This window comes from Escherichia sp. E2661, from assembly GCF_004745185.1.
Lineage (GTDB): Bacteria > Pseudomonadota > Gammaproteobacteria > Enterobacterales > Enterobacteriaceae > Escherichia.
This window is the reverse complement of the sequence record NZ_PDIG01000042.1, coordinates 1-57671: the sequence shown is the minus strand read 5'-3', so window position 1 is coordinate 57671 and position 57671 is coordinate 1. Positions and strand designations below refer to the sequence as shown.

The 57671-nt window shown below is 49.4% G+C and carries 44 protein-coding genes and 10 pseudogenes (1 of these 54 running past the window's edge); 40 read left to right on the top strand and 14 right to left on the bottom strand.

The genetic code is table 11. From position 1 onward, the window contains the following. The 6 genes from CRI63_RS22745 to CRI63_RS22720 all read left to right on the top strand — a co-directional run. Window positions 1-4444, top strand: the 3' portion of a protein-coding gene (locus CRI63_RS22745; RefSeq protein ID WP_135520895.1) for an autotransporter outer membrane beta-barrel domain-containing protein. It extends 854 nt beyond the left edge of the window; the window shows 4444 of its 5298 coding nt (coding positions 855-5298); its start codon lies off the left edge, out of view; the stop codon is at window positions 4442-4444. Window positions 4445-4651: 207 nt separating this feature from the next. Beyond that, complete coding sequence (pdxI, locus tag CRI63_RS22740; RefSeq protein WP_135520893.1) at window positions 4652-5503, top strand: pyridoxine 4-dehydrogenase; 852 nt, start codon at window positions 4652-4654, stop codon at window positions 5501-5503. A 73-nt stretch (window positions 5504-5576) separates the two neighbouring features. After that, window positions 5577-6182 carry a CDP-alcohol phosphatidyltransferase family protein gene (locus tag CRI63_RS22735; protein ID WP_135520891.1) on the top strand — a complete coding sequence of 202 codons (606 nt, stop codon included), beginning with the start codon at window positions 5577-5579 and terminating at the stop codon, window positions 6180-6182. Beyond that, on the top strand, window positions 6182-7078 hold the full coding sequence (locus CRI63_RS22730) for a phosphatidate cytidylyltransferase (RefSeq protein ID WP_135520889.1): 897 nt from the start codon (window positions 6182-6184) through the stop codon (window positions 7076-7078). The genes CRI63_RS22735 and CRI63_RS22730 overlap by 1 nt, the downstream gene beginning before the upstream one ends. Window positions 7079-7093: 15 nt before the next feature. Continuing rightward, on the top strand, window positions 7094-8851 hold the full coding sequence (locus CRI63_RS22725; protein ID WP_135520887.1) for a bifunctional alpha/beta hydrolase/class I SAM-dependent methyltransferase: 1758 nt from the start codon (window positions 7094-7096) through the stop codon (window positions 8849-8851). A gap of 13 nt (window positions 8852-8864) precedes the next feature. Then, window positions 8865-10157 (top strand): phosphatase PAP2/dual specificity phosphatase family protein, encoded by a 1293-nt coding sequence (locus CRI63_RS22720; RefSeq protein WP_240782790.1) that lies wholly within the window; start codon window positions 8865-8867, stop codon window positions 10155-10157. 53 nt (window positions 10158-10210) lie between these two features. Here CRI63_RS22720 and azoR read toward each other — a convergent pair whose 3' ends face one another. Next, the gene (gene azoR / locus CRI63_RS22715; RefSeq protein ID WP_000048948.1) at window positions 10211-10816 is read right to left on the bottom strand and encodes an FMN-dependent NADH-azoreductase; all 606 of its coding nucleotides are present in this window, start codon (window positions 10814-10816) and stop codon (window positions 10211-10213) included. Between the two features lie 200 nt (window positions 10817-11016). On the opposite strand from azoR, the pseudogene hrpA reads away from it, so the two are divergent. The 3 genes and pseudogenes from hrpA to aldA all read left to right on the top strand — a co-directional run bounded on the left by hrpA (window position 11017) and on the right by aldA (window position 17631). After that, window positions 11017-14921: pseudogene (gene hrpA / locus CRI63_RS22710) on the top strand (ATP-dependent RNA helicase HrpA). Window positions 14922-15194: 273 nt separating this feature from the next. After that, window positions 15195-15996 (top strand): annotated as a pseudogene (ydcF, locus tag CRI63_RS22705) (DUF218 domain-containing protein YdcF). 195 nt (window positions 15997-16191) lie between these two features. Beyond that, on the top strand, window positions 16192-17631 hold the full coding sequence (gene aldA / locus CRI63_RS22700) for an aldehyde dehydrogenase (RefSeq protein ID WP_135520883.1): 1440 nt from the start codon (window positions 16192-16194) through the stop codon (window positions 17629-17631). Between the two features lie 40 nt (window positions 17632-17671). Here the strand turns inward: aldA and gap are convergent, their stop codons facing one another. Beyond that, window positions 17672-18673 carry a type I glyceraldehyde-3-phosphate dehydrogenase gene (gap, locus tag CRI63_RS22695; RefSeq protein ID WP_135409947.1) on the bottom strand — a complete coding sequence of 334 codons (1002 nt, stop codon included), beginning with the start codon at window positions 18671-18673 and terminating at the stop codon, window positions 17672-17674. Window positions 18674-18861: 188 nt separating this feature from the next. On the opposite strand from gap, the gene cybB reads away from it, so the two are divergent. Both cybB and CRI63_RS22685 read left to right on the top strand, forming a co-directional pair. After that, window positions 18862-19392, top strand: a complete 531-nt coding sequence (gene cybB / locus CRI63_RS22690; RefSeq protein ID WP_135520881.1) for a cytochrome b561 — start codon at window positions 18862-18864, stop codon at window positions 19390-19392. A 272-nt stretch (window positions 19393-19664) separates the two neighbouring features. After that, complete coding sequence (locus CRI63_RS22685) at window positions 19665-19838, top strand: hypothetical protein (protein ID WP_135520879.1); 174 nt, start codon at window positions 19665-19667, stop codon at window positions 19836-19838. 65 nt (window positions 19839-19903) lie between these two features. Here CRI63_RS22685 and CRI63_RS22680 read toward each other — a convergent pair whose 3' ends face one another. Further along, the gene (locus CRI63_RS22680; RefSeq protein ID WP_130222704.1) at window positions 19904-20053 is read right to left on the bottom strand and encodes a type I toxin-antitoxin system Hok family toxin; all 150 of its coding nucleotides are present in this window, start codon (window positions 20051-20053) and stop codon (window positions 19904-19906) included. A gap of 399 nt (window positions 20054-20452) precedes the next feature. On the opposite strand from CRI63_RS22680, the gene CRI63_RS22675 reads away from it, so the two are divergent. Continuing rightward, window positions 20453-22093: a methyl-accepting chemotaxis protein gene (locus CRI63_RS22675; protein ID WP_135520877.1), complete on the top strand. Its 1641-nt coding sequence runs from the start codon at window positions 20453-20455 to the stop codon at window positions 22091-22093. 30 nt (window positions 22094-22123) lie between these two features. Here CRI63_RS22675 and CRI63_RS22670 read toward each other — a convergent pair whose 3' ends face one another. Continuing rightward, the gene (locus CRI63_RS22670; RefSeq protein ID WP_130210229.1) at window positions 22124-23047 is read right to left on the bottom strand and encodes a LysR substrate-binding domain-containing protein; all 924 of its coding nucleotides are present in this window, start codon (window positions 23045-23047) and stop codon (window positions 22124-22126) included. Between the two features lie 216 nt (window positions 23048-23263). Here CRI63_RS22670 and CRI63_RS22665 point away from each other — a divergent pair, with 216 nt between their 5' ends. The 4 genes from CRI63_RS22665 to rimL all read left to right on the top strand — a co-directional run bounded on the left by CRI63_RS22665 (window position 23264) and on the right by rimL (window position 27453). Next, the gene (locus CRI63_RS22665; protein WP_135520875.1) at window positions 23264-24607 is read left to right on the top strand and encodes a VOC family protein; all 1344 of its coding nucleotides are present in this window, start codon (window positions 23264-23266) and stop codon (window positions 24605-24607) included. A 225-nt stretch (window positions 24608-24832) separates the two neighbouring features. Further along, a complete protein-coding gene (gene opgD, locus CRI63_RS22660; protein WP_135520873.1) occupies window positions 24833-26488 on the top strand; it encodes a glucan biosynthesis protein OpgD in 1656 nt (551 codons plus the stop codon). Between the two features lie 138 nt (window positions 26489-26626). Further along, window positions 26627-26851, top strand: a complete 225-nt coding sequence (locus CRI63_RS22655) for a YdcH family protein (protein WP_130259051.1) — start codon at window positions 26627-26629, stop codon at window positions 26849-26851. 62 nt (window positions 26852-26913) lie between these two features. Further along, a complete protein-coding gene (rimL, locus tag CRI63_RS22650; protein ID WP_135520871.1) occupies window positions 26914-27453 on the top strand; it encodes a 50S ribosomal protein L7/L12-serine acetyltransferase in 540 nt (179 codons plus the stop codon). On the opposite strand, the gene ydcK is transcribed toward rimL, so the two are convergent. Next, window positions 27445-28425: a YdcK family protein gene (ydcK, locus tag CRI63_RS22645; protein WP_135520869.1), complete on the bottom strand. Its 981-nt coding sequence runs from the start codon at window positions 28423-28425 to the stop codon at window positions 27445-27447. The genes rimL and ydcK overlap by 9 nt on opposite strands. A gap of 123 nt (window positions 28426-28548) precedes the next feature. Between ydcK and tehA the strand changes: the two are divergent. From tehA to CRI63_RS22630, 3 genes and pseudogenes are all read left to right on the top strand, one after another. Next, a pseudogene (gene tehA, locus CRI63_RS22640) lies at window positions 28549-29542 on the top strand (dicarboxylate transporter/tellurite-resistance protein TehA). After that, entirely contained in the window at window positions 29539-30132 is a 594-nt protein-coding gene (gene tehB, locus CRI63_RS22635; RefSeq protein WP_135489313.1) for a tellurite resistance methyltransferase TehB, read from the top strand. Before tehA ends, tehB begins: the two are co-directional and overlap by 4 nt. A gap of 299 nt (window positions 30133-30431) precedes the next feature. After that, window positions 30432-31100, top strand: coding sequence for a DUF3313 domain-containing protein (locus CRI63_RS22630; RefSeq protein WP_064527441.1), 669 nt, complete (start codon window positions 30432-30434; stop codon window positions 31098-31100). 34 nt (window positions 31101-31134) lie between these two features. On the opposite strand, the gene ydcO is transcribed toward CRI63_RS22630, so the two are convergent. After that, complete coding sequence (ydcO, locus tag CRI63_RS22625; RefSeq protein ID WP_135520867.1) at window positions 31135-32346, bottom strand: BenE family transporter YdcO; 1212 nt, start codon at window positions 32344-32346, stop codon at window positions 31135-31137. 52 nt (window positions 32347-32398) lie between these two features. Here ydcO and CRI63_RS22620 point away from each other — a divergent pair, with 52 nt between their 5' ends. Further along, on the top strand, window positions 32399-32935 hold the full coding sequence (locus CRI63_RS22620; protein ID WP_130260852.1) for an XRE family transcriptional regulator: 537 nt from the start codon (window positions 32399-32401) through the stop codon (window positions 32933-32935). Window positions 32936-33007: 72 nt separating this feature from the next. After that, a complete protein-coding gene (gene rlhA / locus CRI63_RS22615) occupies window positions 33008-34969 on the top strand; it encodes a 23S rRNA 5-hydroxycytidine C2501 synthase (RefSeq protein ID WP_135520865.1) in 1962 nt (653 codons plus the stop codon). A gap of 92 nt (window positions 34970-35061) precedes the next feature. Here the strand turns inward: rlhA and CRI63_RS22610 are convergent, their stop codons facing one another. Beyond that, window positions 35062-35292, bottom strand: coding sequence for a YncJ family protein (locus CRI63_RS22610; protein ID WP_130219296.1), 231 nt, complete (start codon window positions 35290-35292; stop codon window positions 35062-35064). A gap of 221 nt (window positions 35293-35513) precedes the next feature. On the opposite strand from CRI63_RS22610, the gene CRI63_RS22605 reads away from it, so the two are divergent. The 8 genes and pseudogenes from CRI63_RS22605 to patD all read left to right on the top strand — a co-directional run bounded on the left by CRI63_RS22605 (window position 35514) and on the right by patD (window position 43231). Then, on the top strand, window positions 35514-35690 hold the full coding sequence (locus tag CRI63_RS22605) for a type II toxin-antitoxin system HicA family toxin (RefSeq protein WP_135489312.1): 177 nt from the start codon (window positions 35514-35516) through the stop codon (window positions 35688-35690). Between the two features lie 43 nt (window positions 35691-35733). Continuing rightward, window positions 35734-36150 (top strand): type II toxin-antitoxin system antitoxin HicB, encoded by a 417-nt coding sequence (gene hicB, locus CRI63_RS22600; protein WP_135404470.1) that lies wholly within the window; start codon window positions 35734-35736, stop codon window positions 36148-36150. 79 nt (window positions 36151-36229) lie between these two features. Beyond that, window positions 36230-37641: pseudogene (locus CRI63_RS22595) on the top strand (PLP-dependent aminotransferase family protein). 241 nt (window positions 37642-37882) lie between these two features. Then, a complete protein-coding gene (gene ydcS, locus CRI63_RS22590) occupies window positions 37883-39028 on the top strand; it encodes a putative ABC transporter substrate-binding protein YdcS (RefSeq protein WP_130222684.1) in 1146 nt (381 codons plus the stop codon). A gap of 17 nt (window positions 39029-39045) precedes the next feature. Next, window positions 39046-40060 (top strand): annotated as a pseudogene (locus CRI63_RS22585) (ABC transporter ATP-binding protein). Beyond that, entirely contained in the window at window positions 40061-41002 is a 942-nt protein-coding gene (locus CRI63_RS22580) for an ABC transporter permease (protein WP_001251315.1), read from the top strand. It abuts the pseudogene before it with no gap. Next, window positions 40992-41786, top strand: coding sequence for an ABC transporter permease (locus CRI63_RS22575; RefSeq protein ID WP_130259058.1), 795 nt, complete (start codon window positions 40992-40994; stop codon window positions 41784-41786). Before CRI63_RS22580 ends, CRI63_RS22575 begins: the two co-directional genes overlap by 11 nt. Window positions 41787-41807: 21 nt before the next feature. Then, window positions 41808-43231: pseudogene (gene patD, locus CRI63_RS22570) on the top strand (aminobutyraldehyde dehydrogenase). Between the two features lie 98 nt (window positions 43232-43329). Here patD and yncL read toward each other — a convergent pair. Then, window positions 43330-43425, bottom strand: a complete 96-nt coding sequence (yncL, locus tag CRI63_RS22565) for a stress response membrane protein YncL (RefSeq protein ID WP_074399477.1) — start codon at window positions 43423-43425, stop codon at window positions 43330-43332. Between the two features lie 194 nt (window positions 43426-43619). On the opposite strand from yncL, the gene CRI63_RS22560 reads away from it, so the two are divergent. Together CRI63_RS22560 and ydcY are read left to right on the top strand one after the other, a co-directional pair. Next, a complete protein-coding gene (locus CRI63_RS22560) occupies window positions 43620-43793 on the top strand; it encodes a GhoT/OrtT family toxin (protein WP_130219308.1) in 174 nt (57 codons plus the stop codon). An 85-nt stretch (window positions 43794-43878) separates the two neighbouring features. Further along, window positions 43879-44112 carry a DUF2526 family protein YdcY gene (gene ydcY / locus CRI63_RS22555; protein WP_113649882.1) on the top strand — a complete coding sequence of 78 codons (234 nt, stop codon included), beginning with the start codon at window positions 43879-43881 and terminating at the stop codon, window positions 44110-44112. Here ydcY and CRI63_RS22550 read toward each other — a convergent pair whose 3' ends face one another. Both CRI63_RS22550 and mddA read right to left on the bottom strand, forming a co-directional pair. Beyond that, window positions 44113-44562: a DMT family transporter gene (locus CRI63_RS22550; protein ID WP_130219312.1), complete on the bottom strand. Its 450-nt coding sequence runs from the start codon at window positions 44560-44562 to the stop codon at window positions 44113-44115. It abuts the gene before it with no gap. After that, entirely contained in the window at window positions 44559-45077 is a 519-nt protein-coding gene (gene mddA / locus CRI63_RS22545; RefSeq protein WP_130222672.1) for an L-methionine sulfoximine/L-methionine sulfone acetyltransferase, read from the bottom strand. Before mddA ends, CRI63_RS22550 begins: the two co-directional genes overlap by 4 nt. A gap of 180 nt (window positions 45078-45257) precedes the next feature. Between mddA and curA the strand changes: the two genes are divergently transcribed. Further along, window positions 45258-46295, top strand: coding sequence for an NADPH-dependent curcumin/dihydrocurcumin reductase (curA, locus tag CRI63_RS22540; protein WP_135520861.1), 1038 nt, complete (start codon window positions 45258-45260; stop codon window positions 46293-46295). Window positions 46296-46493: 198 nt separating this feature from the next. Continuing rightward, window positions 46494-47160: pseudogene (gene mcbR / locus CRI63_RS22535) on the top strand (colanic acid/biofilm transcriptional regulator McbR). A gap of 36 nt (window positions 47161-47196) precedes the next feature. On the opposite strand, the gene pqqU reads toward mcbR, so the two are convergent. Then, the gene (gene pqqU, locus CRI63_RS22530) at window positions 47197-49299 is read right to left on the bottom strand and encodes a TonB-dependent receptor PqqU (protein WP_135520859.1); all 2103 of its coding nucleotides are present in this window, start codon (window positions 49297-49299) and stop codon (window positions 47197-47199) included. Window positions 49300-49540: 241 nt separating this feature from the next. On the opposite strand from pqqU, the gene CRI63_RS22525 reads away from it, so the two are divergent. Further along, complete coding sequence (locus tag CRI63_RS22525; RefSeq protein WP_130219320.1) at window positions 49541-50602, top strand: YncE family protein; 1062 nt, start codon at window positions 49541-49543, stop codon at window positions 50600-50602. A gap of 194 nt (window positions 50603-50796) precedes the next feature. Here the strand turns inward: CRI63_RS22525 and CRI63_RS22520 are convergent. The 3 genes and pseudogenes from CRI63_RS22520 to seqA form a co-directional block, all read right to left on the bottom strand. Next, window positions 50797-52142, bottom strand: a pseudogene (locus CRI63_RS22520) (IS3 family transposase). A gap of 199 nt (window positions 52143-52341) precedes the next feature. Further along, window positions 52342-53983, bottom strand: a pseudogene (gene pgm, locus CRI63_RS22515) (phosphoglucomutase (alpha-D-glucose-1,6-bisphosphate-dependent)). 28 nt (window positions 53984-54011) lie between these two features. Further along, window positions 54012-54557, bottom strand: a complete 546-nt coding sequence (gene seqA, locus CRI63_RS22510; protein WP_130224244.1) for a replication initiation negative regulator SeqA — start codon at window positions 54555-54557, stop codon at window positions 54012-54014. A gap of 184 nt (window positions 54558-54741) precedes the next feature. Between seqA and ybfF the strand changes: the two genes are divergently transcribed. From ybfF to CRI63_RS22480, 6 genes and pseudogenes are all read left to right on the top strand, one after another. After that, entirely contained in the window at window positions 54742-55506 is a 765-nt protein-coding gene (gene ybfF / locus CRI63_RS22505; RefSeq protein ID WP_135520857.1) for an esterase, read from the top strand. A gap of 139 nt (window positions 55507-55645) precedes the next feature. Next, window positions 55646-55939 carry a LexA regulated protein gene (gene ybfE, locus CRI63_RS22500; RefSeq protein ID WP_064528940.1) on the top strand — a complete coding sequence of 98 codons (294 nt, stop codon included), beginning with the start codon at window positions 55646-55648 and terminating at the stop codon, window positions 55937-55939. Between the two features lie 139 nt (window positions 55940-56078). After that, a complete protein-coding gene (fldA, locus tag CRI63_RS22495) occupies window positions 56079-56609 on the top strand; it encodes a flavodoxin FldA (RefSeq protein ID WP_010346538.1) in 531 nt (176 codons plus the stop codon). A 209-nt stretch (window positions 56610-56818) separates the two neighbouring features. Beyond that, a complete protein-coding gene (gene uof, locus CRI63_RS22490; RefSeq protein WP_010380762.1) occupies window positions 56819-56905 on the top strand; it encodes a fur leader peptide in 87 nt (28 codons plus the stop codon). Beyond that, window positions 56898-57344 carry a ferric iron uptake transcriptional regulator gene (gene fur / locus CRI63_RS22485; RefSeq protein ID WP_000131706.1) on the top strand — a complete coding sequence of 149 codons (447 nt, stop codon included), beginning with the start codon at window positions 56898-56900 and terminating at the stop codon, window positions 57342-57344. Before uof ends, fur begins: the two co-directional genes overlap by 8 nt. Before the next feature lie 117 nt (window positions 57345-57461). After that, window positions 57462-57671 (top strand): annotated as a pseudogene (locus tag CRI63_RS22480) (transposase domain-containing protein); the annotation flags it as partial.

Genomic DNA, 57671 nt, shown 5'->3' with positions numbered 1-57671 from the left:
CGATCCGGAATCCATCGGTATTCAGATCGACGGCGACCAGGCAGTTGTTAATAACAAAGGCGACAGCACCACCACCAATGGCGGCACCGGCACACAGATTAACGGTGACGACGCCACGGCGAATAACAGTGGTAAAACGGTCATTGATGGTACCGACTCCACTGGCACAGAAATCAACGGCAATAACGGCACCGTTATCCAGGACGGCGATCTGGATGTCAGTGGCGGCGCTCACGGCATTGATATCATCGGTGACAGCGCGACGGTGGATAACAAAGGCAATATTACCGTTACGGATCAGGATTCGGTTGGCATATTTATTGACGGAGACAAAGCAACGTTTGCCAATACGGGCAATGTTGATGTCAGTAATTCGGCTACCGGGTTTAATTTCAAAACTGATGAAGGGAATATTACTCTCGCAGGGAGTATGCAGGTTGGCGATTTCTCGACCGGCGTCAATCTTAACGGCAATAGTAACAGCGTGACGTTGGCGACAAAAGATCTAAATGTAATCGGGCAGAAAGCGACGGGTGTGAACGTTTCAGGTAATGCAAATACGCTGAATATCACGGGTAACGTTCTGGTTGATAAAGATCAAACTGCAGACAATGCGGCAGATTATTTCTACGATCCATCCGTGGGTATTAATGTCTATGGCCATGATAATACTGTAACACTGGACGGTAAGTTAACGGTTGTTTCAGACAGCGAACTGACTTCTCGTAAGAATAATGCATTTGATGGCAGTGCAGAGGAAGCGTCAGGTCTGATTGTCAGTGGCAATGGCAATACCGTTAATATGAATGGCGGTATTGAACTGATAGGGGAGAAAAATGCGCTTACGGATGGTTCGCAGATTGCGTCCTTGCGCACGGGCTATAGTTTTACTGGCCTTATTGTCGTTAATGGTGAATCATCAGTTTATCTAAATGGTGATACAACAATCAGCGGAGAATTTCCTCTGGGCTACGCTGGCGTTATCCAGTTATATAATAAAGCGCTACTGGAAATTGGCAGTGGTGCTACGTTAAAAATGCAGGATATTGACAGTTTTGAGCATTATGCGACAAGAACGCCGGAACTTATATATGCTGAATCTGGTGCGAAAATTGTTAATAAAGGCACTGTGGAAATTCAGAATCTAGGTTTTGCATTTGTTAATGGTGAAAACACAACAGGTATAAATAGTGGTACGATCTTGTTATTACAAAATGATGAAGATCCAACACCATCACCTTTTGTTTTACTGGCCACCAATAATAGTAGTGCCACTAATGAAGGCACCATTACTGGTAAGGTAATGGAGCAGCACAGTGTATTTAATAAATTTTTAACAGGTACATCTAACCAAAATATCTTCAATAATGATGTCAGTAGCCTGACAGGATTGGTTGCTCAATCAAATAGCACAGTTATTAATAGTGACAGTGGCATTATTGATTTATATGGGCGTGGAAGTGTCGGCATGCTCGCTATGATAGAATCAACAGCGGAAAATAAGGGTAAAATTACACTGGATTCTCTGTGGGTAGATGCAAACGACACGACTGTACTGCGAGATGATATCGCGACCAGCAGCGCTATTGATTTCGGTACAGGTATGGCCGTTGGTACTGATAGCTATCCTTCACCAGGGAAAAATTCAACAGCAATCAACAAACTGGACGGCATTATTACTATTTATAATGCTGGGGCGGGTATGGCGGCCTATGGGATCAGTAATACTGTTATTAACCAGGGTACGATTAACCTGGAGAAAAATGGATATTATGATGATTCTCTGGGAGCAAATACCCTGGTAGGGATGGCTGTTTATGATAATGGTACTGCCATTAATGACCAGACAGGCATTATTAATATTAATGTTGATAGCGGCCAGGCATTCTATAACGATGGCACTGGCACAATTCTGAATTACGGTTCTATTAATCTGTTCGGTACTCCAATAGATGAAACTGATCCGCATATGGGCGCGGCAACAGACAATAGCGATCTATTAACAGAGTTGAGTGATAGTGGTGAATCGGTCACGAAGACATCAACCAGAGATGGATTTATTACTACAAATTCATTAGCCAATTACGGCAATGAAACTATTAACAGCGATTTAAAAGCAACGAAGTGGCTTTACAATGAAGATAATGCCAGTCTGACAATTAATGGTGATTTGAATATTGTACAAGGGCTGGAAAACAGCGGAGTGCTGGATTCTGATACCATTAATGCCAACGCCAGTATTTACAATCGTGCGACAGCAAGCATGACAACTGATCTGCTGACCCTGAATGGTGGAATTAATTTCTACAACGAAGGGAAATTCAGCGGTGTTATTGAGGGAATCAGTTACAGACAAAACATTGTCAACACTGGCGAAATGGCAGTTACTGCTGATGGTAAATCATTAATGAATGGCAGTTTCGTACTGTATAACGAAGCAGATTCAACGCTCAGTAATAGCGGAAATGCTATTGCAGGAGGTGAAAACACCATTGTTAATGTGACTCGCCCCAATGACTCGCTTGCGCAGGTTAACCGTGGCACGATTACCGCCACTAACGGTTACAGTGCTATTAAAACAGCAAGTACAGGATCAAACAGTAACGGTAAATGGATCTGGAATACGGAAACAGGTGTTATTAATGGTATTAATCCAGATGCTCCGTTGATTGATTTAGGCCGTGGGTATAATTTCGCAAATGCCGGGGTAATCAATATTCAGGGTGATGGGGCAGTTGCTATTAGCGGCGGAACGACCAGTTATACTGTCCAGTTGGTGAACAGTGGTACGATTAATGTCGGCACCGAGCAGGGTCAGGCTGATGGAACTAATGGTGAGGGGCTGATTGGTATCAAAGGAAATGGTTCTGCAACGACGATTAATAATACTCAAGAGGGCGTTATTAATGTTTACGCAGATAATTCATGGGCGTTTGGTGGCTCGACTAAAGCGATTGTGAATAATGGGATTATCAACCTGCTGTGTAATATTGATTGCGATATTTATGCACCAAATACAACAGGGACGAGAAATGATCATGATGGTACTGTTGATATCACTGTACCGAATGCTTCTGCGACACCAGGACAGGGCAACGTACCTGCTACGCCTGTTGAGTCAGTTACCCAGCAAAAACTCACCAATTACACCATTGGTACCAACAGTGACGGAAGTTCCGGCACGCTGAAAGCCAATAATTTGGTCATAAGTGACAACGTCACGGTTAATACTGGATTCAGTGCCGGTACTGCTGATACCAGCGTAGTGATTGATGATGTTTTCAAAGGTGAAAATATCAGCGGCGTGGAGAATATCACTTCCTCCACAGTTGTCTGGAACGCTAAGGGCAGCACTGATGCCAACGGCAACGTTGACGTCACCATGAGTAAAAACGCCTACACCGAGGTAGCAACTGATTCTTCGGTGAATGATGTCGCGAAGGCACTGGATGCGGGTTACACCAACAACGAACTGTTTACCAGCCTGAACGTCGGCACGACTGCCGAACTGAACAGCGCACTTAAGCAAATTAGTGGCAGCCAGGCGACCACGGTATTCCGGGAAGCGCGCGTGTTAAGCAACCGCTTTAGTATGCTGGCGGATGCCGCGCCGAAAGTGGGTAACGGTCTGGCGTTCAACGTTGTAGCGAAAGGCGATCCGCGTGCCGAGTTAGGTAATAATACCGAATACGACATGCTGGCATTGCGTAAAACCATCGACCTGAGCGAAAGCCAGACGATGAGTCTGGAGTACGGTATAGCTCGCCTCGATGGCGACGGTGCTCAGAAAGCGGGTGATAATGGCGTAACCGGTGGCTACAGCCAGTTCTTTGGCCTGAAACATCAGATGTCCTTCGACAATGGCATGAACTGGAATAACGCATTGCGTTATGACGTTCACAACCTTGACAGCAGTCGTTCGATTGCATTTAGCAGCACGAACAAAACGGCTGATACCGACGTGAAGCAGCAGTACCTGGAGTTCCGCAGCGAAGGGGCGAAGACTTTCGAACCGAGCGAAGGGCTGAAGATCACGCCATATGCGGGTGTAAAACTGCGTCACACACTGGAAGGTGGCTATAAGGAACGCAATGCCGGAGACTTTAACCTGAGCATGAACAGCGGCAGCGAAACGGCGGTAGACAGCATCGTCGGGCTGAAACTGGACTACGCAGGAAAAGACGGCTGGAGTGCGAGCGCTACGCTGGAAGGCGGGCCAAACCTGAGCTACGCGAAGAGCCAGCGCACGGCAAGCCTGGCAGGCGCTGGCAGCCAGCACTTTAACGTCGATGACGGGCAGAAGGGCGGCGGTATCAACAGCCTGGCAAGCGTCGGCGTGAAGTACAGCAGCAAAGAAAGTTCACTGAATCTGGATGCGTACAACTGGAAAGAGGACGGCATCAGCGACAAAGGTGTGATGCTGAACTTCAAGAAAACGTTCTAATTTTTAGCATGTGATACATAAACCGCAACGCTGATACAGGTTGCGGTTTTTTTATTGCCGGATGCGGCGCTTGACGCGTTTTGTTTTGGTGTCTTTCAGGACAATAGAGCAACTCATCCAGTAATCTTGTTTACGCCTTCGCATTATTTATCTCTTTTCATTTCTATACTGATTTTCTTAATCCGTTTTATTACAGGGCAGGGTGCGATGAGCAGCAATACATTTACTCTCGGTACAAAATCCGTTAACCGTCTTGGTTATGGCGCGATGCAACTGGCAGGTCCTGGGGTTTTTGGCCCCCCAAGAGATCGCCACGTCGCTATAACCGTGCTGCGTGAGGCGCTGGCATTGGGCGTCAATCACATTGATACCAGCGACTTTTATGGTCCGCACGTCACCAATCAGATTATCCGCGAAGCGCTTTATCCTTACTCTGAAGACCTGACAATTGTCACTAAAATTGGTGCGCGGCGTGGAGAGGACGCATCCTGGTTGCCCGCATTTTCTCCGGCAGAGCTGCAAAAATCGGTGCACGATAATCTACGTAATCTCGGGCTGGACGTACTGGATGTGGTTAACTTGCGCATTATGATGGGGGATGGTCATGGCCCAGCGGAAGGATCGATAGAAGCCAGCCTGACCGTGCTGGCAGAGATGCAACAACAAGGCCTGGTAAAACATATTGGCCTAAGCAACGTCACACCGACGCAGGTTGCAGAGGCGCGCAAGATTGCCGAAATCGTCTGTGTGCAGAACGAATACAACATTGCTCATCGTGCTGATGACGCAATGATTGATGCTTTGGCTCGTGACGGCATTGCCTACGTGCCGTTCTTTCCGCTCGGGGGCTTTACGCCGCTGCAATCTTCAACGCTTTCCGATGTTGCTGCGAGCCTGGGTGCAACACCAATGCAGGTAGCGCTGGCGTGGCTGTTACAACGTTCACCGAATATTTTGTTGATTCCTGGAACATCTTCTGTTGCGCATTTACGGGAGAATATGGCTGCTGAAAAATTGCATCTTTCTGAGGAAGTGTTGTCTACGTTGGATAGTATTTAACAAACAACAGGGGGAACATTCCGGTTCCCTTTTTTACTGCATGGAGAGCATATGTTTAAAACAAGGATTGATAATGACGCTCTATCAGGTTAAACCGCTCTTCCAGTCGTTGTTAAGACCGGTAATGTTTTGGCTTCATAAGCGTCACGTCACAGCAAATTATATTACTCTTGCTGCGCTGGCACTTTCTCTTCTTACCGGATTGCTGTTAACGCTACTGCCACAGCCGATGTTGTTTCTGCTACTGCCCGTCGTATTGTTTGTCCGAATGGCGCTTAACGCGCTGGATGGCATGTTGGCGCGTGAGTGCAATCAGCAAACACGGCTTGGGGCGATTTTGAATGAGACTGGCGATGTTATTTCTGATATTGCGCTCTATTTACCGTTTTTATTTTTACCGGAAAGTAACGCATCACTCGTAATACTCATGTTATTTTGCACCATATTGACTGAGTTTTGCGGTTTACTCGCGCAGACGATTAACGGTATTCGCAGTTATGCCGGTCCATTTGGCAAAAGCGATCGCGCGTTAATATTTGGTCTGTGGGGGCTGGCCATTGCCATTTATCCACAGTGGATGCAATGGAATAATCTTTTATGGAGCATTGCTTCAATTCTGCTTCTCTGGACTGCGATTAATCGTTGTCGAAGCGTGCTCCTGATGAGCGCTGAAAGATAATGCTGGAAAAATCTCTGGTAACACTTTTCGCGTTGTTAATTTTAGCAACGCTGATAAACCGTTTTCTGGTATGGCGGTTACCGGAGAGAAAAGGGGATGAAGTTACATTACGTATTCGTACCTGGTGGGGCATCGTCATTTGTTTTTCACTGGTCATTTCAGGTCCACGCTGGATGACGTTGACGTTTTTTGCGCTGATAAGTTTTCTGGCATTGAAAGAATATTGTACGCTTATATCAGTACATATTCCACGTTGGTTATATTGGGGTATTCCTCTTAACTATTTGCTTATCGGTTTTAATTGCTTTGAGCTGTTTCTGTTATTTATACCTTTGGCTGGGTTTCTGATATTAGCCACCTGGCGAGTTTTAGTGGGTGACCCCTCTGGTTTTCTGCATACCGTGAGTGCCATTTTTTGGGGCTGGATAATGACCGTTTTCGCCTTGAGTCATGCCGCCTGGTTATTAATGTTGCCAACCACAAATATCCAGGGCGGGGCGTTACTGGTGTTATTTCTTTTGGCATTAACCGAGTCAAACGATATTGCACAGTATTTATGGGGAAAATCCTGCGGCAGAAGAAAAGTGGTCCCCAAAGTCAGCCCGGGAAAAACGCTGGAAGGTCTGGTGGGGGGCGTAATCACCACCATGATTACGTCACTGATTATTGGACCGTTGCTGACACCGCTAAATACATTACAGGCATTATTAGCGGGTTTGTTAATTGGTATTAGTGGTTTTTGCGGCGATGTAGTGATGTCAGCCATCAAACGAGATATTGGTGTTAAAGATAGTGGAAAACTATTACCAGGACATGGCGGACTCCTTGACAGGATTGACTCATTAATTTTCACCGCTCCGGTATTTTTTTATTTTATTCGCTACTGCTGTTACTGAAGGAAAATAGAGAAAATGGAAAATTCACGCATCCCTGGGGAACATTTTTTTACCACCAGTGATAATACAGCGTTGTTTTATCGGCACTGGCCCGCTTTACAGCCCGGGGCGAAAAAGGTCATCGTCTTATTTCATCGCGGGCATGAACATTCTGGTCGTCTACAACATCTCGTTGATGAACTGGCGATGCCAGATACTGCTTTTTATGCATGGGATGCCCGGGGGCATGGAAAAACTTCGGGGTCGCGTGGTTATAGCCCGTCTCTTATGCGCTCAGTGCAGGATGTCGATGAATTTGTCCGTTTTGCTGCCAGTGACAGCCAGGTCGGACTGGAAGAGGTAGTAGTAATCGCGCAAAGCGTCGGCGCAGTGCTGGTTGCCGCATGGGTTCATGATTATGCGCCTGCAATTCGTGGGCTGGTGCTGGCTTCTCCGGCCTTTAAGGTTAAATTGTATGTGCCACTGGCACGTCCTGCGCTGGCGTTATGGCATCGTCTGCGTGGTCTGTTTTTTATTAATTCCTATGTGAGAGGACGCTATTTGACCCACGATCGGCAACGGGTCGCGAGTTTCAATAATGATCCGCTGATCACACGGGCGATTGCCGTCAATATCTTGCTCGATCTCTATAAAACGTCTGAACGTATTATTAGCGATGCGGCGGCGATTACGCTTCCCACGCAACTTCTGATATCGGGCGAAGATTATGTTGTGCATCGCCAACCGCAAATTGATTTTTATCAGCGTTTACGTAGCCCTCTGAAAGAGCTACATCTGCTGCCAGGCTTTTATCACGACACGTTGGGTGAAGAGAACAGGGCGCTGGCATTTGAAAAAATGCAAAGCTTTATTAGTCGCTTATATGCTAACAAATCGCAAAAATTTGATTATCAGCATGAAGACTGCACAGGCCCCTCTGCGGATCGATGGCGGCTCCTTTCTGGTGGACCCGTGCCATTATCGCCGGTTGATTTAGCGTATCGCTTTATGCGAAAGGCGATGAAATTGTTCGGGGCGCACTCTGCGGGCCTGCATCTCGGAATGAGCACCGGCTTTGATTCAGGCAGTTCGCTGGATTATGTCTATCAAAATCAACCGCAAGGTAGTAACGCATTCGGGCGCTTAATCGACAAAATCTACCTGAACAGTGTTGGCTGGCGCGGTATTCGCCAGCGCAAAACCCATTTACAAATGCTGATTAAACAAGCCGTTGCCGATCTCCACGCCAAAGGTTTAGCCGTCCGTGTGGTTGACATTGCCGCAGGGCATGGGCGCTATGTACTGGATGCGCTGGCAAACGAGCCTGCCGTAAGCGATATTTTGTTACGTGATTACAGCGAGTTAAATGTTGCACAGGGGCAAGAGATGATTACCCAACGGGGAATGTCTGAGCGGGTGCGTTTTGAACAGGGCGATGCGTTTAACCCGGAGGAACTCAGCGCGTTAACTCCGCGGCCTACGCTGGCGATTGTCTCTGGCCTGTATGAGCTTTTTCCCGAAAATGAGCAGGTAAAAAACTCACTCGCAGGTCTTGCCAGAGCCATCGAACCGGGTGGCATTCTCATCTACACCGGGCAGCCGTGGCACCCACAACTGGAGCTGATTGCCGGGGTGTTAACCAGTCATAAAGATGGTAAACCGTGGGTAATGCGCGTGCGTTCGCAAGGGGAGATGGATTCGCTCGTGCATGATGCCGGATTTGATAAATGCACACAACGGATTGATGAGTGGGGTATTTTTACGGTTTCGATGGCGGTGCGTCGTGAACACTGAACGCCGGAACGTATTGCTACAAGGAGCTGGCTGGTTATTGTTGCTGGCCCCGTTTTTCTTCTTCACCTATGGATCTCTTAATCAGTTCACCGCGTTCCAGGACCTTAACAGCCATGATATCCCCAGTCAGGTGTTCGGTTGGGAAACGGCGATCCCTTTTCTTCCCTGGACTATTGTTCCTTACTGGAGTCTGGATCTTTTATATGGACTTTCGCTGTTCGTTTGTAGCTCGACATTCGAACAGCGCCGACTGGTCCACCGGCTTATTCTGGCAACGGTAATAGCCTGCTGCGGTTTTTTGCTCTATCCGCTGAAGTTTAGTTTTATCCGCCCTGAAGTGAGTGGGGTGACAGGATGGCTATTTTCGCAACTTGAACTGTTCGATCTGCCTTATAACCAGTCTCCTTCGCTGCATATTATTCTCTGCTGGCTACTTTGGCGTCACTTTCGTCAGCGTCTGGCTGAGAGGTGGCGTAAAGTCTGTGGCGGATGGTTTTTACTCATCGCTATTTCTACTCTGACGACCTGGCAGCATCATTTTATTGATGTCATCACAGGGCTGGCGGTAGGTATGTTGATTGACTGGATGGTGCCCGTCGACCGTCGTTGGAATTATCAGAAACCTGATCAACGTCGAATCAAAATAGCACTGCCATATGTCGTAGGTGCGTGCTCGTGCATTGTGTTGATGGAGCTAATGATAATGCTTCAGTTATGGTGGTCAGTCTGGTTATGTTGGCCAGTATTATCGCTACTCATTATTGGCCGTGGGTACGGTGGGCTTGGCGCGATAACAACAGGGAAAGATAGTCAGGGGAAACTCCCACCCGCCGTTTACTGGCTGACATTGCCCTGGCGCATCGGGATGTGGCTGTCTATGCGTTGGTTTTGTCGTCGCCTGGAGCCGGTGAGCAAAATGACTGCTGGTGTTTATTTAGGGGCGTTTCCACGACATATTCCGGCACAGAATGCGGTTCTGGACGTCACCTTTGAATTCCCTCGAAGACGAGCGACAAAAGATCGACTCTATTTCTGTGTACCGATGCTGGATCTGGTGATTCCGGAAGAGGGGGAGCTCCGACAGGCCGTGGCGATGCTGGAAACATTACGCGAAGAGCAAGGCAGCGTTCTGGTCCATTGCGCGTTGGGATTATCGCGCAGTGCGCTGGTAGTGGCGGCATGGTTATTATGTTACGGACACTGTAAAACCGTTGATGAAGCGATTAGTTATATTCGAGCCAGACGCTCGCATATTGTGCTTAAGGAAGAGCACAAAGCGATGCTGAAATTATGGGAAAATAGGTAAGTGGATTGAGATGTGGACTGAATATCTACAGTCCACATCAAGACCGTGTCCGGTTATGCAGCAACAATACTGTCGATGGCTGCTTTCGCGTCAGACTGCGCTTTCGCTGCCATTTCCGGACCGTATGCGATCCCTTCGGCGAAGACAAATTTCACATCGGTAATGCCGATAAAGCCGAGGAACGTGGACAGATACGGCGTCACCAGGTCCGTTGGTCCATCTTTGTGGATCCCACCGCGGCTGGTAATAACGATGGCTTTTTTACCCGTTACCAGACCTTCCGGACCGTTCTCGGTATAGCGGAAAGTAACGCCTGCGCGTGCAACCAGGTCAAAATAGTTTTTCAACTGAGTTGAGATGTTGAAGTTATACATCGGTGCCGCAATAACGATAACGTCGTGGGCTTTCAGCTCGGCAATCAGCTCATCGGAAAGCGCCAGAGCTTCCTGCTGACGCGGAGTCAGCGGCGCATCGCTCGGGCGCAGAGCGCCAACCAGTTCGCCATCCAGTACCGGAATCGGATTTGCAGCCAAGTCACGCACGGTGATTTCATCAGCGGAGTGCTTTTCGCGCCATTGTTCAACAAAATAATCGGACAACTGATTAGACTGAGAGTACCCTGCCAGGATGCTGGATTTAAGAACTAATACCTTGCTCATGGTGTTTCCTTATAGATATTTGAATGGGCGATGCCCCGTTGCTTGTTGACACTTTATTCACAATCCTGCCACAGAGATAGCGCAATAAATCGAAGCCTATGTTCGAATTTATTGAACAACGCATAGAAAGCCGCGATGTGGTACTCTATATCTATCATTTCAAAGAAAATTAATCAGGCAGACTACTGCCCACTAACGTTATGACAGAACAACAAAAATTGACCTTTACTGCTTTACAGCAGCGGCTGGATTCGCTGATGCTGCGCGACAGACTGCGTTTTTCTCGCCGTCTGCACGGCGTGAAGAAGGTTAAAAATCCTGATGCACAACAGGCCATTTTCCAGGAGATGGCGAAAGAGATTGACCAGGCGGCAGGGAAAGTCCTGCTGCGTGAAGCGGCACGACCGGAAATCACTTATCCGGACAATTTGCCAGTTAGTCAGAAAAAGCAGGACATACTCGAAGCGATTCGTGATCACCAGGTGGTGATCGTCGCCGGGGAAACGGGTTCTGGTAAAACGACCCAGCTACCGAAAATCTGTATGGAACTGGGGCGCGGGATTAAAGGGCTGATCGGTCATACCCAGCCGCGTCGCCTGGCGGCACGAACGGTGGCGAACCGTATTGCGGAAGAGCTGAAAACGGAGCCGGGCGGTTGCATCGGTTACAAAGTGCGTTTCAGCGATCACGTTAGTGATAACACGATGGTCAAGCTGATGACCGACGGTATCCTGCTGGCGGAGATCCAGCAAGACCGCCTGCTAATGCAGTACGACACCATCATTATTGACGAAGCACACGAACGCAGCCTGAATATCGATTTTCTGCTCGGCTATTTGAAAGAGTTGCTGCCGCGGCGTCCTGACCTAAAAATCATTATCACTTCCGCGACTATCGACCCGGAACGCTTTTCGCGCCACTTTAATAATGCGCCGATTATCGAAGTCTCCGGTCGGACCTATCCGGTGGAAGTGCGCTATCGCCCGATTGTTGAAGAAGCCGATGACACCGAGCGCGATCAGTTGCAGGCGATTTTTGACGCCGTAGACGAACTGAGCCAGGAAAGCCCTGGCGACATTCTGATCTTTATGAGCGGTGAGCGGGAAATTCGTGATACCGCCGATGCGCTGAACAAGCTGAACTTACGCCATACCGAAATCTTGCCGCTTTATGCGCGGCTTTCGAACAGCGAACAGAACCGCGTGTTCCAGTCGCACAGCGGACGGCGCATTGTACTGGCGACCAACGTCGCGGAAACCTCGCTGACCGTACCGGGGATTAAATACGTTATCGACCCAGGTACGGCGCGTATCAGCCGCTACAGCTATCGCACCAAAGTGCAGCGTTTGCCGATTGAACCCATTTCGCAGGCGTCTGCCAATCAGCGTAAAGGCCGTTGTGGTCGTGTGTCCGAAGGGATCTGTATTCGTCTCTATTCCGAAGACGATTTCCTCTCGCGCCCGGAGTTTACCGATCCAGAGATTCTGCGTACCAACCTGGCCTCGGTTATTTTGCAGATGACCGCGCTGGGGTTGGGCGATATCGCCGCGTTCCCGTTTGTCGAAGCACCGGATAAACGCAATATCCAGGATGGCGTGCGTCTGCTCGAAGAGCTGGGCGCGATCACCACTGATGAACAGGCCAGCGCCTATAAACTGACGCCGCTCGGTCGCCAGCTCTCGCAGTTGCCTGTCGACCCACGTCTGGCGCGTATGGTGCTGGAAGCGCAAAAACATGGCTGCGTGCGTGAGGCGATGATTATCACGTCTGCGCTCTCCATTCAGGATCCGCGCGAACGTCCGATGGACAAACAGCAGGCATCGGACGAAAAACATCGTCGCTTCCACGACAAAGAATCCGACTTCCTGGCGTTTGTAAATCTGTGGAATTATCTTGGCGAGCAGCAAAAGGCACTTTCTTCAAACGCCTTCCGTCGCCTGTGTCGTACCGATTATCTCAACTATCTGCGCGTGCGCGAATGGCAGGATATCTACACCCAGCTGCGCCAGGTAGTGAAAGAACTTGGCATTCCGGTTAACAGCGAACCGGCGGAGTATCGCGAAATTCACATCGCCTTACTGACCGGTTTGCTTTCCCATATCGGCATGAAAGATGCCGATAAACAAGAATATACCGGCGCACGTAACGCGCGTTTCTCCATCTTTCCCGGTTCTGGTTTATTCAAAAAACCGCCGAAATGGGTAATGGTGGCGGAACTGGTAGAAACCAGCCGCCTGTGGGGGCGCATTGCTGCGCGTATCGACCCGGAATGGGTGGAGCCAGTTGCTCAGCATTTGATTAAACGCACCTACAGCGAACCGCACTGGGAACGGGCGCAGGGCGCGGTGATGGCAACGGAAAAAGTCACCGTTTACGGTTTGCCGATTGTTGCCGCGCGCAAGGTCAACTACAGCCAGATTGATCCGGCGTTATGTCGTGAACTCTTTATTCGCCATGCGCTGGTGGAAGGTGACTGGCAGACGCGTCACGCATTCTTCCGTGAAAACCTGAAACTACGGGCGGAAGTAGAAGAGCTGGAACACAAAACCCGTCGCCGCGATATTCTGGTTGATGACGAAACCTTGTTTGAGTTCTACGACCAGCGCATCAGCCATGATGTGATCTCTGCACGCCACTTCGACAGCTGGTGGAAAAAAGTCAGCCGCGAAACGCCTGATTTGCTCAACTTTGAAAAGAGCATGTTGATCAAAGAAGGTGCGGAAAAAATCAAGCAAGCTGGAATTACCCGAACCTCTGGCATCAGGGCAATCTCAAGCTGCGTTTAAGCTATCAGTTTGAGCCCGGCGCGGATGCTGACGGTGTGACCGTACATATTCCGCTGCCGTTACTTAACCAGGTTGAGGAAAGCGGGTTTGAGTGGCAGATCCCCGGTCTGCGCCGCGAACTGGTGATTGCTCTGATTAAATCGTTGCCGAAACCAGTACGCCGTAATTTTGTGCCAGCGCCAAACTACGCCGAAGCGTTTTTAGGCCGCGTCACACCGCTGGAGTTACCGTTGCTCGACAGCCTTGAGCGCGAGTTACGGCGGATGACCGGCGTTACCGTTGACCGCGAAGACTGGCACTGGGATCAGGTGCCTGATCACCTGAAAATCACCTTCCGCGTGGTGGATGACAAAAACAAGAAGCTAAAAGAAGGGCGCTCATTACAAGATCTGAAAGATGCGCTGAAAGGCAAAGTGCAGGAAACGCTGTCTGCGGTGGCGGATGACGGTATCGAGCAGAGCGGCTTACATATCTGGAGTTTTGGTCAACTGCCGGAAAGCTACGAACAGAAGCGTGGCAACTACAAAGTGAAGGCGTGGCCGGCGCTGGTGGATGAGCGCGACAGTGTGGCGATCAAACTGTTTGATAACCCGCTGGAGCAAAAGCAGGCAATGTGGAACGGTCTTCGCCGTTTACTGCTGCTGAATATTCCATCGCCGATCAAGTATTTGCATGAGAAGTTACCAAACAAAGCCAAGCTGGGGCTGTACTTTAACCCGTATGGCAAAGTGCTGGAGCTGATTGACGACTGTATCTCATGCGGTGTGGATCAACTGATCGACGCCAATGGTGGCCCGGTCTGGACGGAAGAAGGCTTTGCTGCACTGCATGAAAAAGTGCGCGCCGAACTGAATGACACGGTGGTGGATATTGCTAAGCAGGTCGAGCAAATCCTCACTGCGGTGTTCAATATCAACAAACGCCTGAAAGGGCGGGTGGATATGACGATGGCGCTGGGACTGTCGGATATCAAAGCGCAGATGGGCGGGCTGGTGTATCGCGGTTTTGTCACAGGTAACGGCTTCAAACGGCTGGGTGACACGCTGCGATATTTGCAGGCGATTGAAAAACGACTGGAAAAACTGGCGATTGATCCACATCGCGACCGTGCGCAGATGCTGAAAGTCGAAAACGTCCAGCAGGCGTGGCAGCAATGGATCAACAAACTGCCGCCTGCACGTCGTGAGGATGAAGACGTGAAAGAGATCCGCTGGATGATAGAAGAGCTGCGCGTCAGCTATTTTGCCCAACAACTCGGTACACCTTATCCGATTTCAGATAAGCGTATTTTGCAGGCGATGGAGCAGATTAGCGGTTAACGCTGCTATTTGCCTGATAAATCTAAAACCCGGTAAGCATTTAGCGCCGGGTTTTTTATTAATTCTAAAAACGGTAAGGGCAAAAAATTGGGGAATTCAGAAAAATACAATTCTCTGCTGCAAGATGAATAATGTTTATCTACAGCTATTCCGTAAAAGATATGTCAGGCTTGCGGAGAGGTGGTTAAGGAAATACGGCTTCCTCCTTTCAGAGTGCTCCGCTTCTCTTTATTATCTCACGCAGTATTCTTAAGGGAACGATCAGGAGGGACCATGAATATTAACCCGTTTCCGACGCTTTCAGCGTCAACCATTGATGCTATAAACGTTATCGGTCGATGGCTGGCGCAGGATGATTTCTCCGGTGAAGCTCCGTATCAGGCCGATTGCGTGATACTTGCAGGCAATGCTGTCATTCCCACTATCGATGCCGCTTGTAAGATTGCAAGAGATCAGCAAATTCCTTTACTGATTAGTGGTGGTATCGGTCACTCGACAACTTTTTTTGTATAGCGCTGTTGCACAGCATCCGCACTACAACACTATCCGTACCACTGGCAGGGCAGAAGCGACCATCCTGGCGGATATCGCTCATCAGTTCTGGCACATTCCGCAGGAAAAAATCTGGATTGAAGACCAGTCAACTAACTGTGGAGAAAATGCCCGTTTCAGTATCGCATTATTGAATCAGTTAGCAGAGCGAGTCCATACCACGATTGTCGTCCAGGATCCCACTATGCAACGCCGAACCATGGCGACGTTCCGTCGTATTACAGGAGATAATCCTGATGCACCTCGCTGGCTAAGTTATCCGGGATTCGTACCACAGTTGGGAAATAATGCAGGCAGCGTGACGTTTGCTAATCCGCTGACAGGACTATGGCCAGTTGAGCGATATTTGTCCCTACTTACTGGCGAGCTGCCACGCTTGCGCGATGACAGCGATGGCTATGGACCGCGCGGACGCGATTTTATCGTTCACGTCGATTTTCCGTCAGAAGTTACGCAGGCATGGCAGTTATTACAGCATGACGCAGTGCTTATTGAGGCAATGGAGAGTCGTTCACTGCGCTAATAATTGCCCGTTTGTGAACAAATGATTGCAAACGGGTAATAATATGATCTTTTTCTTCCTCTCTTTATTCCCGTCGTATCTCTTTTTATGAAGCCTTTCACAAAATTGCACATCCACGATGCCTTCTCTGCTGTGATTGATGCTAATTAACATGTGAATTACAAAATATAAACATATCAATCGCAGGAGTAGCCCATGTCTGTACCCGTTCAACATCCTATGTATATCGATGGACAGTTTGTCACCTGGCGCGGCGACGCATGGATTGATGTGGTTAACCCCGCAACAGAGGCAGTGATTTCCCGCATTCCTGATGGTCAGGCTGAAGATGCTCGCAAAGCAATCGATGCAGCAGAGCGTGCACAGCCAGAATGGGAAGCATTACCCGCGATTGAACGAGCGAACTGGTTACGGAAAATCTCTGAGGGGATCCGCGAACGGGCCAGTGAAATTAGTTCATTGATCGTCGAGGAAGGCGGCAAAATTCAACAGCTGGCCGAAGTTGAAGTCGCTTTTACTGCTGACTATATCGATTACATGGCGGAATGGGCTCGTCGCTACGAGGGCGAGATTATTCAAAGTGATCGTCCTGGGGAAAACATCCTGCTGTTTAAACGCGCTTTAGGCGTAACGACCGGTATCCTACCGTGGAACTTCCCGTTTTTCCTGATCGCTCGCAAAATGGCGCCAGCTCTTCTCACAGGCAATACCATCGTCATCAAACCGAGCGAATTTACGCCAAACAATGCGATCGCATTTGCTAAAATCGTCGACGAAATTGGCTTACCACGCGGCGTGTTTAACCTTGTGTTAGGACGCGGTGAAACGGTTGGTCAGGAATTGGCGGGTAATCCAAAAGTCGCTATGGTCAGCATGACAGGCAGCGTCGCTGCCGGAGAAAAAATCATGGCGACCGCGGCGAAAAATATCACCAAAGTGTGTCTGGAGCTGGGGGGCAAAGCCCCTGCTATCGTGATGGATGACGCCGATCTTGAATTGGCCGTCAAAGCCATTGTTGATTCACGCGTGATAAATACCGGGCAGGTGTGCAACTGTGCGGAACGTGTCTATGTGCAGAAAGGTATTTACGATCGCTTTGTTAATCGACTGGGCGAGGCAATGCAGGCGGTTCAATTTGGTAACCCCGCCGAACGTAACGACATTGCGATGGGGCCGCTGATTAACGCTGCGGCTCTGGAAAGGGTGGAACAAAAGGTAGCGCGGGCAGTAGAAGAGGGCGCGAGAATCGCGTTGGGTGGTAAGGCTGTAGAAGGGAAAGGTTATTATTATCCGCCAACGTTGCTTTTGGATGTCCGACAGGAAATGTCCATTATGCACGAAGAAACCTTTGGGCCAGTGCTGCCGGTAGTCGCTTTTGACACGCTGGAACAGGCTATCTCCATGGCCAACGACAGCGATTATGGCCTGACGTCATCGATATATACCGAGAATCTTAACGTGGCGATGAAAGCCATCAAAGGACTCAAGTTTGGCGAAACCTACATCAACCGAGAAAACTTCGAAGCTATGCAAGGTTTCCATGCTGGATGGCGTAAGTCGGGTATTGGCGGCGCAGATGGCAAACATGGTTTGCATGAGTATCTGCAGACTCAGGTGGTCTATTTGCAGTCGTAAGATATGAAAGAGGCGGAGGTTTTTCCTCCGCCAGCGCGGGTCAGAGTTTGGCGAATTTTTCCAGAGTACGAATGAGTTGAGTGACAAAACCATACTCGTTATCGTACCAGGCGACGGTCTTCACCAGTTGTAAATCGCCCACTGCGGTGATTTCCGTTTGGGTCGCATCAAACACCGAACCAAAATGGCTGCCAATGATATCGGAAGAGACAATTTCTTCGTCGGTATAACCAAATGACTCGTTATTGGTCGTTGCTTTTTTTAGTGCGTTATTCACCTCTTCAGCAGTCACTTTTTTCCCCAGGATAGACACCAGCTCGGTCACTGAACCGGTTTTCACTGGCACGCGTTGCGCATGACCTTTAAGTTTGCCGCTAAGTTCCGGGATCACCAGACCAATGGCTTTTGCCGCACCGGTAGTGTGGGGGATGATATTTTCCGCCGCCGCCCGCGATGCACGTAAATCTTTACCACGCGGACCATCCACCAGAGACTGGGTGCCGGTATAGGCATGGATCGTTGTCATTGTGCCAACGTCTATCCCAAAACTGTCATGCAATGCTTTGGCCATAGGCGCAAGACAGTTAGTGGTGCATGACGCCACGGAAATAATGGTGTCGTTGCCATCCAGAGTGCCATCATTGACGTTATAAACGATGGTTTTCATTTCTCCTGCCGGAGCGGAAATCAACACCTTCTTCGCGCCAGCGTCCAGATGCGCCTGGGATTTTTCTGCGGAAGTATAAAAACCGGTACATTCAATGACAATTTCAGCACCTTTTACTTTCCAGGGGATATTTTTCGCGTCTTTTTCGGCGTAAACCGCAATACTTTTTCCATCAACAATAAGTGAATCCTCTGTGAAATCGACGCTCCAGGGGAAAGGACCGTAGTTTGAATCGTGCTTTAGTAGGTAGGCGAGAATTTTCGGAGATGTAAGATCATTAATGGCGACAACGTCAATGTTACTTTTAATCTCAAGTAGCCGACGTAATACCAGCCGGCCGATACGACCAAAACCGTTAATGCCAACTTTGCTCATGGTTTTCTCCAGTCAAGAACTTGTGGGTAGAAATTAGTCCTTTCCAGGCTTAGACCAGGATGACAGGATGGGCAATCTACATTTTTGCCATGAAACGTAACGTACTGAAAACGGGTGAACAATATTTAATGAAATTTTAAGAAAAGCTCGTTATGTTAACGGCAAATTGTGTTAAAGCAGGAAATGTTATGGGAATTAGATATTCAAGGTTACAAATTGGCATTCACTGGCTGGTCTTTTTGCTGGTTATTGCAGCCTATTGTGCAATGGAGTTTCGTGGTTTTTTCCCGCGTAGCGATCGTCCGGTGATCAACATGATCCACGTTTCATGTGGCATCTCAATTCTCGTGCTGATGGTGCTTCGTCTGTTACTCAGATTGAAATACCCAACGCCGCCCATTGTACCGAAACCCAGGCCCATGATGACGGGACTCGCTCATTTGGGACATTTGGTGATCTATCTCCTGTTTATTGTATTGCCAGTGATTGGTTTGGTGATGATGTATAACCGGGGTAATCCGTGGTTTGCGTTTGGTCTGACGATGTCTTACGCGTCAGAGGCCAATTTTGACCTGGTGGATAGATTAAAGTGGTGGCATGAAACGTTGGCCAATCTGGGATATTTCGTTATCGGGCTTCATGCGGCTGCAGCTCTGGCGCACCACTATTTCTGGAAAGACAACACGCTTTTGCGCATGATGCCGCGTAAGCGCTCCTGAGGGTATTAGAAGAAAGCGCCTGTACTAAACCAGACCCGTGGTACAGGCGAAGAATACGGGCCTACATCGGAAGCGCCTATTATATTTATTTGTATGACAAATAAAACCATAATCCGAGTTTATATGTTCAACGGGTTGATATTTAATCAACATATCTACTGTTAAGATTGAAATTCAATTTCCCCAATCCTTGATCTCCCTAAGTGAAATAAAGACTGCACAGCGTATAACTTTTATACCGAACATAAGATTCGGCAAGTCATGAAGGTTGTATGAAAAAGTTGCTCTTTATTTTACTGATGGGATTACTGATGTCTTTTTATGTTGATGCCGGGCGCAAACCCTGTTCTGGTGCGAAAGGGGGGAGCCCTCACTGTACAGCTGGCGGCAAATTTGTCTGTAATGATGGTTCTATCAGCGCATCGAAAAAAACATGCACTAATTAAATGGGGCGCCATGAGAAAATGAACTCGTCAACCAGATACGCGGGGAATGCTCCCCGCGCAGGCCCTTACCTGGACTGACAGGCCATGAGAGCCGCCACCTCCTTATTACCGTCCCGGAATCGCAGTTCGTAGAGCGTTTGTCGGGTCAGGAGGGTGAATGCCAGAATCGTGATACAGATAATGAGCAGACACACCACCAGGGGGTTGCGCTTCATAGCCTTTCTCCTTGCCGGATGGCAGGTAAGAGGCTAACATCTGAATTGCTAGGTTCATTCGTCGGCCTCGGTTGATAGAAATATCGATCGGGGCCTTCGTCTTTCTGATTCCCGGTAAGCCTGAAACCAGAAAGTCTCAGGCGCCCGCAAACATTCTATGCAATTACCCTTACCAGCGAAATAATCACTTCACGAAATTGCGTGGCATTTTCCAGAATTTTTCGTAATACGCCTTACAAGGTATAACTACTCGTAAGTCTCTTCATTCCGATGGTAATAATCTCTCATCGCAAAAATTGTTGTAAAAATGTGATATGAACAGGTTTTTGCCAGTAAGCAATTACCATCGATTGCCGATGACTCTCTATCGGGAGTAAACCAGGAAGAGAGACAACGGTCATGAATACAACATCCTCACACCGCTTAGGCTTTTTACATCACATCAGGCTGGTTCCATTATTTGCCTGCATTCTTGGCGGCATCCTGTTTCTGTTTGCATTGAGTTCATCCCTGGCGGGGTATTTTCTCTGGCAGGCAGACCGCGATCAGCGCGATGTCAGCGGCGAGATCCAGATACGCACGGGTTTAGCAAACAGCTCAGATTTATTGCGTTCAGCCCGGATCAATATGATTCAGGCCGGGGCAGCGAGTCGTATCGCTGAAATGGAAGAGATGAAGCGAAATATTGCGCAAGCGGAATTGCAAATAAAGCAATCGCAACAAGGCTATAACGTTTACCGTACTCGTCTGGTGAAAACGCCCGCTGACGATGCGCTGGACGGAGAATTAAATCAGCGTTTCCAGGCTTATATTTCCGGCCTGCAACCCATGTTGAAATATGCCAAAAATGGCATGTTTGAAGCCATTATCAATCATGAAAGTGAACAGATCAGAACGCTTGATAATGCCTATAACCAGCAGTTAAGCAAAGCCATTGAGATACGTAGCGCTAGAGCAAACCAGCTAGCGGAACAGGCGCATCAGCGTACTCGTCTGGGAGGGATGTTTATGATTGGCGCATTTATACTTGCGTTGGTTATGACGCTGATAACCTTTATGGTGTTACATCGGATTGTCATTCGTCCTTTGCAACACGCCGCCCAACGGATTGAAAAAATAGCCAGTGGCGATCTGACTTTGGTTGACGAATCCACTGGCCGCAGTGAAATTGGCCGCTTAAGTCGCCATCTACAGCAAATGCAGCATTCGCTGGCACTGACGGTGGGAACGGTGCGTCAGGGGGCAGAAGAGATCTATCGTGGCACCAGTGAGATTTCTGCCGGTAATGCTGACCTTTCCTCACGCACCGAAGAACAAGCGGCGGCAATTGAACAAACCGCCGCCAGCATGGAGCAACTCACCGCGACAGTGAAGCAAAATTCTGATAACGCACATCATGCCAGCAAACTGGCGCAAGAGGCCTCAAGTAAAGCCGGAGATGGCGGACAAACAGTTTCAGGTGTAGTGCGGACAATGGGTAATATCTCCAGTAGCTCGAAGAAAATTTCTGAAATCACGGCTGTTATCAATAGTATTGCCTTCCAGACCAATATCCTGGCGCTCAATGCCGCCGTTGAGGCCGCACGAGCCGGTGAACAAGGACGCGGATTTGCCGTTGTCGCCAGCGAAGTGCGTACACTTGCAAGCCGCAGCGCCCAGGCTGCGAAAGAGATTGAAGGCTTGATCAGTGAGTCCGTCAGGTTAATTGGCCAGGGGACCGATGAAGTGGCAACGGCAGGGAAAACCATGAGCGCTATTGTTGATGCCGTGGCGAGCGTCACACATATCATGCAAGAAATAGCTGCCGCTTCAGATGAACAAAGCAGAGGTATCACACAAGTTAGCCAGGCGATTTCTGAAATGGATAAAGTGACGCAACAGAACGCTTCTTTGGTGGAAGAGGCTTCAGCTGCGGCGGTATCTCTTGAAGAACAGGCGGCGCGGTTAACGGAAGCCGTGGATGTGTTCCGTCTGAAGAAACAACCAGTTCAGGCGGCTCAACAAGGAACAGGGAATTCAGTGAGTTTGGCAACGGTGTGATAAAAAAGGGATCGTAAGATCCCTTACTTTTCAGAACGGCATTGATTTTCGAATGGCGTTAATCATCAACTGACAACCGGAAGAGAGTGTTGCATCTACGCGGGTCAGTATTCCAATAGGTTCGCCTGCGCCATGCCCCGGAACAGGCAGGGCCACCAGTGTGGCATGACGCAGGTCGTCTTTCACAGCGCCAGAAGGAACAAACCACACATAGTCGTATTCAACCGTAAGCTGACGTGAAAGTGATGCAGACAACGTTTCAATACAGCCTGAAGGAATTTTACATCCCTGGCTTTTTACTAATGCCTCTGAATGCTGCCGTGGCGCGGTGCCTTCTGGTGATACGACAACAGGCCATTCCAGTACCCGACTTAACGTTACGTTCTCCTGAAGCAGGGGGTGATTAGGCCTAACAACTAACTTAAGTGATTCGAGAAACAGCAGCTCGTAATTAAGTCCGGTCATCAGTTCAGGATCTGACATCCGACCAACACCAATATCGATTTCCCCTGTTTTTAATCCCGCCAGGATCATCGTGTTACTCATGGTGGCAACTTGCAGTGTGGTTTCTTTTTGTTGCTGATGAAACTGACCTATAACCGAAGGTAATATCCCTAGTGCCGCGGTAGGTAGCGCGCCCACTCTGACGACATCATTGTTAAGACCTTCTTTACGATTAAGTGATTGTCCTGCGGTGTTGATGGCGTCAAGAACTCTGACTGCGTGAGTTAAAAATTGCTCGCCAGGTAAGGTGAGCTGTGCGCCTTGACGTCCTCGGTCGAACAGGCGAGCCCCCGTCAATTGTTCCAGCTCATTCAATGTCTTAGAGAGTGCCGGTTGACTCAGGTTAAGGGTTTCAGCCGCGCGCCCCAAAGTTCCTTGTTGTGCGACAGCTACGAATGTATGAAGGTGGCGCAAACGGATGCGCTGACTAAACAGACTATTTTTTTCCATAAGCGATGTTAAAAACGAAGCGGTGCCGCTGACAAGTGATGTTGTTTGATTATGATAACTTGATTGCAAAATATTATTAACATTTAAAGTGATTATGTTACATCGAAATCGATAATATTGATGATTTCGTGGCGAGATCACAGTTTGTAAATTCTTCCCACCAGAGTGAATGCGGTTACCTACACTCGAGATAATTGACCACTGGGGGTAGACATTATGGCGAACAGCATCACAGCGGATGAGATTCGGGAACAGTTTTCGCAGGCAATGTCAGCCATGTATCAACAAGAAGTTCCACAGTATGGTACGTTGCTGGAACTGGTCGCTGACGTGAATATGGCTGTGCTGGAAAATAATCCCCAACTGCATGAAAAAATGGTGAATGCGGATGAACTGGCGAGGCTTAACGTTGAACGTCATGGGGCGATACGTGTAGGAACCGCGCAGGAACTTGCCACATTAAGGCGGATATTCGCCATTATGGGAATGTATCCGGTGAGTTATTACGATCTCTCGCAGGCTGGCGTGCCGGTACATTCTACGGCATTTCGGCCCATCGATGATGCCTCGCTTGCGCGTAATCCTTTCCGCGTTTTTACCTCATTGCTCCGCCTTGAGCTTATCGAAAACAAAATATTGCGCCAAAAGGCGGCGGAGATTTTACGCCAGCGCGATATCTTTACCCCACGTTGTCGGCAACTGTTAGATGAATATGATCGGGAGGGCGGTTTTAGCGAAGCGCAAGCGCGGGAGTTTGTGCGGGAAGCCCTGGAGACATTTCGTTGGCATCAGTCAGCAACGGTAGATGAAGAAACCTATCACGCGTTGCATAACGAGCATCGACTGATCGCTGATGTAGTCTGTTTTCCGGGCTGTCATATCAATCACCTGACGCCACGCACGCTGGACATTGATCGGGTACAGTCGATGATGCCCGAATGCGGTATCGAACCAAAAATTCTCATCGAAGGGCCGCCGCGCCGCGAGGTGCCTATTTTATTGCGTCAAACCAGCTTTAAGGCACTGGAAGAAACGGTTCTGTTTGTGGGGCAACAGCAGGGGAGGCATACCGCGCGATTTGGTGAGATAGAACAGCGCGGAGTGGCGTTAACGCCGAAAGGGCGGCGACTGTATGATGAACTTCTGCATAATGCCGGAACTGGACAGGATAATCTCACTCATCAACTGCATTTGCAGGAAACCTTTCGCGCTTTCCCGGACAGCGAATTTTTGATGCGCCAGCAAGGGCTGGCATGGTTCCGTTATCGACTGACACCATCGGGTGAAGCGCATCGTCAGGCGATACATCCTGGGGACGATCCGCAACCTTTGATCGAACGTGGCTGGGTTGTCGCACAACCTATTACCTATGAGGATTTTTTGCCGGTGAGTGCGGCAGGGATCTTCCAGTCCAATCTCGGTAACGAAACGCAGACGCGCAGTCATGGTAATGCCAGTCGTGAGGCATTCGAGCAGGCGCTGGGCTGCCAGGTTTTTGATGAATTTCAGTTATACAAGGAAGCGGAAGAACGCAGTAAACGCCGCTGTGGATTGCTTTAAAATCGGGCCATCCTGCTTTGCAAAAATTTGCCTGATTTTACAAATGAATCAGGCTCTTCCCATCGACATAAAAAAAATTGCCGATTTATGCATATTCTCTGAGTTCAACAATTGGATTATTAATAAATATTGTCTAGAGTGAGCGGTCATAAATAAGCACTTTCTTGCCGCTGAAAACGACCAGCGCGGGACCATTCACAACACCAGAAGGACTCACTTTCAGGTATGGATCGTAGACGATTTATTAAAGGTTCAATGGCTATGGCCGCCGTGTGCGGTACCAGCGGCATTGCTTCTCTTTTTTCTCAGGCGGCATTCGCGGCAGATTCTGATATTGCCGACGGGCAAACCCAGCGTTTTGACTTCTCCATTCTACAGTCAATGGCGCACGACTTAGCGCAAACAGCGTGGCGTGGTGCCCCGCGTCCGTTACCTGACACTCTGGCGACAATGACGCCGCAGGCTTATAACAGTATTCAATACGACGCCGAAAAATCGCTCTGGCATAACGTCGAGAACCGTCAACTGGACGCTCAGTTCTTCCATATGGGGATGGGATTCCGTCGCCGCGTTCGTATGTTTTCTGTTGATCCAGCAACACATCTGGCGCGTGAAATTCACTTTCGCCCGGAGTTGTTCAAATACAACGATGCGGGTGTTGATACCAAACAATTAGAAGGGCAAAGCGATCTCGGCTTTGCCGGTTTTCGCGTGTTTAAAGCCCCCGAACTGGCGCGGCGTGATGTAGTATCATTCCTCGGAGCGAGTTATTTCCGCGCCGTTGATGACACGTATCAATACGGTTTGTCGGCCCGCGGCCTGGCGATCGACACTTATACCGACAGCAAAGAAGAGTTCCCCGACTTTACCGCTTTCTGGTTTGATACCGTAAAACCAGGCGCAACCACCTTTACCGTTTATGCCTTACTCGATAGCCCCAGTATTACCGGTGCCTACAAGTTCACCATCCACTGTGAGAAGAACCAGGTGATTATGGATGTCGAGAATCACCTGTATGCGCGTAAAGACATTAAACAACTGGGCATCGCGCCGATGACCAGTATGTTTAGTTGCGGCACTAACGAACGTCGTATGTGCGATACTATTCATCCGCAAATCCATGATTCCGACCGTCTTTCCATGTGGCGGGGCAACGGTGAGTGGATCTGCCGTCCGCTAAATAATCCGCAGAAATTGCAGTTCAATGCCTACACCGACAATAACCCGAAAGGCTTTGGTTTATTGCAACTGGATCGTGATTTCTCCCATTATCAAGACATCATGGGCTGGTACAACAAACGACCAAGTTTGTGGGTAGAGCCTCGTAATAAATGGGGCAAAGGCACCATTGGTCTGATGGAAATCCCAACAACGGGTGAAACGCTGGATAACATTGTCTGCTTCTGGCAGCCAGAAAAAGCAGTAAAAGCAGGGGACGAGTTTGCATTCCAGTATCGTCTGTACTGGAGCGCACATCCCCCTGTTCAATGTCCATTGGCACGTGTTATGGCGACGCGTACCGGCATGGGAGGTTTTCCGGAAGGTTGGGCGCCGGGTGAGCATTATCCAGAAAAATGGGCGCGTCGTTTTGCCGTCGATTTTGTTGGTGGTGACCTGAAAGCGGCTGCGCCTAAGGGGATTGAACCTGTTATTACGCTCTCCAGCGGTGAAGCGAAGCAAATCGAAATTCTCTACATTGAACCGATTGATGGTTACCGTATTCAATTTGACTGGTATCCGACTTCGGACTCTACTGATCCGGTTGATATGCGGATGTATCTCCGCTGTCAGGGCGATGCCATCAGTGAAACATGGCTGTATCAGTATTTTCCACCAGCTCCGGATAAGCGCAAATACGTTGACGATCGCGTGATGAATTGATCGTCATTTTTCGGCACCTTCTGACGGAAGGTGCCGTCTGGTAAACTCGATCCCGCTCGCATTTTTCCCCAAACTATCTGAGTAATCTGATGATGTGTATTTCATGTACACTTTGTCAGCCACTAACAGGGAGTGCGTATGTTTCCAGAATACCGAGATTTAATATCCCGCCTGAAAAACGAAAATCCTCGCTTTATGTCCTTGTTCGATAAGCACAACAAACTTGATCATGAGATTGCCAGAATGGAAGGATCTGATGGTCGTGGATACAATGCGGAAGTGGTCCGCATGAAAAAACAGAAACTCCAGTTGAAAGATGAGATGCTCAAAATCCTGCAACAGGAGAGCGTCAAAGAGATGTAAAATTCCTTAAGCCGCCTGCCAGGCGGCTTTTTAAATTGCCGCGCAGATTGACCGGAGGTGACATGACCGAGACGATAAAAGTTAGTGACTCAATTGAATTACGTTCCGTTGCAGAAAATCACATCACGCCGCTTCATCACTTAATCTGTAAAAATAAAAGCTGGTTACAGAATTCGCTAAACTGGCCACAGTCTGTTAATACCGAAGATGACACGCGAAAAACGGTGCAGGGTAATATGATGTTGCATCAGCGTGGATATGCCAAAATGTTCATGATCTTTAGTGAAGATGAACTTGTTGGCGTCCTGTCTTTTAACCGTATTGAACCGCAGAACAAAGCCGCAGAAATCGGTTACTGGCTGGACGAATCTCATCAGGGGCAGGGGATCATTTCTCAGGCGCTGCAGGCATTGATTCATCATTACGCTCAGTCTGGTGAACTCAGACGCTTCGTGATCAAATGTCGGGTGGGCAATCCGCAAAGCAACCAGGTAGCTTTGCGCAATGGTTTTATCCTTGAAGGTTGCCTTAAACAGGCTGAGTTCCTGAATGATGCCTTTGATGATGTGAACTTATACGCGCGTATTATCGATTCACAATAACCCTACTAGTGGCGTTCGCGTAATGCGCTCCTCACCGTTAATGACTTTTGGACCACGGACATGAACCGTGTCGCCATCAAAGGCTGCAACGACGGCGTGGTCGGTTAACTCCACATGGTTTTCAATCATCACCGCACCTGTAATGCGGCTGTTCCCCTGTATGGTGACGTGATTGTCGAGTAAAATCGGGCCACCACGTACGATTGCATGACCACCCACCAGAACATGATGTTTTAACACACAATTGCCTTCCACCGAGGCATGTTCCGCTACCTGCGAACTGTAATGAAGCGTGGGAATGGCATCTTCTTCTGTTCCGGCGATCACACGTGCGTGTCCGTAGACTTTCGCGCAGTCACACAGCCAGACGTTGTTCTCTTCATTACCTTCAATACGTGCAAAATCAAAAACTTCGGCGCGATGCTCAATGAACGCAAATTTCACAATGGCATCACCATATATTTGCGCCTGATGAACAATGCGCGAGGCGCTGACTCTTGCGCGATCATAAATTTGCAACTGAAGATGGTGGTCGGGCGTTAAACCTTGCGCAGCGACAACCATTGAGTTCTGATCAATGCAGACATGACCAGAAATCCTGCAATTTCCGCATATTAATGAATCATGAATTGTGACGTTGTCACTTATCAGGGCGCCCTGACTGATTTTGCTATTATCGATCCAGACGTTATCCTTCGCGCAAACATCGCCCCATAGCTCGCTGCTTCCGGTGATGCGTGTATTACCGGATATCACCGTTCCGGCAAACGCGATGGCATTCTGGTCATAGATCCAACAATTTCCGTCCTGGGCCAATACGGTTTCATTATCAATCCAGCCGCCAGGCGTTCCGGCTATTACGTCATTAAAATCAGCGATGGCAATAATCTGCCGCAATAAAACACTCTTTTTATCGCTATCTTCCTGATAACTAAAAGCTCGTTGTTCTTCACTAAGACGATATTTGCGCATAGCGTTTTCCCGCAGGTGACCTACTATAACCGTAGCAAATTCTGTGACTCTGGCTATGTTTAGCAAATTTCCATAAAATGCATTTCAAATATACTTTATAAATTAAACAAAATGAGTAAGAAGATGCAGAGCGATAAAGTGCTCAATTTACCGGCAGGTTACTTTGGCATTGTGTTGGGGACGATAGGGATGGGATTTGCCTGGCGCTATGCCAGCCAGGTTTGGCAGGTCAGTCACTGGTTGGGCGATGGGCTGGTGATTCTGGCAATGATCATTTGGGGATTACTGACTAGCGCATTTATTACCCGACTCATACGCTTTCCGCATAGCGTGCTGGCGGAAGTGCGTCATCCAGTGATGAGCAGTTTTGTGAGTTTGTTTCCGGCAACAACGATGCTGGTGGCAATTGGTTTTGTCCCCTGGTTTCGTCCGCTGGCGGTGGGCCTGTTCAGTATTGGTGTGGTGATACAACTGACTTATGCCGCCTGGCAAACAGCCGGTTTATGGCGCGGTTCCCATCCTGAGGAAGCTACGACACCCGGACTTTATTTACCTACTGTTGCCAACAACTTCATCAGTGCAATGGCCTGTGGAGCATTGGGCTACACCGATGCCGGTCTGGTATTTTTAGGGGCTGGTGTTTTCTCCTGGTTAAGTCTTGAGCCGGTGATCCTTCAGCGTCTGCGCAGCTCGGGAGAATTGCCCACGGCACTGCGTACATCGTTGGGTATTCAGCTTGCACCGGCGCTGGTGGCATGTAGTGCCTGGTTGAGTGTCAACGGTGGCGAGGGCGATACGCTGGCGAAAATGCTTTTCGGTTACGGTCTGCTGCAACTTCTTTTTATGTTACGCCTGATGCCGTGGTATCTCTCCCAGCCGTTTAATGCCTCATTCTGGAGTTTCTCGTTCGGCGTATCTGCACTGGCAACCACTGGTTTGCATTTAGGAAGCGGTAACGACAATGGCTTTTTCCATACCCTGGCTGTGCCGTTATTTATTTTTACCAATTTTTATTATCGCATTACTGCTCATCCGTACTTTCGCGCTTCTGATGCAGGGAAAATTGTTAATCAGAACCGAGCGCGCCGTTTTAATGAAAGCTGAGGACAAAGAATGATCATTCGTGATGAAAACTACTTCACTGATAAATATGAATTAACCCGCACACACTCTGAAGTTCTGGAAGCGGTGAAAGTGGTTAAGCCGGGTAAAACGCTGGATCTGGGCTGTGGTAATGGCCGTAACAGCCTTTACCTGGCAGCCAATGGTTATGATGTCGAAGCATGGGATAAAAATGCCATGAGCATTGCCAACGTCGAACGCATCAAATCCATTGAAAAACTGGAAAATTTGCGCACCCAGGTTGTTGATCTAAATAGCCTGACCTTTGATGGACAATACGATTTTATTCTTTCTACCGTGGTGCTGATGTTCCTGGAGGCGAAAACCATTCCTGGACTGATTGCCAATATGCAGCGTTGCACCAAACCCGGTGGTTATAACTTGATTGTGGCAGCAATGGACACAGCTGATTTTCCATGTACCGTCGGATTCCCCTTTGCCTTTAAAGAAGGGGAGTTACGTCAATATTATGAAGGCTGGGAGATGCTGAAATACAATGAAGACGTGGGTGAACTTCACCGCACCGACGCTAACGGCAATCGTATTAAACTACGTTTCGCCACGATGCTGGCACGTAAAAAATAAGCTAAAGGGCAAGGTGCATGAAAATGCCCACGTTGAGATGTGTAACTGCTGTTTTTTTCGATAAGCATATTTTTTATCGATGTGATGTGAAATAAATCACAGTGGTTGAAGTTTTTTATCGGCTTAACTGCCTGAAATTTAACAACTGACGATTGACTCTGCCCCCTTTTCGTCATTGACTATATTGTCAGAAAAGGGGCTGGAAAATTTATTTTCACCAACACTTTTTTTGCCACAACACGAAGCGGTACTTTTTGCTATAACTTAAAAAGTAATATAATCATCTCAGGAAACTATTCATGCGTACCACATCAATTGCGAAAGTTGCGGCTTTATGCGGCTTGTTGGCTCTGTCAGGTTGTGCCTCTAAAATTACCCAGCCAGATAAATATTCTGGTTTTTTAAACAATTACTCCAACCTTCAAGAAACAACTTCAGCAACGGGCAAACCGGTATTACGCTGGGTTGATCCAAATTTTGATCAAAGTAAATATGACAGCATCGTCTGGAACCCAATCACCTATTATCCGGTGCCTAAACCTTCTACCCAGGTAGGGCAAAAAGTTCTGGATAGAATTTTGAGCTATACCAATACTGAAATGAAAGAAGCCATCTCACAGCGTAAACCACTGGTTACTACCGCTGGGCCTCGTAGTCTGATTTTCCGTGGTGCTATTACTGGTGTAGATACCAGCAAAGAAGGGTTACAGTTCTATGAAGTTGTTCCTGTCGCATTAGTGGTAGCGGGGACGCAAATGGCGACGGGTCACCGTACCATGGACACCCGCCTGTACTTTGAAGGTGAGCTGATTGATGCGGCTACCAACAAACCAGTTATCAAAGTGGTTCGTCAGGGCGAAGGTAAGGACCTGAATAACGAAAGCACACCAATGGCTTTCGAAAATATTAAGCAAGTTATTGATGACATGGCGACCGACGCGACCATGTTTGACGTTAACAAAAAGTAATGCCAGTCGCGCCATCGCAAGATGGCGCTTCTGATTATCGGCTTCTGTCAGCGAACAAATTCAATACTACATAACAGACACTACCGGCAATTAATCCCCAAAACGCCGAGCCAATACCTACCAGCGTCAGTCCACTTGCCGTTACCAGAAAAGCCACCACAGCAGCATCGCGCTCACGCTCATTATGCAAAGCCTGATACAAACTGCCTCCGATGGTACTCAACAGCGCCAGACCAGCCAGCATCTGGATCCAACTTACAGGCAGGGCAGCCATCATCCCAGTAATGGCACTGCCAAACAGACCCGCCAGTAAATAAAAGACGCCAGCCGCAGCGGCAGCCAGCCAACGCTGATCTTTGTCCGGGTGCGCCTCCGGGCTCTGGCAAATAGCCGCAGTGATAGCCGCAATACCTACGGAATAGACGCCGAAAGGAGAAAACAGAAGCGCCAGTAATCCAGTAAATACAATCAATGGCGAAACAGGAGCCGAATACCCAGCTGCTTTCATTGCCGCAATCCCCGGTGCGTTTTGCGAAGCCATCGTCACCAGAAAAAGGGGGAGTGCAACGCTCAAACTGTGAGCAAGCGAAAATTCAGGGGCGAGATAAGCGGGGAGAACGGGTTTGAAAACGATATCTTTTGTGACAACGTCACCTTGTGCGATAACGACCACGATCCCAACAATCATCGCCGTAATTACCGCATAACGCGGCGCAAAAGCCTTTGTCGCCAGCCACGCCAGCAACATACTACCGCATAACATAAACTGACCATCCAGGCTGGCAAACGCCTGTAAACCAAAGCGTAACAAAATTCCGGCCAGCATTGCCGCTGCCAGCGAGTGTGGAATAATACGCATCAGACGGGCGAATAATCCTGTCACACCACAGAGAACAATTAGCGCATTCGTGACAATAAAAACGCCGATGGCCTGGTTTAGCGTTAGTCCCTGTAACCCGGTGACCAGCAACGCAGCACCGGGTGTTGACCATGCGGTAAGAACAGGCACGCGATACCATAATGTCAGGGCAAGAGTACTGACGCCCATCGCCAGTCCCAGCGCCGTCATCCATCCGGAAATTTGCTCTGTGGTGGCTCCAGCGACGATCGCCGCTTGCCAGATTATTGCCGCAGAGCTGGCATAGCCAATCAGGACCGCCAGAAACCCTGCAAGCAGTGTGGGAGGAGGAATGGAAAACAGACGCATAGTTACCTCGTGCGTTATAGCGGACAGGCACCGTAGCATTTGTCCGTTATAACGCACAAGTGATAAACTCCCGTTTTGCAGGAGGAGTCGCATGGAAAATCTCGCTCGCTTTTTATCCACTACGCTTAAACATCTTCGTCAGCAGCGGGGCTGGAGTCTTTCGCGACTGGCAGAAGCGACGGGCGTTTCAAAAGCGATGTTAGGGCAGATTGAACGTAATGAATCCAGCCCGACGGTCGCAACATTATGGAAAATAGCTACCGGAATGAACGTACCGTTTTCGACGTTTATTTCGCCGCCGCAGACCGCTACGCCATCCGTTTATGATCCACAACAGCAGGCAATGGTGATCACTTCTTTATTTCCTTATGATCCGCAACTCTGCTTTGAACATTTCTCGATCCTGATGGCTCCCGGTGCAATAAGCGAATCGACACCGCACGAAAAGGGTGTTATCGAGCATGTTGTCGTCATTGATGGGCAGCTTGACCTGTGCGTTGGTGGTGAGTGGCGAAGCCTTAAAAGTGGAGAAGGTGAACGCTTTGCCGCAGATGTTGCCCATGCCTATTGCAACCGTGGCGAGCAAACCGTGCATTTTCATTCCATTATCCATTACCCGCGTAGTTGAACAGGAAAACTATTTCGCAACGTCGCGCTTGTGGCTAAAATAACCGCCTTTTTTCAGCTACTGGATAAGAAAGTGACCGTATCTTCTCATCGTCTTGAACTGTTAAGCCCGGCACGCGATGCTGCCATTGCCCGCGAAGCTATTTTGCACGGTGCCGATGCTGTTTATATCGGCGGCCCTGGTTTTGGTGCCCGTCATAACGCCAGTAATAGTCTGAAAGATATCGCCGAACTGGTGCCATTTGCCCATCGTTATGGTGCAAAAATTTTCGTCACGCTTAACACCATTTTGCATGACGACGAACTGGAACCGGCGCAACGACTGATTACCGATCTTTACCAGACAGGCGTCGATGCGCTGATTGTTCAGGACATGGGGATTCTGGAACTTGATATTCCGCCGATTGAACTGCACGCAAGTACGCAGTGTGATATTCGTACTGTAGAGAAAGCGAAGTTCCTCTCTGACGTTGGCTTTACCCAGATTGTGCTGGCGCGTGAGCTTAACCTGGAGCAGATTCGTGCGATTCATCAGGCCACGGACGCGACTATTGAGTTCTTTATTCATGGCGCATTGTGTGTGGCATATTCCGGTCAGTGCTACATTTCTCATGCACAAACGGGACGTAGTGCCAACCGTGGTGATTGCTCCCAGGCGTGCCGTTTGCCATACACGTTGAAAGACGATCAGGGGCGGGTGGTTTCCTATGAAAAACATCTGCTGTCGATGAAAGATAACGATCAGACTGCCAACCTGGGCGCGTTGATCGATGCGGGCGTGCGTTCTTTCAAGATTGAAGGGCGTTACAAAGATATGAGCTACGTGAAGAATATCACCGCCCATTATCGCCAGATGCTGGATGCCATTATTGAAGAGCGCGGCGATCTGGCTCGTGCTTCATCAGGTCGTACTGAACATTTCTTTGTGCCTTCGACAGAAAAAACCTTCCATCGTGGTAGCACAGACTACTTTGTTAACGCGCGTAAAGGTGACATTGGCGCGTTCGATTCGCCGAAATTTATCGGCCTGCCGGTGGGTGAAGTATTGAAAGTGGCGACAGATCATCTCGATGTTGCTGTCACCGAGCCACTGGCAAATGGCGATGGCCTGAACGTAATGATTAAACGTGAAGTGGTTGGCTTTCGCGCCAATACGGTAGAGAAAACCGGAGAAAATCACTACCGCGTCTGGCCAAATGAAATGCCAGCAGATTTGCATAAAATTCGCCCACATCATCCGCTTAACCGTAACCTTGACCATAACTGGCAACAGGCACTGACGAAAACCTCCAGCGAGCGTCGGGTAGCGGTAGACATTGAACTGGGTGGCTGGCAAGAACAACTCATTCTGACGTTAACCAGCGAAGAGGGTGTTAGCATCACTCATACCCTGGATGGGCAGTTCAATGAAGCGAATAACGCCGAAAAAGCGCTGAATAACCTGAAAGATGGCCTGGCAAAACTGGGGCAAACCATCTATTACGCCCGCAATGTGCAAATTAATTTGCCGGGGGCACTGTTTGTGCCAAACAGTCTGTTAAATCAGTTCCGCCGTGAAGCCGTAGAAATGCTGGATGCTGCACGTCTTGCCAGCTACCAGCGCGGCAGTCGTAAACCGGTTGCTGAACCTGCGCCGGTTTATCCGCAAACGCATTTGAGCTTCCTTGCTAACGTCTACAACCATAAAGCCCGCGAGTTCTATCATCGCTATGGCGTACAACTGATTGATGCGGCGTATGAAGCGCATGAAGAGAAGGGCGAAGTCCCGGTGATGATCACCAAACACTGCCTGCGCTTTGCTTTCAATCTGTGTCCGAAACAGGCGAAAGGTAATATTAAAAGCTGGAAGGCAACGCCGATGCAACTGGTTAACGGTGATGAAGTACTAACGCTGAAGTTTGATTGCCGCCCGTGTGAGATGCACGTCATCGGTAAAATCAAAAATCACATTCTGAAAATGCCGTTACCGGGAAGCGTTGTCGCATCTGTAAGCCCGGATGATCTGCTGAAAACATTGCCGAAGCGGAAAGGATAAAACGCAAGCTTTCAGGGATATTCACAACTCATTGAATCTGCATGATATTGTTGCCGGATAAGGCGTTCATGCCGCATCCGGCAACAAACGACTCAACGTTGTCCCGTTTCTGGTTTGCGTGATTTCTGCCAGTAATAATGCTCGCGCAAACCTTCCGCCGACTCTTCTGCCACAGCACGCAATTCATCGCTGTCCGCCTCATGACGCAGTTGATGATCCACATTCTTCACCCACAAAAATTCATGTCCTTTGTGTCCCGCCATGAGCTGTCCTGAGAACAGCGCACACGTTAATAAGACAACCGATAACGCTTTCGTAAACATCCCGCCACCCGTTTATTACATTTTGCCGCTATGATGCCGATAGTTTCTTTAAGTTATTATTCTGTTTTGCAAATTAGCGCAAAGAATTTCTGGAACCTGCCTTCCTGATTTGGCACTGCTTTCCACCATTGCGGCGAATTAGTGCTATTTTCGAGCAAATTAAAAAAGGATGTAAACATTAATGTTTACTTTGTTGATATACTCAGCGGCAGGGAGGCGATGTGAAACAAAGCGAGTTCAGACGTTGGCTCGAATCTCAGGGCGTCGATGTGGCGAATGGCAGCCACCATTTGAAACTCAGGTTTCAGGGGCGACGTAGCGTCATGCCGCGTCACCCCAGTGACGAGATAAAAGAACCATTGCGTAAAGCAATCCTGAAACAACTCGGTTTAAATTAATCGCCATCAGAAGGTTAATGACATGCGAGAGACAGTCAAAATTATGCGTTATCCCGTCACTCTTACACCTGCGCCGGAAGGCGGTTATGTGGTTTCTTTTGTAGATATCCCTGAAGCGTTAACGCAGGGAGAAACTGTTGCTGAAGCGATGGAAGCAGCAAAAGATGCCTTACTCACCGCATTTGATTTTTATTTTGAAGACAACGAGCTAATCCCGTTGCCTTCGCCATTAAATAACAACGATCACTTTATTGAAGTGCCTTTAAGTGTCGCTTCTAAGATATTGCTGTTAAATGCTTTTTTACAGTCAGATATCACCCAGCAAGAGCTGGCGAGGCGGATTGGTAAACCCAGGCAGGAGATCACTCGCTTGTTTGATTTGCATCATGCGACAAAAATCGACGCCGTCCAGCTTGCGGCTAAAGCCCTGGGCAAAGAGTTATCGCTGGTAATGGTTTAATTACAGTTAACGTAAAGTTGTCATTTTTAACAACTGATATAGACTGCCGGATCACTTGCACATAATAACGATCCAATTAATGAAAAAATACCAGCAACTCGCAGAACTATTACGTGAGCAAATTGCGTCAGGCATCTGGCAACCCGGCGACCGCCTGCCTTCTCTACGTGAACAGGTTGCGCTTTCTGGCATGAGCTTTATGACAGTCGGTCATGCTTATCAGTTGCTCGAAAGTCAGGGATATATTATTGCGCGGCCGCAGTCAGGTTATTACGTTGCGCCGCGCACAGTGAAATCACCGCAGGCACCTGCTATTCCCGTAACGCGTGATGAAACGGTCGATATTAACACCTATATTTTTGACATGTTGCAGGCCAGTCGCGATCCGTCGGTAGTACCGTTTGCTTCAGCCTTTCCCGATCCGCACCTGTTTCCGCTACAGCAACTGAACCGCTCACTGGCGCAGGTGAGTAAAACCGCCACGGCGATGAGCGTGATTGAAAACTTGCCGCCAGGGAATGCAGAACTGCGTCAGGCTATTGCTCGTCGCTATGCCTTACAAGGCATCACTATTTCTCCTGATGAAATTGTCATTACCGCCGGGGCGTTAGAGGCATTAAACCTCAGTTTGCAAGCGGTCACTGAACCGGGCGATTGGGTGATTGTCGAGAATCCTTGTTTCTACGGCGCGTTGCAGGCACTGGAGCGGCTACGGTTGAAAGCGTTATCGGTGGCGACGGACGTTAAAGAAGGGATCGATCTTCAGGCGCTGGAACTGGCGTTACAGGAGTATCCGGTCAAAGCCTGCTGGCTGATGACTAATAGCCAGAATCCACTCGGATTTACCTTAACGCCACAGAAAAAAGCGCGGCTGGTAGCGTTGCTCAATCAGTACAACGTGATGTTAATTGAAGATGACGTTTACAGTGAGCTTTACTTTGGTCGGGAAAAACCGCTGCCTGCGAAAGCGTGGGATCGTCACGATGGTGTACTGCTTTGCTCATCATTTTCTAAATGTCTGGTGCCAGGTTTTCGCATTGGTTGGGTCGCCGCCGGAAAACATGCACGCAAAATCCAGCGATTGCAGTTGATGAGCACGCTTTCCACAAGTTCACCAATGCAGCTTGCACTGGTGGATTACCTTTCTACTCGCCGTTACGATGCCCATCTTCGTCGTCTACGTCGTCAGCTTGCGGAACGTAAACAACGTGCCTGGCAGGCGCTGCTGCGTTATCTGCCTGCGGAAGTAAAAATTCATCATAATGACAGCGGTTATTTTCTCTGGCTGGAGCTTCCCGAACCGTTAGATGCGGGCGAATTAAGCGTTCAGGCATTGGCGCATCACATCAGCATTGCGCCGGGTAAAATGTTTTCTACTGGCGAAAGTTGGTCACGTTTTTTTCCGTTTTTAATACTGCATGGCAGTGGGGGGAGCGCGAAGAACGGGCGGTTAAACAATTAGGTCACCTTATTAAAGAATACCTGAAATAGATCCCCATTTAATTTCTCTCAGGTTGGGTAATATGAATTTCTAATACAAGCTATATTTCCTAACCCCTTGTCTATACTCCAGAAGATAGCCTCACAAACGGCATAATGCGCGTTAGCTCACATCCTGATTAAATTTTCTCGGGGGCGAGGGTGCGCCTGCAAGCCGCCGTCTATGGTTAAACAAGGAGATATTTTTACGGCACGGCGGCTGAACAATTAATTACGACAGGAGTAAGACCTTATGAGCAAGACATTTGCCCGCAGCAGCCTGTGTGCGCTTACCATGACATTAATGACCGCCCACGCCGCCGAACAGCCTACCAATTTAGATAAACCGGAAGGACGACTGGATATTATCGCCTGGCCGGGATACATCGAACGCGGACAAACCGATAAACAATACGACTGGGTGACGCAATTTGAAAAAGAAACAGGTTGCGCGGTCAATGTGAAAACTGCGGCGACTTCCGATGAAATGGTCAGCCTGATGACCAAAGGAGGTTACGATCTGGTCACGGCGTCCGGCGATGCCTCGCTGCGTTTGATTATGGGTAAACGCGTGCAGCCGATTAATACTGCGTTGATTCCCAACTGGAAAACGCTCGATCCGCGCGTGGTTAAAGGCGACTGGTTTAACGTGGGCGGCAAAGTCTATGGCACGCCATATCAATGGGGTCCGAACCTGTTGATGTACAACACCAAAACCTTCCCGACACCACCAGATAGCTGGCAAGTGGTTTTTGTTGAGCAGAATCTACCGGACGGTCAGAGTAATAAAGGCCGCGTACAGGCTTATGACGGCCCTATCTACATTGCGGATGCTGCCCTGTTCGTCAAAGCGACTCAGCCGCAGTTGGGCATCAGCGATCCGTATCAACTCACCGAACAACAGTACCAGGCGGTGCTGAAAGTGCTGCGCGATCAACATGGCTTGATCCATCGCTACTGGCATGACACCAGCGTGCAAATGAGCGATTTCAAGAACGAGGGCGTGGTGGCCTCCAGCGCCTGGCCGTATCAGGCCAACGCATTGAAAGGCGAAGGCCAACCGATCGCCACCGTCTTCCCGAAAGAGGGTGTTACCGGCTGGGCAGACACCACCATGCTACATAGCGAAGCGAAACATCCGGTTTGCGCCTACAAATGGATGAACTGGTCATTAACGCCGAAGGTGCAGGGCGATGTAGCGGCCTGGTTTGGTTCGCTGCCGGTAGTACCGGAAGGCTGCAAAGCCAGTCCGTTGCTGGGCGATAAAGGCTGTGAAACCAACGGCTTTAACTATTTCGATAAAATCGCCTTCTGGAAAACGCCTATAGCCGAAGGGGGCAAGTTTGTTCCCTACAGTCGCTGGACGCAGGATTACATTGCCATTATGGGCGGTCGCTAACTTCGCTGGGGTGTTTTATGACGTACGCAGTGGAGTTTGACAACGTCTCGCGGTTGTACGGCGACGTGCGCGCGGTAGATGGCGTCAGTATTGCGATAAAAGATGGTGAGTTCTTCTCTATGCTGGGACCGTCCGGTTCCGGCAAAACCACCTGCCTGCGCCTGATTGCTGGCTTCGAACAGCTTTCCGGCGGGGCGATTGCTATCTTCGGCAAACCGGCCAGTAATCTACCGCCGTGGGAGCGGGACGTGAATACCGTCTTCCAGGACTATGCGCTGTTTCCCCATATGTCGATTCTCGAGAATGTGGCCTACGGGCTGATGGTTAAAGGCGTGGATAAAAAGCAGCGCTACGCAATGGCGCAAGAGGCGCTGGAGAAAGTGGCGTTGGGGTTTGTACAGCAACGTAAACCGTCCCAGCTTTCTGGTGGTCAGCGCCAGCGAGTCGCCATCGCCAGAGCACTGGTGAACGAACCGCGCGTGTTGTTGCTGGATGAACCGCTCGGCGCGCTGGATCTCAAATTGCGTGAGCAAATGCAGCTTGAGCTGAAAAAGCTGCAACAGTCGCTCGGTATCACTTTTATTTTCGTTACCCACGATCAGGGCGAAGCGTTGTCGATGTCCGATCGTGTGGCGGTTTTCAATAATGGACGCATTGAGCAGGTCGATTCCCCGCGCGATCTCTATATGCGCCCGCGCACGCCGTTTGTTGCGGGATTCGTCGGGACATCCAACGTTTTTTGATCCGCTAATGGCCGAGAATCTTTGCGGCATGATGGGCAGTTTTGCCCTGCGGCCGGAACATATTCGCCTGAATACACCAGGTGAAGTGCAGGCCAATGGCACGATTCAGGCGGTGCAATATCAGGGGGCAACCACACGTTTTGAACTGAAACTTAACAGCGGTGAAAAACTGCTGGTTAGCCAGGCAAATGTAAAGGGCGAAGACTTACCCAACACGCTCACGGCTGGTCAACAGGTGATGGTTTCCTGGGCGCGTGATGTGATGGTGCCACTGGTTGAGGAGAGGTGAATGGCGATGAACGTCTTGCAATCACCTTCACGTCCAGGTCTGGGTAAGGTGTCCGGTTTCTTCTGGCGTAATCCGGGGCTGGGGCTGTTTTTGCTGCTGCTTGGCCCTCTAATGTGGTTTGGTATTGTCTATTTCGGCTCGCTGCTGACGTTGTTATGGCAGGGCTTTTATACCTTTGACGATTTCACCATGTCGGTAACGCCGGAACTGACGCTGGCGAATATCCGTGCGCTGTTTAATCCGGCGAATTACGACATCATTCTCCGCACACTGACAATGGCTGTGGCAGTCACTATCGCCAGTGCTATTCTGGCCTTTCCGATGGCGTGGTATATGGCGCGCTATACCAGCGGCAAAATGAAAGCGTTCTTTTACATTGCGGTGATGTTGCCCATGTGGGCAAGCTACATTGTTAAAGCCTATGCCTGGACCTTATTGCTGGCTAAAGACGGTGTGGCGCAGTGGTTTTTACAACATCTGGGGCTGGAGCCACTACTCACGGCATTTCTCACACTACCGGCAGTGGGTGGTAATACGCTGTCAACTTCCGGGCTGGGGCGCTTTCTGGTGTTTCTCTATATCTGGTTGCCGTTCATGATCCTGCCCGTGCAGGCAGCGCTTGAGCGTTTGCCGCCGTCATTGTTGCAGGCGTCGGCTGATCTTGGTGCGCGTCCACGACAAACCTTTCGCTATGTGGTGCTGCCGCTGGCGATCCCGGGTATTGCCGCTGGCTCTATCTTTACCTTCTCACTCACACTGGGCGATTTTATCGTCCCGCAGCTGGTTGGCCCTCCAGGATATTTTATCGGCAATATGGTTTATTCCCAGCAGGGGGCGATTGGCAATATGCCGATGGCTGCGGCTTTTACTCTGGTGCCGATAGTCCTTATCGCACTCTATCTGGCGTTCGTGAAACGTCTGGGAGCGTTCGATGCACTCTGAACGCGCACCGTTTTTCCTCAAACTGGCGGCCTGGGGCGGCGTGGTTTTCCTACATTTTCCCATCCTGATTATCGCCGCTTATGCGTTTAACACTGAAGATGCGGCGTTTAGTTTTCCACCGCAAGGCCTGACGCTGCGCTGGTTTAGCGTGGCAGCACAGCGTAGTGATATTCTTGATGCCGTGACACTGTCACTTAAAGTGGCGTCGCTGGCGACGTTAATTGCGCTGGTGTTAGGGACGCTGGCAGCTGCCGCGCTGTGGCGACGAGACTTTTTCGGCAAAAACGCCATTTCGCTGTTACTGCTGCTGCCCATTGCGCTGCCGGGCATTGTCACGGGTCTGGCGCTATTAACCGCGTTTAAAACCATCAATCTGGAGCCTGGCTTTTTCACCATCGTCGTCGGGCATGCGACTTTTTGTGTTGTGGTGGTATTTAACAATGTCATCGCCCGTTTTCGCCGCACCTCGTGGAGTCTGGTTGAGGCGTCAATGGATCTTGGGGCCAATGGCTGGCAAACCTTCCGCTACGTAGTGTTGCCGAATCTTAGTTCGGCGCTACTGGCAGGAGGGATGCTGGCGTTTGCCTTGTCGTTCGATGAAATCATCGTTACGACCTTTACGGCAGGTCATGAACGAACGTTACCGTTGTGGTTGCTCAATCAGCTTGGGCGACCACGTGATGTACCGGTAACTAACGTGGTGGCACTGCTGGTTATGTTGGTAACAACCTTGCCGATCCTGGGAGCCTGGTGGCTAACCCGCGAAGGCGACAATGGTCAATAACCACTGATACAGGAATATGCTATGCAACATAAGTTACTGATTAACGGAGAACTGGTTAGCGGCGAAGGGGAAAAACAGCCTGTCTATAATCCGGCAACGGGGGACGTTTTACTGGAGATTGCCGAGGCATCCGCAGAGCAGGTCGATGCTGCTGTGCGCGCGGCAGATGCAGCATTTGCCGAATGGGGGCAAACCACGCCGAAGGTCCGCGCAGAATGCCTGCTGAAACTGGCTGATGTTATTGAAGAAAATGGTCAGGTTTTTGCCGAACTGGAGTCCCGTAACTGTGGCAAACCGCTGCATAGTGCGTTCAATGATGAAATCCCTGCGATTGTCGATGTCTTTCGCTTTTTCGCCGGTGCGGCGCGCTGTCTGAATGGTCTGGCGGCAGGTGAATATCTTGAGGGACATACTTCTATGATCCGCCGCGATCCGTTGGGCGTTGTGGCTTCTATTGCACCCTGGAACTACCCATTGATGATGGCCGCATGGAAACTGGCTCCGGCACTGGCGGCGGGGAACTGCGTGGTACTTAAACCATCAGAAATCACGCCGCTGACCGCACTAAAACTTGCAGAGCTGGCGAAAGATATCTTCCCGCCGGGCGTGATCAACGTACTGTTTGGCCGGGGCCAGACCGTGGGCGATCCGCTGACCGGGCATCAAAAAGTGCGCATGGTTTCGCTGACGGGGTCTATCGCCACCGGTGAGCACATCATCAGCCATACCGCGCCATCCATTAAGCGTACCCACATGGAGTTAGGCGGCAAAGCGCCTGTCATTGTTTTTGATGATGCTGATATTGAAGCTGTGGTCGAAGGTGTACGCACGTTTGGTTATTACAACGCAGGGCAGGATTGCACCGCAGCTTGTCGAATCTACGCGCAAAAAGGCATTTACGATGCGCTGGTGGAAAAACTCGGCGCCGCTGTCGCAACCTTGAAATCGGGCGCGCCGGATGACGAATCAACAGAACTGGGGCCGTTGAGTTCCCAGGCTCATCTCGACCGCGTCAGCAAAGCAGTGGAAGAGGCGAAAGCGACGGGACACATTAAAGTGATCACCGGCGGGGAGAAACGAAAAGGTAACGGTTATTACTATGCGCCGACGCTGCTGGCAGGTGCGTTGCAAGAAGATGCTATCGTTCAAAGAGAGGTATTTGGTCCAGTGGTGAGCGTGACTGTCTTCGATAATGAAGAACAGGTAGTGACTGGGCAAATGACAGCCAGTATGGTTTAGCCTCTTCAGTGTGGACGAAAGATGTAGGTCGGGCGCATCGCGTTAGTGCACGTCTGCAATATGGCTGCACGTGGGTCAATACCCATTTCATGCTGGTAAGTGAAATGCCGCACGGTGGTCAGAAACTTTCAGGTTACGGCAAGGATATGTCACTTTATGGGCTGGAGGATTACACCGTTGTCCGCCACGTAATGGTTAAACATTAAGGATAATATTGTAGCCAGGGAGAGTGTGAGAAGATCTAACGCACTGTCAGAGAGTTGATATCTCTCTGACAGTGTGTACTGCGTGCAATATCGCTACATCAAATAAACCAACCAAATCTCATAGAGATAAGAGCAAACAATCCAACAGCAGCAAAGAGATTTATAAGCACTACAGTTCTACTGGAAACATTCATATTTTGCCACCTTTTGTCATAGCCCCTATGTGTATAGTACGGGTTAAGTAAATCCGCAATAATACTCATTCTGAAGATGGACAAGGGCAGCTCCCGGGTTATGGAAATATCTCAAATGGGTTGTAAAACTTGATGTACATCAAAAAATAACGCATATTTGCGCGCGTTTTATTCCTCTGGCTGGACGCCCGTACATGTCTCTTTATCAATACCTGCTTGTTTTTTATGCTGTTATGGCAGCTATCGCGTTTGTTATTACCTGGTTTCTTTCTCACGAGAAGAAGCACATTCGTTTTCTGAGCGCCTTCCTGGTGGCGGTGACCTGGCCGATGAGTTTTCCAGTGGCGCTGCTGTTTTCGCTGTTTTAAATCTTGAGCACTGGCTTGACGGCACAACGCAGACTTATATCATTTGGGAGAATCGATAATTTTCACAAGTGGCTAAGGAGAAAGTATGTCGCATCTGGAAGAGGTCATCGCACGCGTGGATGCAGCGATTGATGAGAGCGTCATTGCCCATATGAACGAATTATTAATCGCCCTGAGCGATGACGCAGAGTTAAGTCGGGAAGAACGTTACACTCAGCAGCAGCGTTTGCGTACAGCAATCGCTCATCACGGGCGTAAGCATAAAGAAGATATGGAAGCTCGCCACGAACAGTTAACCAAAGGCGGCACTATCCTGTGATTAAAACGAGCGTCTGGCCACCAACCAGGCGCCAACCACAAGTAAAATTGCGCCACAAATTGGGCCGATCAACGCCCGTAATGGCACGCCATGGCTACGCAAAATATCCAGCACCAGCCCTCCAATCAACTGACTGGCGACCAGTACTGCAATGGTCGTTGCCGCGCCAACGTTTTGATATCCGCTGATACTGGCAAAGACAAAAAATGATCCCAGCAAGCCAGGTATCACTGTCCACCAGCGCACGCTGGAAACCAGTTCGCCAAACCCTGCCATCCCTTGTTTAAACCATAAAATGGAGACGAATAGCACAATCCCCACCAGGGAGTTCAGCAGCATGGCGATGAGAATGGTTGAGGACGTCTGGGTGATGCGCACCATCAGCGTGTTTTGCACCACCAGGCCAATTCCGGCGGCAATCAAAAAGGCAAGGGTGAGCGACTGATTCATCCAATCGCGTCCGGTTCAGTGCGCTCGTCGAGTTGCAACTGCATAAATGTCAGATCCAGCCAACGACCAAATTTAGTGCCTACCTGCGGCATTTGTGCGGTGACGACAAATCCCAGCGACTGGTGGAGATGCAGCGAGGCCTGATTTTGCGATTCGATCCCGGCGACCATGACATGCTTCCCGCAATCCCGCGCTTCATCAATCAATCGGCTTAACAATTTACGCCCAAGACCTTTGCCCTGATGATCGGGATGGACATAAACCGAATGTTCCACGGTATGGCGAAAACCGTCGAAACTACGCCAGTCGCCAAACGAGGCATATCCAGTCACTACGCCGTTTTCCTCGCTCACCAGCACCGGATAACCTGCTAAAGTCCGCGCTTCAAACCAGGCAATGCGGTTATCTGCATCCACTGTTTGGTCATTCCAGATAGCCGCCGTATACAACACGGCGTGGTTATAAATTTCCGCAATAGCAGCACAATCGGCTTTGCAGGCAAAACGGATGGACATATCTGGCCTCGATTAAATATTGATGATGATGTTATCAATACTATCGAAAACAGCCCGAAGCAACGGATTCCTTGATGAAATTATCACGTGTCGCAGAGGGGATGTGACGGCTGCAAACAAAACCAATCCCGTGAGCCTGCTACTATTGATGGATTCATGCCAAAAGCACAGGAGAGCATTATGGGGCAACAAAAGCAGCGTAACCGCCGTTGGGTTCTGGCCTCGCGTCCGCATGGCGCGCCGGTTCCGGAGAATTTCCGTCTTGAAGAAGATGATGTCGCCACGCCGGGTGAAGGACAGGTGTTACTGCGTACAGTTTATCTGTCACTGGACCCGTATATGCGTGGACGTATGAGTGATGAGCCATCTTATTCACCGCCCGTTGATATTGGCGGGGTGATGGTCGGCGGTACGGTGAGCCGTGTCGTGGAGTCGAATCATCCTGATTACCAGCCTGGCGACTGGGTGCTGGGCTACAGTGGATGGCAGGACTATGACATATCCAGTGGCGATGAACTGGTGAAGCTTGGCGATCATCCGGAAAATCCTTCGTGGTCACTGGGTGTGCTGGGGATGCCAGGCTTTACGGCTTATATGGGCCTGCTGGATATCGGTCAGCCCAAAGAGGGCGAAACGTTGGTGGTAGCTGCGGCGACAGGACCAGTTGGCGCCACGGTGGGGCAAATCGGAAAACTTAAAGGTTGTAGGGTAGTTGGGGTGGCCGGTGGCGCGGAAAAATGCCGCCATGCTACCGATGTGCTGGGCTTCGATGTTTGCCTTGACCACCACGCGGATGATTTTGCCGGGCAGCTGGCGAAAGCGTGTCCGAAAGGGATTGATATCTATTATGAAAACGTTGGCGGGAAGGTGTTTGATGCAGTGCTACCTTTACTTAATACATCCGCGCGTATTCCCGTCTGCGGCTTAGTGAGCGGCTATAACGCCACAGAACTACCGTCCGGTCCGGATCGTTTACCCCTGTTGATGGCAACAGTGCTGAAAAAACGCATTCGCTTGCAAGGGTTTATTATTAGTCAGGATTATGGACACCGCATCCATGAGTTTCAGCAAGAGATGGGGCAGTGGGTAAAAGAGGGAAAAATTCACTATCGTGAACAAGTTACCAACGGTTTGGAGAACGCCCCACAGACGTTTATTGGCCTGCTGAACGGCAAAAACTTCGGTAAAGTTGTTATTCGCGTCGCGGGTGATGACTAAAGATACGACGGCGGCGTAAAGCCGCCACAAAAATCCAGGCAAAAATCTTATTTCCAGCTTTAATTAACTAACCACATCACTGTTCGACGGCTAATAACAATAAAGATGAGTGGATAATGATTATTCAGCTTCATACACCAGGTAAACGACTTCTGCTATACCGGCAGAGTTGGAACGAATACACGTGAAGGAAATAACATGCCTGGAACGGAAAAAATACCGCATATCAGTTTGACTATGCAGGTTGAGAACGACCTGAAACATCAGCTTAGTATTGGCGCACTGAAACCTGGCGCACGCTTGATCACTAAAAATCTGGCGGAGCAATTAGGCATGAGTATTACACCTGTACGTGAAGCACTATTACGCCTGGTTTCGGTTAATGCGCTCTCTGTCGCACCTGCACAAGCATTTACAGTACCGGAAGTAAGGCAAAGTCAATTAGACGAAATCAATCGGATCCGCTACGAACTGGAATTAATGGCAGTTGCCCAGGCCGTTGAAAACATTTCCTCGCAAGACATAGCGGAACTACAGGAATTGCTCGAGAAATTACAGCAGGCGCAAGAAAATGGCGATATTGAACAACTCATTAATGCAAACAGACTATTCCGCTTAGCGATTTACCATCGCTCAAATATGCCCATCCTGTGTGAAATTATTGAACAATTATGGGTCAGGATGGGACCTGGTTTACATTATCTTTATGAAGCGATTAATCCAGCGGAATTACGTGAGCGTATAGAAAGCTATCATGTACTATTCGCCGCGTTAAAAGCAAAAGACAAAGAGGGATGCAGACATTGTCTTGCTGAAATTATGCAAAAAAAACGTTGCTATGTTGTGCCAGCAATACAGCCGTTAAATAAAAACGCCCGGCAAATACCGGGCATCAATGTGGTTATTCAAATCGCCATGCGATATTCACGCCGACACCATAATTACGCCCGGGAGCTGGTTCATAATATCGACCATTTGATTCATTAACAATCACCGATCCGACATATTCTTTATCGAATAAATTATCGATACGACCAAATAAATCCACAGTTAAATTGTGGTAATTATATTTGTAGCCGGTGAACAAGCCGACGAGAGTATAAGACGGTGCTTTTGCCGTATTTTCATCATCTGCCATAATATCGCCCATATAACGCGCTTCCGTGCCTGCATACCAGCCTTCTTCCGGCACATACCCCAAAGACGCAAAGCCCATATTACGGGCGATCCCTGGCATCCGGTTACCATTACAGTTCTGATCATTGCACACATTGCTGCGATAGGTCGCATCAAGCCAGGTCCAGGACGCTTTTACGCGGAAATCTCCGGCGAAACGTTGATCCCATGCCAGTTCAGCGCCTTGACGACGGGTCTTTCCGGCATTTTTATACGTGGTGCGTCCACCGCTACTGCTATCGACAACAATTTCATCATCGGTGTCGGTCTGGAACAATGCGAGACTAAGCAATCCATCACCAATACGCGTTTTACTGCCGATCTCAATCGTATCGTTGGTGGAAGGTTTTAAACCAAAGTTCATACCGCTTTGCCCATCAGCGCGATAAGACAACTCATTAATCGTCGGTGTTTCAAAACCGCGCCCGGCTGCCAAATAGATATTCCAGGCATCGGTCATCGCATATTTTAGCGATCCGGCTGGTAGCCATTTGTGATAACTGGCATCACCACTATCATCGCCGTTACCCGGAGTAACGTAATGATCGTTGGAATCAAACCATACGGAGCTGTAGCGCACGCCAGCATCCAGCGACAGTTTTTCGCTCAGCTGCCACTGTGTCTGTAAATAGGGATCGACGTTCCACATCAGATTGCGTTCGTCGCGACGCAACTCACCTTTTTGCCCGTACTCCGGCACGCCGCTATTCAGGCGAAAGTTATTGTAGCCTTTGCGGTTTTCACTCATGTTTTCGTAGTTCAGGCCGGTAGTGAACGTGAGCGGAACGCCCAGCTCGCCACGGTGTGTCCAGCGGCTGTCTATCCCCTGGTAATGGCGTTGCAGAGTAATCACGCCGCCCGCATGCGACGGGTTAAGTTGGGGTGCCATCGGGATTGACTGATACTGGGTCGTTTCTCGCTCCCCGGCATACATCATCACACTCATATCATCTTGCGCGCTCAGGCTACGTTCATAGCGCAACCCAGCCTGAGTTTGCTTGATGGTTTTTCGTGTGTCGTACTGTTCAGCGCGTGGCGCTTGTTGCGGATTCGCCTTCCATTCTGCGTCGGTTAATCCACCAGGGTCATCTGCTTTGATATCCACGCTATTGAAAATCAGGCTTACTTTGCTGGCGTCATCAATGCGTACGCCCAGTTTGGCATTGGCTAAATTTTTCTGTGCGCCACTATGGTCACGATAGCCGTGGGTCGTAAAACGCGTGGTTGAGACGGTGTAATCGACATCGCCGGGCTGTGTGCCGTCTCCCGTTGCGCCTGTTGCTTTCAGCCCATAGCGCCAGCTGCCGAAACTGCCGTAGTAACTACTGGCTTCAATGGTTGGTGGCTGTTGTCCGGTCTGGGTGGTGACATTCATTACACCGCCAGACGCGTTGCCATACAGGGCAGAAAAGGGGCCACGCAGCACTTCCACATTTTGCACACTGCTTAAATCGATATTGGATGTCTGCCCTTGTCCGTCGGGCATGGTGGCGGGAATACCGTCCACATACAGACGAATACCCCGAATTCCGTAAGTGGAGCGGGAACCAAATCCGCGAATCGACAGCTGTAAATCTTGCGCATAGTTCTGCCGGTTTTGTACCTGCAAACCAGGCACGCTGGTCAGTGATTCAGACAAATTGATGCGCGGTGTTGCCAGGCGCATCTCCTCGCCATCCACCACGCTTACTGCTGCTGGCGTATCCAGCTCGGAAATCACTTGTGGCGCGGCACTGACAATCATGGTTTGTTCATTGGTTGCAAAAGCGGAAGGGGAAAGGGCAATCAGTGCGGGCAAAACGGTCTGTCGGACGGAGAAAATCTTCATGAAAAAAGCCAGGTTAAGAATGGGAATACGCCGTCATGGTAATAAAATTGTAAATTTATGGAAAACGAAACGGCACAATACGTTAAGTAATTGAGAAAATTGTAGTCGTAACGACAAGAAATACTCCACATTTGAGAAAATAATGATTACCATTCCCATTTATAACAAGAGCGTAACGATGATTACGCTTAGCGAAGCATTGTGAAGCAGCAAAAATATCGGTTCATCAAAGGGAGTCGTCATGCATTTACGTCATCTGTTTTCATCGCGCCTGCGTGGTTCATTACTGTTAGGTTCATTGCTTGTTGCTTCATCATTCAGTACGCAGGCCGCAGAAGAAATGCTGCGTAAAGCGGTAGGCAAAGGTGCCTACGAAATGGCTTATAGCCAGCAGGAGAACGCGCTGTGGCTCGCCACTTCGCAAAGCCGCAAACTGGATAAAGGCGGCGTGGTTTATCGTCTTGATCCGGTCACTCTGGAAGTGACTCTGGCGATTCATAACGATCTCAAGCCGTTTGGCGCCACCATTAACAACGCTACTCAAACGTTGTGGTTTGGTAACACCGTAAACAGCGCGGTCACGGCGATAGATGCCAAAACGGGCGAAGTGAAAGGGCGTCTGGTGCTGGATGATCGTAAGCGCACGGAAGAGGTGCGCCCGTTGCAGCCGCGTGAGCTGGTAGCTGACGATGCCACGAACACGGTTTACATCAGTGGTATTGGCAAAGAGAGCGTGATTTGGGTCGTTGATGGCGAGAACATCAAACTGAAAACTGCCATCCAGAACACCGGTAAAATGAGTACTGGTCTGGCGCTGGATAGCAAAGGCAAACGTCTTTACACCACTAACGCTGACGGCGAATTGATTACCATCGACACCGCAGACAATAAAATCCTCAGCCGTAAAAAGCTGCTGGATGACGGCAAAGAGCACTTCTTTATCAACATCAGCCTCGATACCGCCAGGCAGCGTGCATTTATCACCGACTCTAAAGCGGCAGAAGTGTTAGTGGTCGATACCCGTAATGGCAATATTCTGGCGAAGGTTGCGGCACCGGAATCACTGGCTGTGCTGTTTAACCCAGCGCGTAATGAAGCCTACGTGACGCATCGTCAGGCGGGTAAAGTTAGTGTGATTGATGCGAAAAGCTATAAGGTGGTGAAAACGTTCGATACGCCGACTCATCCGAACAGCCTGGCGCTGTCTGCAGATGGCAAAACGCTGTATGTCAGTGTGAAACAAAAATCCACTAAACAGCAGGAAGCTACCCAGCCGGACGATGTGATTCGTATTGCGCTGTAATCGACACAGGGGAGTTTGTCTTTCGTAGGCCGGATAAGGCGCTAGCGCCGCATCCGGCAAGCGGAGCACGATTCCTGATGCAACGCTGTCGCGTCTTATCCGGCCTGCAATATGCATAATCACTTGATTTATATTGAGTTTGTTGGCCGGATAAGGCATTTATGAACTGAACCCCAAAACCTGGACAGTTTCATTTAACCGGCTTTTTGATACTCAGTCCGGTATTCTACCGGGCTGAGTCCCCCAAGACTGAGTTTTATTCTTTTTTGATTCCAGTAAGTTATGTATTCGCTAACGGCATTTTCCAGTTCTTCCACACTCCTGTAGTTCCGGCGATAGTACATTTCTTCTTTCAGGTGACCAAAGAAGTTCTCCATTACCGCATTATCAAGGCAGTTGCCCTTGCGCGACATGCTCTGCACTAACCCTTTGTCTGCCAGGGCAGACTGATAACTTTTCATCCGGTAATGCCACCCTTGATCACTGTGGAGCAGCGGTTTTTCTCCTTCTGCAAGGCTTTCCAGCCCCTTATTTAACATGCGCTTCACCAGATCCTTTGTAGGCCTGCAGGCAGTTTCCCACGCCACGATTTCCCCGTTAAACAAATCAAGTATCGGGGACAGGTACAGTTTTTGTCCGCCAGCCCTGAATTCGGTGATATCTGTCACCCATTTCTCACAGGGCGCTTCCGCTTTGAACTGTCGCTGAAGGATATTTTCTGCAGCGAGTCCCATGTTCCCCCGGTAAGACCGGTATTTCTTCAGGCGCACAGGAGACTTCAGGCCGAGCTGTTGCATCAGTTTTCGTACCGTTTTGCCACTGAACTTAAGACCTCTTTTCTGAAGTTCACAGTGGATCCGTCGGTACCCATAACATCCCCGGTGTTCATGGAAGATGGAGGCTATGAGCTGTTTCACATCAGCATACTTGTCCTTAGCCTTCTGCAGTGACAGCTGGTAGTACAGCGTGCTTCTGGCCAGCCCTGCGGCCTTTAACAGGTCAGACTGGCAGTGCCCGCACCTCAGGCTCTGGATGACTTTCGCTTTTTCTCCTGCTCCAGACGCTTTTTTTCCAGATGCTCCTGCATGGCTTTCAGATATGCATTTTCTGCGCGAAGATAACGCAGCTCATTCTTCATCTCTTCCGGCGTCATGTTCGCCTCGTTTTCATGGGTATCATCAGAACGGGTCATGCTTTTCTCCTTCCTGCGCCTGATAAAGGCCTCATCACCAGATTTGCGGTAGCCTTTTATCCAGTTTTTAACCATGTTGTGGCTGGGAATGTTAAACCGGGCAGCCACCCGGGGTAGAGACTCAGAATGCCCGAGAGCATAAAGAACTACGCGAAGTTTATCTTCAGGAGAATAGCTACGCTTGTGCCTGCAATCCAGTGCCAGAGGACCGTGAAGAAGAAAAAGATTAATCCAGTGTGAGAGGCTGGTGTGAGAAAGCTGAAATAGCTTTGCCGTAGAAATGATGCCTGCATGACCAGCCAGGTAATGATTTACAGCGGCAAGTTTTACTTCAAATGAATGTTTCATAAACTGCACCTTCAGATGTCAGATTGTGTCCAACATTTGGGGTGCAGTTCAGAACGCCTTATCCGGCCTACGGAATCTACAAAATCGAGCAAATTCAATATCTTGCACCATCCTCGTAGGCCTGATAAGCGTAGCGCATCAGGCAGTCATAAGTAAAAAAGGGCGATCTTCCGACCGCCCTTTTTCTTATTTTCTGTGATTACGCGTTTTTCAGAACTTCGCTAACAATCTCAACCGCTTCTTTCTCAATCTGCTTACGATGTTCTTCACCAAGGAAGCTTTCGCAGTAGATCTTATATGCGTCTTCGGTGCCTGACGGACGCGCGGCGAACCAGCCGTTGTCAGTCATCACTTTCAGCCCGCCGATAGAAGCACCGTTGCCAGGCGCTGCGGTCAGGCGCGCGGTAATCGGGTCACCTGCCAGGGTGCTGGCGCTCACCATTTCCGGAGACAGCTTAGACAATGCCGCTTTTTGTGCGGAAGTCGCAGCTGCCTGCAAACGGTTGTAGCTCGGCGCACCAAAGCGTTTTGCCAGTTCGTTGTAGTGTTCCTGCGGGTTCTTACCGGTGACAGCGGTGATTTCCGCCGCCAGCAGACACATGATGATGCCGTCTTTATCGGTCGACCACGGCGTGCCGTCGAAACGCAGGAAGGAAGCGCCTGCGCTCTCTTCGCCGCCAAAGCCGAAGCTGCCGTCGAACAAACCATCAACAAACCATTTGAAACCTACCGGTACTTCTACCAGCTTACGGCCCAGGTCATTGACCACACGGTCTATCATCGCAGATGAAACCAGCGTTTTACCGACGGCAACATCTTTGCCCCACTGCGGACGATGTTGGAACAGGTAGTTGATCGCCACTGCCAGGTAGTGGTTCGGGTTCATCAAACCAGCCGGAGTGACGATACCGTGACGGTCATAATCCGGGTCATTGGCAAACGCCAGATCAAACTTATCACGCAGCGCCAGCAGGCCCGCCATCGCACACTCAGAGGAACAGTCCATACGGATTGCGCCGTCTTTATCGAGGTGCATAAAGCGGAAGGTTTGATCTACCTGATCGTTAACAATGGTCAGGTTGAGGTTGTAATACTCGCCAATGCGCTTCCAGTATTCGATACCGGAACCGCCCAACGGATCAACACCCAGCGTCAGGCCAGCTTTCTGAATCGCTGCCATATCAACGATATCGGCCAGACCTTCTACGAACGGTTGCACCAGATCTTGCTCTTTCACATGACCAGATGCCATCGCTTCGTCGAGGGAGATACGCTTCACGCCTTTCAGGCCATCGGCCATCAGTGCGTTGGCTCTGTCTTCCACCACTTTAGTGACGTTGGTATCTGCCGGGCCACCATTTGGTGGGTTGTACTTGATACCACCGTCTTCCGGCGGGTTATGGGACGGCGTAATCACGATACCATCTGCCAGCGGTCCACCTTTTTTATTGTGAACCAGAATGGCATTAGAGACGGCAGGTGTCGGAGTGAAGCCATTGTTTTCCTGCACAATAACGTCTACCCCCGTTCGCTGCCAGCACTTCCAGTACAGAAATAAACGCAGGTTCGGACAGGGCGTGAGTATCTTTACCCACATAGCAAGGGCCAGTGATGCCGTTTTTCGCCCGTTCTTCGGCAATCGCCTGAGCAATAGCCAGAATGTGCGGCTCGTTAAAGCTATGGCGCGCTGCACTGCCACGGTGACCGGAAGTACCGAATTTCACCGCGTGCTCCGCATTCCCTGCTTCTGGTTTCAGTACATAATATTGCGCCGTCAGTTGGGCGACGTTTATCAAATCACTCTGCTGTGCAGGTTGGCCTGCACGATTGTGGATTGCCATTGCTTTGTCCTTTATCTGCAACGTTGTTTTAAATTGTCCCGCAAACCTTTTCAATCAATTCCGCCGGGAATTGCATCGACTGCATGATGTGTTCAATCATGCTGCATTTACGGCCAGTGTTAGTGTTGGTGATCACCCAATACGGCGTGCCTGGCACATGCTTCGGCTTGGTCTGATTACCATTTTTCAGCAGCGTCTGTTCATCTACTGCAAAGTAAACGCGCGTGCGGCCGTGCAACGATTCCGTTGCCTCGGCAAACGCCTGGGCGTCAAGAGAATATAGTGTAGACAACAGCAGCATAAAGCGATTGACCGCTCGCTTTTGCTCTGCGTATTCATCGGAAAGCAAAAGTTCACGCATCGCGCGCACTTTGTCTTTCACCGTTTTGATCGGCTTCGCTTCGACGATAGCAGGCGACGCAATGCGAACCTCTTTCGTCACCGGAGCAGCAGGCTGTGATGCGGCGGAAAATTTCAACATACGCCGTAAAATGTCGGATGCGCTCTCGCCGATATGCTTAGTGTGGCTGGCAATATAGCTGTAGAGTTCATCATCAACTTCAATCGTTTTCATCTTAATCCAGTGCGGTGTCTTAGCTGAATACAAGTCGCCAGGAGTATATGAATAAATCCCGGCAGCGGATAGCGTCAAGCCTGGCTTGCAGAAAAAATCGGATTAAACCTTATCTGTTGCAGCCCTGTGGCACAATGGTCAACATAATACCCTAACCCAACTACTCGAAAAAAAGAACTTTGCCATGAAATTGAATATCCGCGCGCAATCTGCACAAAATCAGCATAATAATTCTCCCATCGTCCTCGTCCACGGGTTGTTTGGTAGCCTTGACAACCTCGGCGTGCTGGCGCGTGACCTGGTAAACGATCACAATATCATCCAGGTTGATATGCGTAACCACGGACTTTCGCCACGAGATCCACATATGAATTACCCGGCGATGGCCCAGGATCTTGTTGATACTCTGGAAGCGCTGCAGATCGATAAGGCGACATTTATTGGTCACTCAATGGGTGGTAAAGCTGTGATGGCACTGACCGCGTTAGCGCCCGATCGCATCGAGAAACTGGTAGCGATCGATATCGCGCCGGTGGATTATCACGTACGCCGTCATGATGAAATTTTCGCAGCTATCAACGCGGTCAGTGGATCCGACGCGCAAACGCGCCAACAGGCCGCTGTAGTGATGCGCCAATATATTAATGAAGAGGGCGTGATTCAATTCCTGCTGAAATCTTTTGTTGACGGTGAGTGGCGTTTTAACGTGCCAGTATTATGGGATCAGTATCCACATATTGTTGGCTGGGAGAAGATTCCGGCATGGAACCACCCTGCTCTGTTTATTCCTGGCGGCAATTCCCCGTATGTTACTGAACAGTATCGTGATGATTTGCTGGCGCAATTCCCACAAGCACGGGCGCATGTCATTGCAGGCGCGGGTCATTGGGTACACGCAGAAAAACCGGATGCTGTGCTGCGGGCTATCCGTCGCTATCTTAATGATTAACGCAACTGATTAAAAACCCAGCGTCCGCGCGGCATTCCGCGCGTGGGCGTTGGCGAGATTCCTCACGCTGTTGTATTATGGCGGGCTATCCATCCGGGCAGGCGCCTGGCTGATTGTTTCCCCCGAAGTCACCAAGATCATGGCCAAAGAACAAACGGACCGTACGACATTAGATCTGTTCGCGCACGAGCGTCGACCGGGACGACCGAAAACCAATCCGCTTTCGCGCGATGAACAGCTGCGTATTAATAAACGCAACCAGCTAAAACGCGACAAAGTACGTGGCCTTAAGCGTGTCGAACTGAAGCTGAACGCGGAAGCTGTCGAGGCGCTGAACGAGCTGGCGGAGTCGCGCAATATGAGCCGTAGCGAACTGATCGAAGAGATATTGATGCAGCAACTGGCGGCGCTGCGTAATCAGGGCATCGTTTAAATATCCACTTTCGTGTAGCACAGTGTGCAGTCCTGCTCGTTTGCTGATTCCGCAAGACTGCCTGTTCTGCTATGATTGCCTTTATCCGTGGGCAATTTGCCACCCCTATTTCAATAAGTTTCAAGAGGTTATTTCACTCATGGCTATCACTGGCATCTTTTTCGGCAGCGACACCGGTAATACCGAAAATATCGCAAAAATGATTCAAAAACAGCTTGGTAAAGACGTTGCCGATGTCCATGACATTGCAAAAAGCAGCAAAGAAGATCTGGAAGCTTATGACATTCTTCTGCTGGGCATCCCAACCTGGTACTATGGCGAAGCACAGTGTGACTGGGACGACTTCTTTCCGACTCTCGAAGAGATTGATTTCAATGGTAAACTGGTTGCGCTGTTTGGCTGTGGCGACCAGGAAGATTACGCAGAATATTTCTGCGACGCCTTAGGCACCATTCGTGACATCATTGAACCGCGCGGTGCGACCATTGTTGGCCACTGGCCAACTGCGGGCTATCATTTCGAAGCATCAAAAGGTCTGGCGGATGATGACCACTTTGTCGGCCTGGCTATCGACGAAGACCGTCAGCCAGAACTGACCGCCGAACGTGTAGAAAAATGGGTAAAACAAATTTCTGAAGAACTGCATCTCGACGAAATTATCAATGCCTGATGTACTGCGGCGTAGACTCATGTCTACGCCGTATTAATAGATAATGCCAATCAAAATAATTGCTACAAATTTGTAACTTTTGCCGTAGTACCTGTACAATGTTCCAGTATTGAAGTGGCCTTACCGATGTAAATGTAAGCTAAGCCACGTTTTTATTAACAATATTTGCCAGGGACTTGTAGTTTTCATTTAGGCATGGCAAATCTATAATGATACGCATTATCTCAAGAGCAAATTCTGTCACTTCTTTTAATGAAGTGAACCGCTTAGTAACAGGACAGATTCCGCATGACTGATAACAATACCGCCCTAAAGAAAGCTGGCCTGAAAGTAACGCTTCCACGTTTAAAAATCCTGGAAGTTCTTCAGGAGCCGGACAACCATCACGTCAGTGCGGAAGATTTATACAAACGTCTGATCGATATGGGTGAAGAAATTGGTCTGGCTACGGTATATCGTGTACTGAACCAGTTTGACGACGCCGGTATCGTCACCCGCCACAATTTTGAAGGCGGTAAATCCGTATTTGAACTGACTCAACAACATCACCACGATCACCTGATCTGCCTCGACTGCGGAAAGGTTATCGAATTTAGTGATGAATCTATCGAAGCGCGTCAGCGTGAAATTGCCGCGAAGCATGGCATTCGCCTGACTAACCATAGTCTCTATCTTTACGGTCACTGTGCCGAAGGCGATTGCCGCGAAGATGAGCACGCGCACGAAGGCAAATAAGTCAGCCTGAATGAGAAAAAGCCAACCTGCGGGTTAATGCCGATCAGTTAAGGATCGGTTGACCGATCCTTAAACTGCGGCACTATAACGGCTTCCACAACAGGGAGCCGTTTTCTTATGCCACTTCTAAATGATCTGCTCGATTTCAGTGACCATCCGCTTATGCCACCCGCCCTCTGCACAACTGTTTGCAGAGCACCTTCCCGTCGAGTGGATACAGCACTGTCTGACGCTTTCTGCGCATGCGACCGTTCGCCGCCGTCGTTTACCGGGGGACATGGTTATCTGGATGGTGGTGGCCATGGCCTTTTTCCGCAATGAGCCTAT

What these genes read in the sequence shown, in the direction of transcription:
- opgD (WP_135520873.1), top strand. Translation starts at nt 24,833, where the DNA reads ATGGATCGTAGACGATTTATTAAAGGTTCAATGGCTATGGCCGCCGTG.
- ybfF (WP_135520857.1), top strand. Translation starts at nt 54,742, where the DNA reads ATGAAATTGAATATCCGCGCGCAATCTGCACAAAATCAGCATAATAAT.
- hicB (WP_135404470.1), top strand. Translation starts at nt 35,734, where the DNA reads ATGCGTTATCCCGTCACTCTTACACCTGCGCCGGAAGGCGGTTATGTG.
- uof (WP_010380762.1), top strand. Translation starts at nt 56,819, where the DNA reads ATGATACGCATTATCTCAAGAGCAAATTCTGTCACTTCTTTTAATGAA.
- CRI63_RS22735 (WP_135520891.1), top strand. Translation starts at nt 5,577, where the DNA reads ATGACGCTCTATCAGGTTAAACCGCTCTTCCAGTCGTTGTTAAGACCG.
- CRI63_RS22620 (WP_130260852.1), top strand. Translation starts at nt 32,399, where the DNA reads ATGGAAAATCTCGCTCGCTTTTTATCCACTACGCTTAAACATCTTCGT.
- rimL (WP_135520871.1), top strand. Translation starts at nt 26,914, where the DNA reads ATGACCGAGACGATAAAAGTTAGTGACTCAATTGAATTACGTTCCGTT.
- ydcO (WP_135520867.1), bottom strand. Translation starts at nt 32,346, where the DNA reads ATGCTACGGTGCCTGTCCGCTATAACGCACGAGGTAACTATGCGTCTG.
- pdxI (WP_135520893.1), top strand. Translation starts at nt 4,652, where the DNA reads ATGAGCAGCAATACATTTACTCTCGGTACAAAATCCGTTAACCGTCTT.
- tehB (WP_135489313.1), top strand. Translation starts at nt 29,539, where the DNA reads ATGATCATTCGTGATGAAAACTACTTCACTGATAAATATGAATTAACC.
- CRI63_RS22525 (WP_130219320.1), top strand. Translation starts at nt 49,541, where the DNA reads ATGCATTTACGTCATCTGTTTTCATCGCGCCTGCGTGGTTCATTACTG.
- CRI63_RS22550 (WP_130219312.1), bottom strand. Translation starts at nt 44,562, where the DNA reads ATGAATCAGTCGCTCACCCTTGCCTTTTTGATTGCCGCCGGAATTGGC.
- pqqU (WP_135520859.1), bottom strand. Translation starts at nt 49,299, where the DNA reads ATGAAGATTTTCTCCGTCCGACAGACCGTTTTGCCCGCACTGATTGCC.
- seqA (WP_130224244.1), bottom strand. Translation starts at nt 54,557, where the DNA reads ATGAAAACGATTGAAGTTGATGATGAACTCTACAGCTATATTGCCAGC.
- CRI63_RS22610 (WP_130219296.1), bottom strand. Translation starts at nt 35,292, where the DNA reads ATGTTTACGAAAGCGTTATCGGTTGTCTTATTAACGTGTGCGCTGTTC.
- yncL (WP_074399477.1), bottom strand. Translation starts at nt 43,425, where the DNA reads ATGAATGTTTCCAGTAGAACTGTAGTGCTTATAAATCTCTTTGCTGCT.
- CRI63_RS22630 (WP_064527441.1), top strand. Translation starts at nt 30,432, where the DNA reads ATGCGTACCACATCAATTGCGAAAGTTGCGGCTTTATGCGGCTTGTTG.
- CRI63_RS22665 (WP_135520875.1), top strand. Translation starts at nt 23,264, where the DNA reads ATGGCGAACAGCATCACAGCGGATGAGATTCGGGAACAGTTTTCGCAG.
- azoR (WP_000048948.1), bottom strand. Translation starts at nt 10,816, where the DNA reads ATGAGCAAGGTATTAGTTCTTAAATCCAGCATCCTGGCAGGGTACTCT.
- CRI63_RS22680 (WP_130222704.1), bottom strand. Translation starts at nt 20,053, where the DNA reads ATGAAGCGCAACCCCCTGGTGGTGTGTCTGCTCATTATCTGTATCACG.
- CRI63_RS22685 (WP_135520879.1), top strand. Translation starts at nt 19,665, where the DNA reads ATGAAAAAGTTGCTCTTTATTTTACTGATGGGATTACTGATGTCTTTT.
- CRI63_RS22675 (WP_135520877.1), top strand. Translation starts at nt 20,453, where the DNA reads ATGAATACAACATCCTCACACCGCTTAGGCTTTTTACATCACATCAGG.
- CRI63_RS22580 (WP_001251315.1), top strand. Translation starts at nt 40,061, where the DNA reads ATGGCGATGAACGTCTTGCAATCACCTTCACGTCCAGGTCTGGGTAAG.
- aldA (WP_135520883.1), top strand. Translation starts at nt 16,192, where the DNA reads ATGTCTGTACCCGTTCAACATCCTATGTATATCGATGGACAGTTTGTC.
- fur (WP_000131706.1), top strand. Translation starts at nt 56,898, where the DNA reads ATGACTGATAACAATACCGCCCTAAAGAAAGCTGGCCTGAAAGTAACG.
- CRI63_RS22560 (WP_130219308.1), top strand. Translation starts at nt 43,620, where the DNA reads ATGTCTCTTTATCAATACCTGCTTGTTTTTTATGCTGTTATGGCAGCT.
- cybB (WP_135520881.1), top strand. Translation starts at nt 18,862, where the DNA reads ATGGGAATTAGATATTCAAGGTTACAAATTGGCATTCACTGGCTGGTC.
- mddA (WP_130222672.1), bottom strand. Translation starts at nt 45,077, where the DNA reads ATGTCCATCCGTTTTGCCTGCAAAGCCGATTGTGCTGCTATTGCGGAA.
- gap (WP_135409947.1), bottom strand. Translation starts at nt 18,673, where the DNA reads ATGAGCAAAGTTGGCATTAACGGTTTTGGTCGTATCGGCCGGCTGGTA.
- ybfE (WP_064528940.1), top strand. Translation starts at nt 55,646, where the DNA reads ATGGCCAAAGAACAAACGGACCGTACGACATTAGATCTGTTCGCGCAC.
- ydcS (WP_130222684.1), top strand. Translation starts at nt 37,883, where the DNA reads ATGAGCAAGACATTTGCCCGCAGCAGCCTGTGTGCGCTTACCATGACA.
- ydcY (WP_113649882.1), top strand. Translation starts at nt 43,879, where the DNA reads ATGTCGCATCTGGAAGAGGTCATCGCACGCGTGGATGCAGCGATTGAT.
- CRI63_RS22655 (WP_130259051.1), top strand. Translation starts at nt 26,627, where the DNA reads ATGTTTCCAGAATACCGAGATTTAATATCCCGCCTGAAAAACGAAAAT.
- curA (WP_135520861.1), top strand. Translation starts at nt 45,258, where the DNA reads ATGGGGCAACAAAAGCAGCGTAACCGCCGTTGGGTTCTGGCCTCGCGT.
- CRI63_RS22575 (WP_130259058.1), top strand. Translation starts at nt 40,992, where the DNA reads ATGCACTCTGAACGCGCACCGTTTTTCCTCAAACTGGCGGCCTGGGGC.
- CRI63_RS22670 (WP_130210229.1), bottom strand. Translation starts at nt 23,047, where the DNA reads ATGGAAAAAAATAGTCTGTTTAGTCAGCGCATCCGTTTGCGCCACCTT.
- fldA (WP_010346538.1), top strand. Translation starts at nt 56,079, where the DNA reads ATGGCTATCACTGGCATCTTTTTCGGCAGCGACACCGGTAATACCGAA.
- CRI63_RS22730 (WP_135520889.1), top strand. Translation starts at nt 6,182, where the DNA reads ATGCTGGAAAAATCTCTGGTAACACTTTTCGCGTTGTTAATTTTAGCA.
- CRI63_RS22725 (WP_135520887.1), top strand. Translation starts at nt 7,094, where the DNA reads ATGGAAAATTCACGCATCCCTGGGGAACATTTTTTTACCACCAGTGAT.
- ydcK (WP_135520869.1), bottom strand. Translation starts at nt 28,425, where the DNA reads ATGCGCAAATATCGTCTTAGTGAAGAACAACGAGCTTTTAGTTATCAG.